Below are 56,751 nucleotides of genomic sequence, written 5' to 3'. Positions count from 1 at the left end.
CGGCCTCAACCTCTGCTGCACGCAGCAGGACGGTTTCCCGAACAGACCGGTCACGCTGCAGCAGAAGGTCTCGCATCTACTCTTCTGCCAGCAGCGCCACCTGGCGCGGCTCGACCTCGACCTGCCCCGGATCTTCCAGCTCAGCCCCCTGTGCAACCACCCCCATTGCTTCGAACCGGCGGGCCGACGGCAGCACACGCGATTCGAGCGACCCAACCGCCTTGTTGTAATTGTTTACAGAAGAGGACAGCGACCGCCCGACAGATGCAAGGTTCTTTGAAAAGGTCGACAAACGGTCATAAAGCTCCTTGGCGGACTTCTGCACTTCCAGTGCGTTTTCCGCCATCCGTTCCTGCTGCCAGCCATAGGCAATAGACTTTAGCAGCGCCATCAAAGTGGTCGGCGTGGCGATCAGAACCTTGTTTTCAAAGGCATATTCGATAAGCCCTGCATCTGCTTCCACCGCCGCGGACACAAAGGTTTCGCCGGGGATAAACATCACCACAAAATCGGGAGCGCCAGCCAACGTGCTTTGATAGGATTTCGATGCCAGCTGGCGCACATGGGTTTTGACGTGGCCGGCATGGCGGGCCAGGGCTGCCTGCTGCTGTTCCGGAACCTCGGCTTCCAGCGCATCCAAATAGCCCTCCAGCGGGGTTTTCGCGTCGACCACGATGCTTCTGCCCCCCGGAATATTGACCACTGCATCCGGGCGGCGCAGCCCGTCGTCCGTATCAACGCTTTTTTCCAGCTCGAAATCCACATGCTCGGCCATGCCGGCCATCTCAAACACCTGGCGCAGCTGCATCTCGCCCCAGCGGCCGCGTGTCTTGGGCGCGCGCAGGGCCTGCACCAGCTTGCGGGTTTCGCCGCCCAGCGCCGCCTGCCCCTCCGCCAGATGCTTCACCTGTGTCTGGATCGCGCCATAGGCCTCATTGCGCGCCTGTTCGATCTCTTTGATCCGCTCGCCGAACTGGCCCAGTTTCTGATCCAGCGGCTTGACCAAGCCTTCGATCGCAGCATGCCGTTTTGCCAGATCCTCATCCGCCAGCTGGCTGTGGGCCTGAAAGCGTTCGCTGACCAGGCTAAGAAAGCTCTCGGAATTCTGCTTCAGCACGCCTGAGGCCAAAGCGGCGAACTTGTGCTCCATCTGCTGGTTCATATGGTTCAGCTCTTCCAGCCGCGCCGCATGTTCCGCCCTTAGCGCCTGCACTTGCGCCTCTGCCTGATAGCGGCCTGCGCGCTCGTTCTCATGCACTCGGCGCAGGGTTGCCAGCTCGTCCGTCAGCTCCGGCAGCCGCGCGACTTCAGCCTTCAATCCTGCAATATGGCTGCGCTGATCTGCATTCACCTGCTCCAGCCGCCGTGCCATTGCGCGAAGCCGCAACCCGGCCAGTGCCAGCAGCACGACCAGTCCGGCCAGCCCGTACATGGCCCACAAAGTTTGATCCGGCGTCAAAGCCTGCCCTAAAATCACTGCTCGTCCTCCCTTTACCGGGGGTTCTTGCTCACGTGCGCCCGAACAGGCGCTCGATATCTGCCAGTTTCAATTCCACATAGGTGGGGCGGCCATGGTTGCACTGGCCGGAATGGGGCGTTGCCTCCATTTCGCGCAGCAGCGCATTCATCTCCTCGCCCCGCATCCGGCGCCCCGACCGGATCGAACCATGGCAGGCCACCCGGCTCAGGATCGCCTCGACCCTCGCTTGCACCAGCTGGCTTTCCCCCTGGTCCGACAACTCATCCAGGATGTCCTTGATCATCGCTTCAGCGTTGACTTCGCCCAGGATCGCCGGAGTTTCCCGCACAGCCACGGCATTGCCGCCAAAGGCTTCGATGCCCAGCCCGAATTTCGCCAACTCATCCGCTATGCTCAGCAGGCAGGCGCAGTCATTGTCGCTGAGCTCAACGATTTCAGGGATCAAAAGCGCCTGCGCGGCAACGCCATTCTCCGCCATCTGGCGTTTCAGTTTCTCATAAACCAGCCGCTCATGTGCTGCGTGCTGGTCAACAATGACCATCCCGTCGGCGGTCTGGGCGATGATGTAATTCTCATGCACCTGCCCGCGCGCCGCCCCCAATGGCAGGGCTTCGGCCCCGGGCGCGGCCCCCTCTGGCGCATCCGACGGCAGACCCGGGGCTATCGCAACCTCTGATGTGTCCGTCACCCGGCCGCTGTAGGCACCCGCCATTTCTGCAAAGCCGGGGGTCTCCGGCGGCTGATAAGCGGGGGCAGGCACAAAATCCTCTGGCCGCTGCCCGGCAAAGGATGCCGTCCGCGCGCTGATCGAAGGCCGGTCCATCTGATAGACCCGCGGCGTGCCGGTTGCGGTCGGTTGCTCTGCCTTCATTGCTCCCAGCGTGGCACCTGCCACGGTGGTTGACGCCCGGTGCCCCGCCTCTGCCAGCGCATGGCGCAGAGAGGAAACGATCAGGCCGCGCGCCAGGCCCGGATCACGGAACCGCACTTCGGATTTCGCCGGATGCACGTTCACATCCACCAGTTGCGGGTCACAGTCGATGAACAGCGCCGCCGCTGGATGCCGGTCCCGGCTGAGGAAATCGAAATAGGCCGCACGCAAGGCGCCGGTCAGCATCTTGTCCTTCACCGGCCTTGTGTTCACGAACAGAAACTGGGCCACCGCCGCACCACGCGAATAGGTCGGCAGCGCCGCATAACCATATAGCCGGATGCCCTCACGCGCTGCGTCGATCTTCAGCGCATTTTCGGCAAACTCGCGCCCCAGCACCGAGGCCAGACGCCCGTGCAGCGCATCGAACAGATCGCCGGACAAGGGATCGGCACGAAATGTCACCCGTCCCTCGCCGCCACCAGAAACGTCCCGCAGGGTGAACCCCACTGAAGGCTCCGCCATCGCCAGCCGTTTCACCGTGTCCGATATCGCCTGCGTCTCGGCCCGATCCGTGCGCATGAATTTGAGCCGCGCAGGCGTTGCAAAAAACAGATCACGCAGCTCGACGATGGTGCCTGCCCGCAAGGCTGCAGGCTTCACCGGTTCCAGCCTGCCGCCCGAGACCCGGATCTGTGCCGCCTCATGGCCCGCTGCCCGGCTGGTGATGGTCAGCCGTCCGACAGCCCCCAAGCTTGGCAGCGCCTCGCCGCGAAACCCAAACGTGTGGATGTTCAGCAGGTCCGATCCGTCGATCTTGGAAGTTGCATGACGGCTAAGCGCCAGCGGCAGGTCCTCTGGGGTCATGCCACAGCCGTCATCCGTTACCCGGATCAGCGTCTTGCCGCCATCGGCAATCTCTACCGTGACCCGGGTTGCTCCGGCATCAATGGCATTTTCCACCAGTTCCTTGACCGCCGAGGCCGGGCGCTCCACAACCTCGCCTGCCGCAATGCGGTTGATGGCGCTGTCATCCAGCTGGCGGATAACGGGACGCGCCTCTGCCTGTGGTTTTTCGCTGATATGGGGGTCTGCACTGCTCATACCGCTAAATTTAGCATGTATGGGCGATTCTGCCACCGGAATGCGCAGCCGCCCTGCATCTGCAGCATTAAACAGGAAATGCCCCCAACCAAACCCTGCCCCAGCGGTGTTCCGTACGGGTTCAGGCCGGGCAGCTTACATTTTTTGTCCATTCAGTCAAAAAACATACCCGCCTGCGGGGGTGCTCGCTTGCCAACATGCCGCACCCGTGCGATTTTCGCACGGAACTCTTCCGAGGATTTCCAATGGATAGCCACACCGCTGAACGAAGCGCACAGCTGCCGCAGCTGGCAGAGCCGCGCAATCCGGGCATGGAGCTGGACCTGGACTGGGTCGCCGCCGTGCAGGCCAATACGTCGGCCATCGAACGCCGCTGTGCCACCCTGCCGGGCCGCCGCAGCGTCAAGAAAGACCACCAGGCCGCCTGGCTGTTGAAGGCGATCAGCCTGATCGACCTCACCACCCTGTCCGGTGACGACACCGAGGGCCGGGTCCGCCGCCTCTGCGCCAAGGCGCGCCAGCCGGTCAGCCCGGAAATTCTGCGCGGCCTGGATATGGAAGGTCTCACCACCGGAGCGGTCTGCGTCTACCACGACATGATCCCGACCGCCGTCAAGGCGCTGGAAGGCACCGGCATTCCGGTCGCTGCGGTCTCCACCGGCTTCCCGGCGGGCCTGTCCCCTTTCCACCTGCGGGTGGCAGAGATTGAGGAAAGCGTCAAAGCAGGGGCCGAGGAAATCGACATCGTGATCACCCGCCGCCATGTGCTTCAGGGCAACTGGCAGGCGCTTTATGACGAGATGAAAGCCTTTCGCCAGGCCTGCGGCGACGCCCATGTAAAGGCAATCCTGGCCACCGGCGAGCTGGGCTCTTTGCGCAATGTGGCGCGTGCCTCGCTGGTCTGCATGATGGCCGGCGCCGATTTCATCAAGACTTCCACCGGCAAGGAAAGCGTCAACGCCACCCTGCCGGTGTCGCTGGTGATGATCCGCGCCATCCGCGACTATTATGACCACACCGGCTACCGCGTCGGCTACAAGCCCGCGGGCGGCATTTCCAAGGCCAAGGACGCGCTTGTTTACCTGTCGCTGATGAAGGATGAGCTGGGCGACCGCTGGCTGCAGCCCGATCTGTTCCGCTTTGGCGCTTCTTCGCTGCTGAACGACATTGAGCGCCAGCTGGAACACCATGTCACCGGGGCATACTCCGCCGGCTACCGCCACGCGATGGGGTGAGGCGCGCCCGGAAATCGCTTTAGTGGAGCGATTTCAGCGCTGAACGGGCGACGCCCCGGGAAAGGAAGAATGGCAATGACCATCAAAGAGATTTTCGACACCATGGACTACGGCCCCGCCCCCGAAAGCGCTGCTGAGGCACTGGCCTGGCTGGTCGATCAGGGCAGCCGTTTCGGCCATTTCATCAATGGCGAGTTCACCAGCCCGGGCGAAGGGTTCGACAGCAAGAACCCGGCAACGGGCGAGGTCCTGGCCACTCTGACCCAAGCTACGCAAGCGGATGTGGACGCGGCCGTCCAGGCCGCCCGCAAGGCGCAAACCGCCTGGGGCGGGCTTGGCGGGCATGGCCGGGCCAAACACCTCTATGCCATTGCCCGGCTGCTACAGAAGCATTCCCGCCTGTTCGCGGTGCTGGAAACACTGGACAACGGCAAGCCCATCCGCGAAAGCCGCGATATCGATATCCCCCTGGCGCAGCGGCACTTCTACTATCACGCCGGCATGGCCCAATTGATGCAGAGCGAGCTGCCGGGCGCCGAGGCTCTGGGCGTTTGCGGCCAGATCGTCCCCTGGAACTTCCCGCTGTTGATGCTGGCCTGGAAGATCGCGCCAGCCATCGCCATGGGCAACACCGTGGTACTGAAACCCGCTGAATACACATCCCTTACAGCACTGCTGTTTGCCGACATCTGCCGTCAGGCAGGCCTGCCAAAAGGTGTGGTGAACATCGTAACCGGCGACGGTGCCGTGGGTGAAATGATCACCGCAGCGGAGGTCGACAAGATCGCCTTCACCGGCTCTACCACTGTTGGCCGCAGGATCCGCGAAGCCACCGCGGGCAGCGGCAAGGCGCTGACGCTGGAACTGGGTGGCAAATCCCCCTACATCGTCTTTGACGACGCTGATATTGACTCAGCCATCGAAGGGCTGGTCGATGCGATCTGGTTCAATCAGGGCCAGGTCTGCTGCGCAGGCTCGCGCCTTCTGGTGCAGGAAGGCATTGCCGAGCGGTTCCACAGCAAGCTGAAAACGCGCATGGATGGCTTGCGCATTGGCAATCCGCTCGACAAATGCATCGACATTGGCGCCGTGGTCGACCCTGTGCAGCTGAACACCATCAGCGAAATGGTCGCTGCCAATACCGCAGGCACCCTGCATCAGGCCCAGGTCGAAATGCCCACAGGCGGCTGCTTCTACCCACCGACGCTGATCGAAGGTCTGACCCCTGCCGATCCGTTGATGCAGGAGGAAATCTTTGGCCCCGTCCTGGTTTCCTGCACCTTCCGCACCCCTGCCGAAGCGGTGGAGCTGGCCAACAACACCCGCTACGGTCTGGCCGCTACGGTCTGGACCGAAAACGTGAACCTTGCACTCGACATGGCACCAAAACTGGCTGCCGGCGTGGTCTGGATCAACGGCACCAATATGTTCGACGCCGCAGCCGGTTTTGGCGGAGTGCGTGAAAGCGGTTTCGGGCGCGAAGGCGGCTGGGAAGGCCTGGCCGCCTATACCCGCCCCAAAACCAAAGCCAAACCGCAGGTCAAGATCGAAGCCTTCGAAGGCAGCGGCGCATCTGTGGACCCGCTGGACCGCACCGCCAAGATGTATATCGGCGGCAAGCAAACCCGTCCGGACAGCGGCTACAGTCAGGCCATCCACGGCAAATCCGGCGCACTGCTGGGCCACGTTGGCCTTGCCAATCGCAAAGACCTGCGCAACGCGGTTGAGGCTGCAGCAGGCGCAGGCAAGTGGTCTGGAACGACCGGCCACCTACGGGCGCAGATCCTCTATTACATCGGTGAGAACCTCTCTGCCCGGGCAGAGGAATTTGCGGCGCGCATCAACGCCATGACCGGCAAAAAGACCGGCGCGACAGAGGTTGAGACCTCGATCCAGCGCCTGTTCACCGCCGCTGCCTGGGCCGACAAATACGACGGGCAGGTACATGGCGTTCCGATCCGCGGCGTGGCGTTGGCGATGAAGGAACCGGTCGGCGTGATCGGCGCCCTCTGTGCCGATGAAGCTCCGCTGCTGGGTCTGGTTTCCGCAATGGCGCCAGCCATTGCCATGGGCAATCGGGTGGTGCTGGCAGCTTCTGAACCCTTCCCGCTGGCGGCCACCGATTTCTATCAGGTGCTGGAGACCTCGGACGTGCCTGCAGGCGTGGTCAATATTCTGACCGGCAGCCATGCAGAGCTGGCCAAACCGCTGGCTTCGCACCTGAACCTGGACGCCGTCTGGAGCTTCTCCTCCTCAGATCTGTCGGCAGAGATCGAGACCGCATCCGCAGGCAATCTCAAGCGAACCTGGGTCAACAACAGAACTGCGATGGACTGGACCCAGGACCAGACCAAGCGCTTCCTGCAGGAGGCCACCGAGGTCAAGAACATCTGGGTGCCCTACGGCGAGTAACCCCGCAGGTTCATTGACACACCAAACGCCGTTCCAGTTGGGGCGGCGTTTTTCTTCCGGGGCAACCGCCCGCCCCCCAAGGCTTGGCTTGCGTCACGCAGCAACCGCCCGTGCACAGCACGGGCCACGCCCAAGGCCAAGGGCTGCCCGGCGAAGCCGGGGAGCCCGCGGGCGCGGGAGCACTTCGCGGTTTGACGATGCTGGAAGAAAAGAAAACGCCCGCTCCTGAACAGGAACGGGCGCTGAAAATCCGGGTCAAGCGCGGATTAGCGGCGGATACCCAGACGTTTGATCAGGTCCTGGTAACGGGCCTCATCTTTGCCTTTAGTGTAATCCAGCAGCTTGCGGCGCTGAGCAACCATCTTCAGGAGGCCACGGCGACCGTGGTTGTCCTTCTTGTGGGTTTTGAAGTGCTCAGTCAGGGTGTTGATGCGCGAGGTCAGGATTGCAACCTGGACTTCCGGGGAACCGGTGTCGCCGTCTTTGGTTGCGAATTCTTTCATCAGGCGTGTTTTTTCTTCAGCTGTGATCGACATCGGGGTCTCCTTCGTAAGGTTAGAGTGGATGGCGCAGGCCGGGATGTCGTCCAGCACAGGCCCATGGAGAAATCCGCCGCAGAATCGCAGCAGATGCGCGCATATATGATGTTTCCTCTACAAAGGCAAAGGATATATAGGCTGTAGCGCCCAGTTGGCCCAGCCTATTGCGGCAGCATCCCGGCAGCTGCTGCCGATGCGGTGTCGATCAGCACCAAATCTGATGCCGTCATGCCTTCGGCCCCGGAAACACGTAAAACCGGTTCGCCACCCACCAGAATCAGCTGCTCATCTTCGGCATCCGGGTTTGCCTGAACCTCCACCGAGGGCTCCGCGCCGTTCTCGAAATCCCACACCAGCACCAGCTGGTCCTCTGCAGCACTGTAATCCATCAGCTGCACAGTCTCTGCGGTGCCGGTCCAGCTGCCGGTTGCAAACAGATCTGCGCCCTCTCCACCGGTCAGCACATCCCCCGCACCAGCGATCAGCGTATCATCGCCGTCGCCGCCGTTCACGAAATCCTGCTCTGCGCCGTCCCCGGCACCGGAGACCACATCGTCGCCGGTGCCACCAAAAAGCGCATCTTGGCCTGCGCCGCCATTCAGGCTGTCATCACCGTCATTTCCGTGCAAAGAATCCGCGCCGCTGCCGCCCTCCAGCATGTCCTGATCCTGGCCGCCATGCAGCACATCTCCGCCGCTGCCACCCAAAAGACTGTCGGCTCCGAAATGCCCATAAAGGCTGTCCGCCCCCTCGCCGCCCTGCAGCACATCGGCACCCTCCTCGCCGTGCAGCAGATCACCGCCGCCACCGCCAAGCAAACTGTCCTCTCCGGAGTTGCCATGCAGCACATCGTTGCCCGCGCCGCCATCCAGCCAGTCATCGCCGCCGTAGCCGCCGATCTGGTCATCACCGACGCCGCCGCTTATGCAATCCGCCTGCCCGCTGCCGGCCAGAACGTCGCCGTCGCCGGTCCCTGCTATTGTGTCGCCTTCGCTGACCTCGACCATCGCTGCATCACCGCCAGGCTCGATGAAATCATCGCCCAACCCGTCGCCTTCAGCCTCCGGAAGTAACGATGCTCCGTCGCCTTCGTCATCAGCGCTCCCAGTTTCTGTCAAGACCGCGCCACCAACCGCCACAAGTCCCAGCATGCCTGCCAGCCACAACATCGCTACTCACCCTCAAAACATCACACTCATTGGAAGCACAGTCTCATGATTGCACCGCACAGCGCAAAACAAAACAGGAACATCGGTTAATGGATCGATCCGGTCAGCAACCTTTTCATTCCCGCCACAATTGTGGCTGTTGGCTGTAGGCGATGTATAACGGGTGTTTTGGATGGCCCGCCTTGCTGAGCCCAAGGTGATGAAGCTGCTTGCCTGTTGCCCGCAGCGCCTCTTCCACCCGCGCGCCCTGGCCGCGATGTTCGCCATGGGTGCCCCAGGCGCAGATAACCGTATCGGCCCATGCCATGCCTTCAAGGATGGCCGCCATGTTCTCCGCCCCCTCAGGTTCGTCCAACCTGCGCATTTCTAGCGGGTCGGTGACTCTGCAGGCAAAGATATTGGCCGCCCGGAACCCGCCAAACCCCAATGCACGGGCGCGGCGTTCGCAGCGTTCGATGGTTGGGTCGTTCTGAACTTCGGTTGCAGTCGAAGGATTCAGCATCACGAACAGCACCCGCTGCCCTTCCGGATCCCACACCCGGGTCAGGCTGTAGCGGTAGGTTTCGCAATCAGAATAGACCGCGGTTGAGGGCGCATCGCCCTTGGTGTGGCTGCGGATGATCATGGCAGCGGTTCTAGAACGGCCGGGTCTGTATTCCAACCTAGCTTCCCGCATCTTGAAACAGATTTTCGGGCACATGTTTGCCGCACGGGCTTCGACCTGACGGAGGTACGCGTAATGGAACTTCTCATCTTTCTTGTACTTGCAGGTTCCACCTTGGCGGCCGGTTTCGGCGTGGCTGACAATTCTGATGAAGAAACCGGCGAACAAGCTGTACCGGAGAAGCAGGTCGAATCTGAAACACCCGTAGCCCCCGCTCCGCAGCCCGAAATCACCGCATTGTCCGGCACAGTCGGCACCTATGACATCCAGGATGGCGGAGACGGGAATAGCACTCTGATCAGCATGGATGGCATTGCCATTGTTACATTGCCCGGGGATCAGTCAGAGGTCAGTATTGCTTTATATGACGACCAATCCATTGATGAAAACCGCTGGAGGGATGCGCCGGGCAATGCGATCAGCGCAGAGGATGGCGCCCAAGCCAGTATCATTCTGACCCCGCAGAAATACGACGCCGTGTTCGGAAAATGGGTCGGCCAGCCCTGCGGAGCCAAGGTTGAGAGTCACCTGCGAGAAATAGGTCAGTCATGCTGCCGCAATGTTTCGCGCGCGAAACATCCGGTCACACATGCTGACCTGAAAACTCACACTCTGTTAACCATTATTTTCGCCCTGGTTGAACACCCGGCTGGGGTGCAGCGAGCCGGATTTGTAGACGCCAACCGCAACCGCCCGGCCATCCATAGACGCCCAGGCTTCATCGCCGTAGTCCACTTCATCGCCGCCCGGCATCACCATGCCCGGATTGCCGTTGCGCAGTTTCACTGCGCCCTCAGGGGTGCATTTCATTTCCGGCAGATCCGCCAGGCCTTCCTCCAGCGGGCGAATGTACTGGTCCAGATCCGGAGTGCGGGCCAGACGCCCAATCTCTTCGAGAGAAATGCCATCCTCAGCTGCATCAAAGGGGCCAGACCAGATCCGGCGCAACTCTTTCACATGGGCGTGGCAGCCCAGCGCCGCCCCCAGGTCGCGGGCGATGGAACGGACATAGCCGCCCTTGCCGCAGGTCATTTCCAGCACCACGTGATCAACGTCAGGGCGGTCCAGCATGATCAGCTCCTCGACCCAGAGCGGGCGGGCCTCAATCTGCACATCCTCGCCATCGCGGGCAAGCTTATATGCGCGCTGACCATCAATCTTCACCGCAGAGAATTTGGGCGGCACCTGCATGATCTCACCCAGGAAGGGCAGCAGCGCTTCCTTGATCTGCGCATCCGCGGGGCGCTCGCTGCTCTCTGCGATCACCTCCCCCTCGGCGTCATCGGTGTTGGTCGCCTGCCCCAGCCGCACGGTGAACGTATAGGCCTTCAGCGCGTCAGTGATATAGGGCACGGTCTTGGTCGCCTCGCCCAGCGCCACGGCCAGAACGCCGGTTGCTTCGGGGTCAAGGGTGCCTGCATGGCCGGCCTTCTTGGCCTCCAGCGCCCAGCGCACCTTGTTCACGACCGCGGTACTGGTCAGCCCTGCGGGCTTGTCCACCACCAGCCAGCCGGAAATATCGCGCCCTTTGCGTTTGCGTGCCATGCATCGTCCCCATGTATACGTGAGGCGCGCCGGTTACCGGATCGCCGGGACAGTGTCAATTTAGCAAATGTTCAGGTTCCGAGGGAAGCGCCCATTGCCACATCACCGGCCCGTGCTTGCTCCCGGCACCATGTGGCGCTAGGCAGGCGCCCATGGCCGTATCAAGCGAATACACCCCGCCGCAGGAGCCGTTGGAGATCCTGCACCATGACGCCGAGCTTCTGGCCGTGAACAAGCCTGCCGGCCTGCTGTCGGTGCCGGGGCGCGGGGACCATCTGGCCGACTGCCTGATCAGCCGCATCCAGACGGTGTTTCCCGAGGCGCTGCTGGTGCATCGGCTGGATCGGGATACCTCCGGTGTAATGGTGTTTGGCCTGACGCCGCATGCGCAGCGCCATCTGTCGATGCAGTTCGAAAAACGCAGCGCGAAAAAGGCTTATGTGGCGCGGGTGGCGGACAGGCTGGAGCCGCGCAGCGGCACTGTCGATCTGCCGCTGATCGTTGACTGGCCAAACCGGCCAAAGCAGATGGTCTGTCATGAGACCGGCAAGCCAGCCGTCACCGACTGGCGAGTCATGAAGTATGAAGAAGACGCCACAAGGGTGCGGCTGACGCCGAAAACCGGGCGTTCGCACCAATTGCGGGTGCATATGCTGTCACTGGGCCACGCCATTCTTGGCGACCCGCTTTATGCCAGCGGTGCAGCACTGGAGCATCCGCGCCTGATGCTGCATTCCGAAGAGCTGCGGATCAAGCACCCGGACAGTGGCGAATCGCTGAAATTCCGGGTGAAGCCTGAATTCTGAAGCAGGCTCCGGGGGACGGCGGCGCCATCACCATCCTGGACTGCATGTCAGGCTGCAGCGCGTCATACTGATGCAAATGACCACCCGGGAACTGACCCGGCTTTCAGTTTGTGCGCGCCCCGCCCGTGCGCAGCACGGGCCACGCCCAAGCCGGTGGGCAGCCCGGCGCAGCCGGGGAGCTCTCAGGCGCGGGAGCATCACCGCTGTTAACGCCCTAAAACAGAAAAGCCGCCCAGGCAGGCGGCTTTCAGTCGTTTTCAAAACAGCGGTCTTACTCGGCAGCCCAGCCGCCAACGGCTTTCACTTCGAGGAAATCCTCGATACCCCATTTGCCGCCCTCGCGGCCCTTGCCGGACTGCTTCATGCCGCCAAACGGGGACCCTGCTGAACGGGACTGGCCATTCATCTCCACCATGCCGGAGCGCAAAGCGCGCGCCATGCGATTGGCGCGGGCGCCGTCCTGGGTCTGCACATAGTTGGTAAGACCATAGGGCGTATCGTTGGAAATCTCGATCGCTTCCTCTTCACTCTCAAAGGGAATGATCGTCAACACCGGGCCAAAGATTTCCTCGCGGGCGATGGTCATCTGATTGTTCACATCGGCAAAGACCGTGGGCTTTACATAGTAGCCTTTGTTCAGCCCATCCGGACGGCCGGTGCCACCGGCCACCAGCTTGGCACCCTCGTCGATGCCCGCCTGGATCATATCCTGGATCTTGTTCCACTGCAGCTCATTGACCACAGGGCCAATGTGGCGGCCTTCCCGGTCAGCCGGGCCGACCTCGACATTGGCTGCCACTTCCGCAGCTTCGGCAACCACGCGATCATAGATGCTGTTCTGCACCAGCATCCGGCTGGGCGCGTTGCAGCTCTGGCCGGTATTCTGCATCATGTGCAGCACGCCGCGCTTCACTGCCTTTTCATCGGCATCTTCAAAGACCACATTGGCGCCTTTGCCACCGAGCTCCAGATCCACCTTCTTCAGCGTCGGAGCCGCTGCCTGAGTGATTGCAATGCCTGCACGGGTGGAACCGGTGAAGGAGATCATGTCCACATCCGGATGGGTGGTCAGTTGCGAACCGACACCCGGGCCGTCTCCGTTCACCAGATTGAAGACACCGGCCGGGAAACCGGCCTCATCCATCAGCTCGGCAAAGATCATGGCGTTGAGAGGGCTCTGCTCTGAGGGCTTCAGCACCATGGTGCAGCCTGCAACAGCCGCCGCACCGACCTTGAGCGTCACCTGGTTCATCGGCCAGTTCCACGGTGTGATCAGGGCGCAGACGCCCACTGCCTCGTGAATAATGCGGTCGTTCGGGCTGCGGTCGTTCAACGGTGCGTCAAAGGGAAACTCCTTGGCCGCAGTGATGAAGTTGCGCAGATGCCAGCTGCCGGCACCAACCTGCGACGCCCGGGACATGTCGATCGGCGCGCCCATTTCCAGCGACATCGCCTGGGCCAGATCCTCGGCGCGGGCTTCATAGACGTCGACCAGCTTTTCGACCAGCGCGATGCGCTCTTCCACCGGGGTGGCCATCCAGCCCGGCAGCGCGGCCTTGGCCGCGGCAACGGCCGCGTTGGTGTCAGCTTCGGCCCCCAGCGAGATCACTGCGCAGGGGTCTTCAGTCGAGGGGTTGATCACCTCAAAATCACTGGTGGCAGAGGGGGCGACCCACTGGCCGTTGATGTAAAAGTCGCGTTTCTCGATCATCTGGGCTCTCCCAATTCAGATGTTCTTGCCCGGCCCTCAGCCGGTTTGGCGGTCACTGTGTCACTAGGCCGACGGGGGGGCAAGAGGCTTTGGTTGCGTGATTTGATCAAATTATGGGCATGTCGGTCAGCACCGCATATTGGAACCTTGCAACAGCTTGCTGCATAAGGAATTTGCAGAATTTACGTGGCATCCCAGGCTGAGGACTGTATCGTCGCAGCAGAACACCTGGGACGCTTTTGAGCGACTCGAAAACCGCCAGGAAAAGAAAACAACCCGACACAACAACCTGACTAGGAGGAAAATGCCATGGGTTTGCGCATTAATGACGTGGTTCCGGACTTCACTGCTGAAACTGATCAGGGCAGCATTACCTTTCACGACTGGATCGGCGACAGCTGGGCGATTCTGTTTTCCCACCCCAAAGATTTCACCCCGGTCTGCACCACTGAGTTTTCGGCCGTTGCACAGCTGAATGACGAATGGGCCAAGCGCAACACAAAGGTCATCGGTGTTTCCGTCGATGGCGTAGAAGAGCACAAGGGCTGGAAGAAAGACATCGAAAGCTACGGCAATGCCGCAGCTGGCTTCCCGATCATCGCTGATGGCAGCCTGGAAGTGTCCAAACTGTATGACATGCTGCCTGCAGACGCTTATCTGCCTGACGGCCGCACCCCTGCAGACAGCGCCACCGTGCGGTCGGTCTTCATCATCGGCCCCGACAAACAGCTGAAACTGTCGATGACCTACCCAATGACCGTAGGCCGCAACTTTGCCGAGATCCTGCGGGCGCTGGATGGTCTGCAAATGTCGACCAAAGGCGTGGCCACTCCGGCCAACTGGGTGCCGGGCGAAGACGTGATCATCCCGCCTGCCGTGTCGAATGAAGATGCCAAAGCGAAGTTCGGCGCGTTCGAAACCGTCTTCCCCTACCTGCGCAAAACAAAAGCGCCGGAATAACACGCTCAAACAGGCGGCTGCGCACGAGCTCCTGTGCAGCCGCCTTTGTTTCGACGGGACGCAGCCGTTTTAGACAGCCGGAAATCCGGTGCTTTTTCGCGGCGGAGAGTTTCGGCTTCTTCGGTGATGGCAGCACCAAACGCCCCGTCCAGGCTGCGGGCAAAGCGGATGGTCGTTTCTGACCCTTTTTCGTCCAGCCAGCATGGGGATTTTTTCAAGAAAGCGGTTCCGAATAGACGGCGCATCAGTTCCGGTTGCACATAGCTGGCCCCCTGGAGCGCGACGGCAGTGAGCAAAAAATCTCTCAAGGCTTCAGCCGGTGCTTTCTCTGCCAGAAGTCGGTCTCTGAGCGCACTCAGCCGTGGGCGCTCCAGCAAAACCGCATTGCGGACAGCGTCTTGCAGCTCCTCTTGCGAAAATCCGGCCAGATGCTGGTCCAGAAGGCCAGGATCGCTGGTCATGCCATGGCTGTAGCCACTGGACGTGATCCACTGGCTCAGGCCGATTTCTCCGCGGCGCACCGTCACCTTCTTGTCGCTGGTCAGCGGGAAACGTTGCCAGAATTTGACAAATTTGGGGTCAGCCATCAACCGGCCCGACATCATCAGCGCAAAGGAACAATAGTGGAAATTTCGATGGGAGGTGCTGTAACCCCATTGGATGCTCCGGAAATCCTCTGGATCCACACGAGGATGGCCGTAATTCGATACCGCCCCGGTAAAGTCCAGCCCGGTCTTTTCCGCCTCCACCAGCCAGTCCTGCGCCCCTGGCAGCGGGAACCACGAGGAATCGTTGAGAAGAACCAGCCGGTCAATCCGCGCGGACTTCTCCTTTGCCAGCAAGATGCCGTCACGGTATCCACCAAAGTCGTAACCGTAATTGGGCCGTTCCAGGCACAGCCAGCACCGGTCCAGAATCTTGCTGCGGTCGCCGTCAGTAAGCGGCAAGTTTGAAACCACCAAAGGTGCATAGCCGCAGGAAACGAGGTATTTCAGAGCTTCGACATGCGACGCCAGAACACCCTGGCTGGGAAAAATAAGATAAACAGCAATCCGCGGATTATGCGCCAGGCGGCCCACAGTGCACTGCGAGTTCTTGGCCAGAAACCAGTCGTAATACTTGTTGCCAAACAGGAAAGTCCCCACCCGGCTGGGCAAAAGCTTTAGCTGTGCCAGCGGGCGCTTCAGCTCTCTGGTAATCTTCCAAAGCGGGGGCAGTTTCATCTTCTCTGGCCTCTTATAGTCTTCCAGGATCTAGCGTTTTCAGGCCAGTTCTTAAATCCAGGGCGGCAGCCTGTCGGCAGTTTGAGCCTGGCAGCTGCTGAGGATCGCGCGAAAGTAATACCAAGCCTTCGCCCGCTTGCGCGCCGACAGGAGGTTGAGCGGCGATATCAGCTGCAACGCGGCCTCTCCAAGTGCCCGCAGGAACCCAAATCTCTGACCATGCTTGCGCGCCGCGTAGACCCGCGACTGCCCCATATACCACGCTTTGAGTGCCGCCGTTCTGGCGGAACGTTCGGTGGAATGCCCCAGCAAATGCCGGACTTGCGCAGCATAGACATACCGCAACGGACCGCACTTTGATTTCAGGCGCAAGCTCAGATCATCGTCTTCGTGAAACAGGAATATCTTGGGGTCGAACCCCCCAACCTGTTCAAAGGCGGAACGGCGCACTAACAGCGCCCCGCCGGAAAGAACCGGCACTTCCCCGTCCTGTTTGGCGGCATCGCGGCCCAGCCAAAGTGATCTGGGGATCAACTTGCTCCGGCGCTTGAAGAACAGCGACCCATCTCCCTTGACGATGCGCGTGTTAAAGGCGGAAGCTTCCGGATGGATGTCAGCAGCCATCAGCAGCTGCTCCAGCGTGTCAGGAAACAGCTCGGCGTCCGGATTTACGAAAAACAGGAATTCGGTATCCGCCTGCGCAGCCCCCTGGTTGCAGGCGCGGCCAAAGCCGGTGTTTTCAGAATTGGCAATGAAGCGGGCGCCATGTTCGGCGGCCAGAGCCCGGGTTTTTTCCGCATCCCGTGACGCATTGTCGACCAGAACAACGGGGACTCCGGCTGGAATAGAGCGCAGCAGCTGCGCTGCGATTTCCGACGAATTGAACGTCACCGTGATGATGGAAATACGGGAAGTCATAAGCTGGCTCACAAGTGTCCCGGCAGAAATTGAATAGCCCGGGGCGCACTTCAGGCGCGCCCCGGGCTTATGTGCGGTCAGAGAGGAATTAGTCCTGCTCTGCCTTTTCTCTTTTCTCCGGCGCGATTTCTTCGCCAGTCTCCTGATCGACAATCTTCATCGACAGGCGGACCTTGCCGCGGTCATCAAAGCCCAGAAGTTTCACTTTCACTTCCTGGCCTTCCTTCAGGACGTCCGAAGGATGGTTCAGGCGGCGGTTTTCGATCTGGGAAACATGCACCAGGCCGTCGCGTTTGCCGAAGAAGTTCACGAAGGCGCCGAAGTCGACGATCTTCACGACCTTGCCGGTGTAGACCTGGCCCTCTTCCGGCTCTGCCACGATCGAATAGATCATGTCATAGGCCTTCTTGATGGCTTCGCCGTTCGGGCTGGCGATCTTGATCACGCCATCGTCGTTGATGTCGACCTTGGCGCCGGACACTTCAACGATCTCGCGGATCACCTTACCGCCGGAACCGATCACTTCACGGATCTTGTCGGTCGGAATCTGCATGGTCTCGATGCGCGGAGCGTGGACCGAGAATTCGGACGCTTCGGTCAGGGCTTTGCTCATCTCGCCGAGGATGTGGATACGGCCGTCTTTGGCTTGGGCCAGGGCTTTCTCCATGATCTCGGGCGTGATGCCTGCAACCTTGATGTCCATCTGCAGCGAGGTGATGCCGTTTTCGGTACCCGCCACTTTGAAGTCCATGTCGCCCAGGTGGTCTTCGTCACCCAGAATGTCGGACAGGATCGCGTAGGAGCCGTCGTCTTCCAGGATCAGACCCATCGCAACACCGGCGACCGGTGCTTTCAGCGGCACACCCGCATCCATCATCGACAGCGAGCCGCCGCAGACAGAAGCCATCGAGGAGGAGCCGTTGGATTCGGTGATCTCGGAGACCACGCGCACGGTGTAAGGGAAGTCGGTCGGAGCCGGCAGAACCGCCTGCAGCGCACGCCAGGCCAGCTTGCCGTGGCCGATTTCGCGGCGGCCCGGAGACCCGACACGGCCGACTTCACCAACCGAATACGGCGGGAAATTGTAGTGCAGCAGGAAGTTGGATTTGAAGTTGCCATGCAGCGCGTCGATGAACTGCTCGTCATCGCCGGTACCCAGCGTGGTCACAACCAGGCCCTGGGTCTCGCCACGGGTGAACAGGGCAGAACCATGGGTCCGCGGCAGCAGGCCGGTTTCCGAGACGATGTCACGGATCTCGTCGGTCTTGCGGCCGTCGATACGCTTGCCGGTTTTGACAACGTCACCGCGCAGGATGCCGGCTTCCAGCTTCTTCAGCGCGGAACCGAGGTTCGCATCTTCCAGCTGTTCATCGCTCAGCGCTGCCTTGATGGTTTCGCGGGCAGCGGCAACAGCGGCGGTGCGCTCTTGCTTGTCTGCGACAGCGAAGGCCGCGCGCATATCTGCGTCGCCTGCAGCTTTCACGGCTTCATACAGCTCGGAATAGTCCGGCGGAGTGAAGTCGAAGGGCTCGTTTGCGGCTTCTTCGGCCAGCGAGATGATCAGGTCGATCACCGGCTGGATCTGCTCATGCGCAAATTTCACCGCACCCAGCATCTCAGCTTCGGTCAGTTCGTAAGCTTCCGATTCCACCATCATCACGGCGTCTTTGGTGCCGGCAACAACCAGATCCAGACGCTGTTCGGGGTTCAGGCGAAGATCCTGCATGTCGTCGACGGTCGGGTTCAGCACGTATTCGCCGTCCTCGAAACCAACACGGCAGCCTGCGATCGGACCCATGAACGGTGCGCCCGACAGGGTCAGCGCAGCGGAGGCAGCAATCATCGCAACCATGTCCGGGTCATTGACCAGATCGTGGCTCAGCACGGTGCACATCACCAGAACTTCGTTCTTGAAGCCGGGGACGAACAGCGGGCGGATCGGACGGTCGATCAGACGCGCAGTCAGGGTTTCTTTTTCGGTCGGGCGCGCTTCGCGCTTGAAGAAGCCGCCGGGCACCTTGCCCGCAGCATAGTATTTTTCCTGGTAGTGCACGGTCAGCGGGAAGAAGTCCTGGCCAGGCTTCTGCTGACGGGCAAAGGTCACGTTGGCCATGACCGAGGTTTCGCCCAGGGTGGCAATCACGGAGCCATCCGCCTGGCGAGCAACCTTGCCGGTTTCCAGAGTGAGCGTTTCCTCGCCCCACTGCATCGATTTTTTCGAAACGTTAAACATCTAGCGTATCCTAATTGGGAGCACTCCCGGCCCTCCGGGTCTCCCGTTTGCGTGGCGGCTTCATTGCCGCCGGCCCCACCTATCTTTCTTTCGCGTGCCGGGGCCCTGGCACATCGTCTCAGACATGCCCGCCCTTACAGGAGTTTCAGATAAAATGGAAGGGCAAGCGACAGCACGCCGAAGCCCTAGGTGGCGGCGCGCAGTGCAAGAGCTACAGGCAGGCGCTGAACTGCGCCTGCACCGCATCAGTTGGTGGATTCCAGGCCCTCAGGACGGCCTGCGATGGTGAAATGCAGCCCGTCCGGATCAAGGAAATCGGCGGCCAGCCGCTTGACGTCTTCCAGTGTGACGGCGTTTATCCGGTCATTGCGGGTTTTCACGTAGCTGATCGGGAGATCATCCATCTGCATGCCCGCCAGAATCGAAGCAATACGGCTGTTCCCATCGAACCGCAGCGGATAGGCGCCGGTCAGATAAGTCTGAGCATCCTTCAATTCCTGAGCGGTCACCCCGTCCTCTGCCATACGGCGCCATTCTGCGCGGATCACCTCCACAGCCTCAGCCATCTTGCCATTGGCAGAGGCAACCGACCCCATATAAACCGCCGCAAGATCGCGCGGCACGAGATAGGAATACACACCGTAGGTCAGCCCACGTTTTTCCCGGACCTCTGCCATCAGCCGGGTTTCAAAAGAGCCACCACCCAGGATCTGGTTCATCACAAAAGCGGTGAAAAAATCCGGATGCTCCCGCTCGATGCCCTTTTGGCCAAACAGCGCAACTGATTGCGGGGTTTCGAAATCAACGACAGTCACGCCGCCCTCAATCATCACTTCTGCAGGGCCGGGAATCGGCGCACCATTATCCTTTAGCGCGCCCAGAAGGTCGTCCAGCAAATCACCAAGCTCATCAGCTGTGATATCACCGACAGCACTGACATAGAGCCGGTCACGGGCAAACACCGCCTCATATGCGTCAAAAATGTCCTGGCGGCTCAGTGCTGCGACAGTTTCCAATGTGCCCTTGCCATTGCTGCCATAGGGATGATCACCATAGGCCATTCTGGCAAAAGCGAGGCCCGCAATGTCGCTTGGGCTTTTGGCATCAGAGCGAAGCCCCGCCAGCACTTGGGCCCGGACCCGGTCCAAGGCATCCTGATCGAACCGCGGCTCAAAAAGAGTCTGACGCAGCAGTTCAACAACATCGTCGCGGTTTTCCGTCAGGAAGCGGGCGGATATGGAAACCGAATCCCTGTCAGCGTCGTAACTGAACTCAGCCGCAAGGGATTCCAGCGCGCGTGCATACTCTTGCGCAGGCAGATCGCCAGAGCCCTCCTCCAGCAGCCCTGTCATCAGATAGACTCCGCCGCGTTTGCCCGGCGCATCCAGCGAGGTACCGCCGCGGAAGCCCAGCTCCAATGCGGCAAAGGGTATTGAGTGATCCTCTACTAGCCAGGCCGTAATGCCGCCAGGAGAGGTGACTTCCTGGATCTTGATTTCAGCCCAGGCAGGCAGCGCCAGAAGCCATGCGAACAGGGCAGCTGAGATGAACTTCAACAGGGTCATTGGGTCACCTCCTGGCTGCGCGTCATCCATCCCGTCACCGAGGTTTCCGGTCGCAGGACTTCATTTGCGGCGGCGATGATCTCGTCCGCCGTGACCGACTGGAGGATCTTCGGCCAATCCTGCACATCCTGCACCGTCAACCCGATGCTGAGCGCCCGGCCGTAGCGGTTGGCGATGCCATTCACGTTGTCGCGGTCATAAATTTCGGCAGCGCGCAGTTGCAACTTGATCCGTTCCAACTGGGCTTCATCCACGCCTTCCTCCAGGAAACGCGCAATAGTGCTGTCCAAAGCCGCCTCTGCCTGCTCCATGCTGGTGCCTTCGGCAGGCACAATCAGCAGGGTGAACGCTGTATCATCAAGCGTGCTGCCGGAATAGAAGGCACCGGAGTAGACCGCAACCTGCTGGTCGAATTGCAGCGCATTCGCCAGGAAGGACGTATTACCGCCGCCCAGAAGTTCCGCCAGCAGGAACAGTGCTGCAGCTTTCTGCTGATCGCCACTGTCCCGTTCTGGCGCCAGATAGGACCGCTGCACATAAGGCTGTGCCACGCGCGGATCCTCATAGGTCAAGCGGCGCGCAGCTGTCTGCGGCGGCTCCTGACTGCGAAACCGCTCCGGCAGATCCGGATTGGCGGGGATCACCCCATAATACTTCTCGGCCAGTGCCTTGACCTCATCCGGCTGCACATCGCCCGAAACCACCAGAATTGCGTTATTGGGGGCATAGTAAGTCTGGTAGAATGACAGCGCATCTCCCATGTCCAGGCTCTCCATTTCATGGCGCCAGCCGATCACCGGCTGGCCGTACCGGTGGTTCAGGTACTGCACCGCCTGCAGCTGCTCTCGGAACAGCGCCACGGGATCGTTGTCTGTACGCTGATTGCGCTCCTCCAGAATGACCTCGCGCTCGGTGACGATGTCCTCCTCGCTGAGGCGGAGATTGGTCATCCGATCGCTTTCCATCTGCATCATCAGCTCCAGACGGTCAGCCGCGACGCGCTGGAAATAGGCCGTGTAGTCATAGCTGGTGAAAGCGTTGTCCTGGCCGCCATTGGCACGCACTGTCGCCGAAAGCTCTCCCGGGGCCAGCTTGTCGGTCCCCTTGAACAAAAGATGTTCGAGAAAATGCGCAACACCTGATTGGCCCGGCGGCTCGTCTGCAGAGCCTGCACGATACCACACCATCTGCTGTACTACCGGCACGCGGTGATCTTCGACCACCACCACTTCCATACCGTTGCTCAGGGTAAAGGAAGTGACTGTTTGTTCGTCCGCCTGCGCGGGTGAAGACAGGGCTGCGATTACCGCTGCGGCGGCCAATGTGATCCTCTGGATCATCTGGCATCCTCCAAATTCTGCATCCTTGCCTTTGCCCAGGCCGGTGCTGTTACTGCTCTTTTAGCTTATAGCAGCCACAAATGGCTGCGCTTTGCCAGCAGAAAGACTGCTGTCAACCTACGCTGCTGCTGGCGTCTTGCAAGATTAGCTGGCAGAAAAGTGAGGATCAGGACTCTTCTTCAGGCGGGGAAGATGGTGTCGCTGCACCAGCCTTGCGAAATTGTTCGCTGACAGCAAACGGGTCGATGCTCTGTTTCTTGTAGAGCTGTTCGTATCGGTCAACAGGAACAATCTTAATCCGGCCAAGGTTGCGGTTGCGATGCCTGAATTTTGCATCTGCAGCAGACAGATTTTCCCGGATTTCCGGCTCAACACCATACCGGCTAGAGGCGGTGACAAGCGCGGCATCGCCCGACGGGATACCGATTGTCGCAGCCAATGCAGCCGGTTTTCCGCCCAAAGCAACAACCGCCTCGCCCTGTGGGTTCGGGTCGGTCAGGTTGCTGCCGCCAGGCGTCGGTGTCGGCAGGCTGCTGTAGTTTTCCGGTGCGCTTAGCGGATTGGTTGGCAGGACCAGGAACTCATCCGGACCGCTGCCCGGCTTCTGAAGAACACGTAGTCCTTTCTTGGCACAGCCGGACACCGCCAGCGCGCAAGCCAGAACTATCACTCCGAACGGGATCTTCATCGCCCCAAAACTCCTGCCTGTTTCCCAGCGCTTTTAACGCAATTGCCCAGCGAGGTCTACGCAGGCTTTTCGCGGCGCCCGTCATAGAAAATCAAACCGGCTGCGCCGCCAAAGATGAAGACATCCGCAACGTTGAACACAAATGGATTCTGAATACCGCAGCAAGATGTGTTCAGGAAATCCAGCACATATCCGTAGAGCAGCCTGTCTGCGACATTGCCTAAGGCACCGCCGATCACCAAACCGGCCGACAGCTGCATGCCAAAGGATTTGGTCTGCCCGCGCAGAATCCATACTGCCAGGGCAGAACAAATCGCCAGGGTCAGCCCGATCAGGATCCAGCGCGCGCTGTCATCACCTCCGCCGAACAGGCCGAAATTGATGCCTGTATTCTCGCCGTAGCGAAAATTGAGAAACGGCGGCAGCACGTCGATCCGGTGACGCTGGTCCAGCCCCATCCAGTGGATCACCAGGTATTTGCTGGCCTGATCCGCCAGGAAAGAAAGGGCTGCGCCCCAAATCATCCAACGTGCTGCCATTGTTTCGCTCTGCTTAGTGGCGGAAGTGGCGCATGCCGGTAAAGACCATCGCCAGGCCTTTGTCATTGGCGGCCTTAATCACCTCGTCGTCGCGCATCGAACCGCCCGGCTGAATCACACAGGTTCCGCCTGCGGCGGCGGCTTCCAGCAGACCGTCGGCAAAGGGGAAGAAGGCGTCGGATGCCACCGCGCAGCCCTTGGTGAGACTTTCCTCCAGCCCCAGTTCGGCGGCCATGCGGCCTGCCTTGGCAGCTGCCACATTGGCACTGTCCAGACGGCTCATCTGGCCTGCGCCGACGCCAACGGTGGCGTTGTCCTTTACATAGACGATGGCGTTGGATTTCACGTGTTTGGCAACTTTCCAGGCAAACAGCAGGTCCTGCATCTGTGCCTCGGTCGGCGCCGTTTCGGTCACCACCTTCAGGTCGTCCATGCCGACATAGCCGACGTCCTTGTCCTGCACCAGCATGCCACCGGCCACCTGTTTATAGGCCGTGATGGGTTTGCGCGGATCGGGCAGGCCTTCAGTCAGCAACAGGCGCAGGTTTTTCTTGGCCGCAAAGATTTCTTTGGCCTCATCAGAAGCCCCCGGCGCAATCACCACCTCGGTGAAGATCTCGGTGATCTTGGCTGCGGTGTCCGCATCCAGCGGCTGGTTCAGCGCCACAATACCCCCGAATGCCGACGTACGGTCGCAATCGAACGCTTTCTGATAGGCCTCGGCCAAGGTCGCGCCCTTGGCCACACCGCAGGGGTTGGCGTGTTTGATGATCGCCACGGCAGCACTGTCAGACGGATCAAATTCCGCGACCAGCTCATAGGCTGCATCAGTGTCGTTGATGTTGTTGTAGCTCAGTTCCTTGCCCTGCAGCTGCACGGCGGTCGCGACGCCCGGGCGGTTCGAGCCATCTGTGTAGAAAGCCGCTTCCTGGTGGCTGTTCTCGCCATAGCGCAGGGTCTGCTTCAGCTCGCCGGCAAAGGCGCGGCGGCGTGGGGTCTGCTCTTCGATGGCAACAGCCATCCAGTTCGACACTGCGGCGTCATAGGCCGCGGTGCGGGCATAGGCGGTCTGCGACAGGCGCTGGCGGAAGGCATAGGAGGTCTGACCGTCGTTGGCGTCCAGCTCTGCCAGCAGAGCCTCGTAGTCCTGAACGTCGGTCACCACGTTCACAAACAGATGGTTCTTGGAGGCTGCCCGGATCATTGCCGGGCCACCGATGTCGATGTTCTCGATCATCTCGTCATACTCGGCGCCACGCGCCAATGCCGCTTCGAACGGATAGAGGTTCACCACCAGCAGGTCGATGGCGCCAATGCCATGCTCGTCCATTGCGGCAACATGGGTGTCGTTGTCACGCAGCGCCAGCAACCCGCCATGCACCATCGGATGCAAGGTTTTCACTCGGCCGTCCATCATTTCCGGGAAGTCGGTCACCTCCGACACATCCTTGACCGTCAGGCCCGCATCACGCAGCGCCTTGGCGGAGCCGCCGGTCGACAGCAGTTCAACTCCGCGCGCAGCCAGCGCCTTGCCCAGCTCAATCAGGCCGGTCTTATCGGATACGGAAAGCAGCGCACGGCGTACGGGGTGAAGGTCGGTCATGGCAGGGCAGGTCCTTTAAAGGCTCAGTCAAACGTCTCGGGGTCGTCCCGGTTCAGGTCTCGCACGGCAACGGCAGTTTCCTGCGCTTTGCTGAGCGTCCACCGGACGCGGGTGGCATATCCCATTGCCCGCCCGGATAAAACGATCTGCTTTGCCGCACGCGGCTTCAAGCGGGTTTTCTCCAGGAAAACGCTTGGCTCCAGCCGCAGCTGGCAGGCGCCGTCATGGCGGAACACCCAGATTTCCCCGCTCTTAAGCGCCATGGATACTGCTGCGCCGCCCAAGTCAAGGGTTGCGTCCACCTCCGGGTGCAAATGCAGACGGATATCAAAGCTGACACCGCCATGCGGATTGCTGCTGCTGGCCTTGTCAAAACGGGCCTTGGCCGGATCTTCGAGCGCCAGAAGCATATCTTCACCTGCCAGCGCGCGGCCATCAAATGACAAATCAAGGGTTCTGGCATGCGTCAGGCCGAAATGCCCGGCATAGCCATTGTGCCCGCCCTGAAACCGGAAACCATCCGCCAAATCGGAAACATCCAGCAGCACTTCATCCGGTGCTGCAATCAGCTGCTCGTGGCCAGTTGTCTTACTGGGCTCTGACAACCGGGCGCTGGAATGGCCTTCGATACACAGGGTGCTGTGTGACGGCGTCGCCCGCCCGGCGCGGCGCCATTCCACGCCAAAGGATTCGCCCGATCCGCAATTCACAATCAGCGGCCGCCGCCCTGAAGTCAGTTCAAACGCCAGTGTCGAAGCGTGGCCGTTAAAGGATGCTGCGCCCTTGGGCGGGGCCGAGGCGTCTACTATCACCGATGTGCGCCGTGCCGACAGCCGGGCAAAGCCCATTGCCAGCCCGTCTGCGTGGCGCTCTGCCACATGGCTGGCAGCCAGCGCATGATCCAGCCGCCCTTCCAGGCCGCGACCGCCGCCGTGAAACCGTGCCAATCCGCCATCACTGTGACGCAGAGTGCGCAATGTCGGCGCGATTCTTTCAATGGCGGCAAGATGGGCAGGCGGCACCATTCGCCCCGCTTCATTCAGAGCGGCGGCAGCCCAGGTAAGCAGAGTGAACACTTCCAGCAATTCTTCTGGGTTGCGGGTCGGCAGACCGCCCTGCCCGTCGATTTGCGCATCGCATTCCGCAGCCAGCGCCCGGACAGCCGGATCAGCAAGTTCCTCGCGCCCCTGCAAGGCCAGGCCTGCGTAGATCAACCCGCAGAGTGCCTCAAAACGCGGCAGACCTGGGGCTGCCCCTTTCCAGCGCTGCGCCAGATACCAGGTTTGCCGCGCCAGCGAACCATAAAACGCCTCGGTCTCTTCCCTATCCTTGCCGCTCAGCAAAAACAGTGCGTGGTTGATCCAGCGGATTACCCGCCGCCCCGTCAAATCCGGCAGCCAGGCCAGCCCGCTGCTGCGGCCATGCTGTTCAATCCAGCCCCAGACCCATTTCTGCGCCTTTGCTCGAGCTTTGAAATCCCCGACTGCCGCCAAATCGTCGAGCCAGGCAAATCCATGCCGTTCCGCGTCAAAGGCAGCGTCAGGCGGGGCAACTTCCCACAAGCCGGTATCGGGCGATTCGACCAGATAGCCGGCAAACAGCAAATTCCCCGCCACGAGCTGACGCCCACGGGCAAAACTGCCGATGGTGCGCGGCTCTGGCTGCGAAACAAAGCCGGTGGCAGCCGCCTGGCTGCGCGCACGCCAGGCGTAGTAGCGGTTCAGCAGCCGGGTGCCACGGCCGGCCATTCTGTCATAAGTGGACATGCTCTTCTGCCTCGCGCCGGGGATTTACCAGGGCGTTTTGGCAGGAGCATAGCGCGGGGTGCGGCGCAAGTCACCGGCGAATGCCGAAGGCGCCGCGGGGTCACGCCATTTTACGCAGAAGGGCCATGTAGAAACCGTCCATGCCGCCGCGTTCCGGCCAATAGTCCGGACGCAGGCGCAACCCGCCTTCTTCCGTGATCCATTCCGGGTCGACACCCGGCACCAACAGCGCTTCGCGGTCAGCCGCCATCTCCGGGAACATATCAAGCGCCTCTTCAACCTGGCACTCTCCCTCGTCTGGCAGCAGCGAGCAGGTACAGAACATCAGCCGTCCGCCGGGCTTTACCAGCGACCAGGCATGCGACAGCATCTGCGCCTGCAATTCGATCAATTCCCCAAACTCGCTGCCATCTTTGGCCTGCGGAAGATCCGGGTGCCGCCGGATGGTGCCGGTGGCCGAGCAGGGCGCATCCAGCAGTACGGCGTCGTACTGCCCTTGCTGCTCCAATGCGTCGCCAACAATCAGCTCTGCCTCCAGCTTGGTGCGCTCCAGGTTTTCCCTCAGCCGCGTCATGCGGCTTTCCGAGATATCAACTGCAGTCACCCTGGCACCTGCCGCCGCCATCTGCATGGTCTTACCACCCGGTGCTGCGCAAAGCTCCAAAACATGCTCGTCCGGCTGGACGCTCAAAATCCGCGCGGGCAGCGCTGCCGCTGCATCCTGAACCCACCAATCGCCTGCTTCATATCCCGGAAGCGCCGATACCTGGCCGCCACTGGCGATTCTGACCGATCCGGACGGCAGGCTTTCCCCGCCGAGCGCGCTCAGATCTGTCCCGGGCTTGCCGGTGATATCCAGCGGCGCGCCCGCCGCATGAGCTGCTTCGATTCCCAGCATCGCCTCTGCGCCCCAGGCCTGCGCCAGCGGTTTGCGCAGCCAGTTCGGCAAGCGTGGTGTGCGCAGTTTTGCCCATTCTGCGGGGCCGGTTTCAGCCACTTTGCGCAGCACGGCATTGACCATCCCCTTGAGCTGGCCATGGCGTCGATGTTTGGAGACAATCGCCACCACGGCATTCACCACCCCATGCGCGGCGCCGCCAGAACACAGTTCCACCGTGCCCAGCCGAAGTGCGTTCATGACGGTCAGCGGCGGCGTTTTCTTCAGATGCTTTTTCAGTACCCGGTCAGCGCGCTCCAAGCTGCGCAGGGTCTCTGCCGCCAGCCGCTGTGCCCGCGCGCGGTCTTCCGGCGGCAACTTTTCCAATGCGCCTGCAGCATAGCATTCCGCCAGAAGACGCCCCTCTCCCAGGACCTGATCCAGCAGGTAGACCGCGGTGCGGCGGGCGTGATTGGCATCGGACATCTGGCAACTCCTACAGGCGCCGGGTTGTTTGCGCCGGACAGGGGCGTATATCATGGCGCGAGCATAAAGGAACCCGCGATGAGCGACGAGACTTCACCCGAGAAAAAAGACCTGCCGCCTGCTGCCCTGCGGGCCTTGGCCGAAGCCGAAGAACGCCGCAAGGCCGCTGATGCGCAGGAGCCTCGCCCCAGGGAGCTGGGCGGTCGCGACGGCCCCGACCCTGCGCGTTATGGTGACTGGGAGAAAAAGGGTCTCGCCGTCGATTTCTAAGGGGTTCGGCGGGGGCCAGCCCCCGCACCCCCGGAGTATTTCCAGAAAGATGAAAACAGGGCGTTTCACTCTTTCATCTTCCCCAAGTACTTGTGCCCACTGCCCGTCAGACGGCAGTTACGGTGAGAAGCGTGGCCGCGGCGCCGAAGGACCGCTTTTTCTTTTTAGAGCCCCAGAACATCCATCATATCGTACTGCCCTGGCCCTTTGTCCTGGCCCCACAGCGCGGCCTTCAGCGCACCGCGGGCAAAAATGGCGCGGTCTGTGGCCAGGTGGCGCAGCACGATCCGTTCCCCTGCCGCAGCAAACAGCACGTCATGCTCCCCCACGATGTCGCCGCCACGGATAGCGGTGAATCCGATATCGCCCCGCTTGCGGGCGCCGGTGATGCCGTCGCGCCCGGAATCACGCACATCCGCCAGTTTGACGCCGCGCCCCTCGGCGGCAGCTTCGCCCAGCATCAACGCGGTGCCGGAGGGTGCGTCCACCTTGTGGTGATGATGTGCCTCTATCACCTCGATGTCGAAATCCTCATCCAGGGCCGCGGCGACCTTTTTGGTCAGCTGCACCAGAAGGTTCACACCCAGGCTCATGTTGCCCGCACGCACAATGACCGCATGGCGCGACGCCGGTTCCAGCTGGGCAATCTGCGCGTCCGTCATGCCGGTGGTGCCGATTACATGCACCGCGCGGGCCTGGGCCGCGAGTTTGGAAAAGGCCAGCGTTGCTTCAGGCGCAGTGAAGTCGATCACCGCCTGCGCCTTGGAGAATGCCGCCAGTGCATCCGCGGTCACGGTGACACCAACCGGCGTGCCGCCCATGGCGTCCCCAACGTCCTGGCCGACCCAGTCATGGCCCTCACGCTCCACCACTCCGGCCAGCGTGGCCTTGTCGCTTTCCAGCACCGTCTTGATCAGCATCTGCCCCATACGGCCCGATGCGCCGGTAATCACGATCCCTGGTTTGTGAGTCATTGGCCAATTCCCTTGTTCAAGCTGGATTTGTCCTACATCGCCGGGCAGTGCTTGGCAAAGCCTGCGATCCGGCATAGATCGGGAATATGGCTAAGAACAAATTCCACGACGGCCCCGGGCCTTCCCAGCGCCAGCTTCGCGTCGGCGAACTGATCCGCCGTTCATTGTCCGAAGTGCTTGCACGCGGTGATGTGCATGACCCGGACCTGAACCGCATGTCGATCACCGTTGGCGAGGTGCGCACCTCGCCGGATCTGAAAATCGCCACTGCCTTTGTGCTGCCGCTGGGCGGCAAGGGGCAGGAGGATGTGCTGAAGCTGCTGGCCCGCAATAAGAGCGAGCTGCGCCGCATGGTCGGCAAGAAACTGGGGCTGAAGTTCACCCCCGACCTGCGGTTCCGGCTGGACGAAACCTTCGACCAGATGGACGAAACCCGCCGGATGCTGTCCCAGGACGCGGTGCGCCGCGACGTGGAAGAGTGATTCGCCGGGCTGCTTTGCTGCTGGCTGCGCTTTGGGCTGCTCCGGCGGCTTATGCAGTGGAGTGCAGCGATGCGGCCTATGCTGGAAATCGTTACTCGATTTGCGAGGTTGACGCATCCAAGGAGCAGTTGCGGCTGTTCCTGAAAGATGGCGAGGGGCAGGTTTACGGGCATTTTTCCTCTTTGGAAGAGGCGCTGGCCGGGGAAGGCAAGGCACTGGCCTTTGCAACCAATGCCGGCATGTATCACACCAACCGCTCCCCCGTCGGCCTCTATATCGAGGAGGGTGGTCAGGCGATGCGACTGGTAACCAATGCGGGCCCCGGCAATTTCGGCCTGCTGCCCAATGGTGTCTTCTGCATCCGCAAAGGCCGGGCTGATGTGTTTGAAACGCTGGCCTTTCAGGATCTGTCCCCTGTCTGCACCCATGCCACCCAGTCAGGCCCGATGCTGGTGATCGACGGGGAACTGCATCCGCGGTTCCTGCCCGATTCGGACAGTTACTACGTACGCAACGGTGTTGGCACCTCAGCGGACGGCAGCCGTGCGGTCTTTGCCATCTCGCGCAATGCGGTGACCTTTCACCAATTCGGCAGCCTGTTCCGGGACCACCTGAAGCTGCCCAATGCACTCTATTTCGACGGCAATATCTCACGCTTGCACGCGCCGCAGCTGGGGCGCAGCGATGCGGGCTTTATGATGGGACCCGTGGTGGGAGTGGTCGAAGAAGCATCTTCGGACGAATAACCCCCTTTAACCTGCCCGTTTCCGCATCTGCCTTATCATTGACACGGTATAGATCACCAGCGCCGCCCAGATCATCGGGAAAGCAATCATCCGGGCACGACCAAATTCCTCGCCAAACAGCAGCACGGCGGCCAGCATGATCATTGTGGGCGGAATGTACTGCAGGATTCCCATTGTCGACAGCCGCACCAGTTTGGCACCATTGGCATAGAGGATCAGCGGCGCCGCAGAGACCACACCGCAGCCCAGAAGCAGCGCCGTATCGGAGAGAGACGTGCCGAGATTGCTGCTGCCGGTGACAGTAAGATACCCAAAGTAACCCAGCGCAGGCGGCAGTAGAATCAGCACTTCCAGCAGGAAGCCCTGATTGGGACCGATCGGCAGTGACTTTTTGAAGAAGGCATAAAACCCCCAAGTCAGCATCAAACCAACAGCCACCCAGGGCACCCGGCCGGCCTCTAGCGTCAGCACCACCACCGCGGCAGCTGCCAAAGCGACTGCAGCAAGCTGAGCCCTGCTGAGCCTTTCGCCCAGCAGCAGAGCACCAAGCGCAATGCTGAACAGCGGGTTGATGTAGTAACCCAGCGCTGCATCCAGTGCCCGCCCGGCAGCAATCGACCAGACGTAGATCCCCCAGTTGATGGAAATCAGCGCTGCGGTGACGCAGGCCATCCCCAGCATCCGAGGGTTTTTCAGAGCCGCACGCAAATCCTTGGTCCGGCGCAGAATGATCAACAGCGCACCTGCCACCGGCACCGACCAGATCACCCGGTGGATGACAATTTCAGCGGCAGGAATATGCGAAAGCGCCTTTAGGTAAAGCGGCAGGAAACCCCACAGAAGATACGCCGAGATGGCAAACGCCAGCCCGCGGGGGGTGTCCATGTTTCCAGGGGATTGCTGTGTCATGCGGCGCTCCTGTGCATGGCACTGTTATGGCCGGTTTTGCGCGTTTTGGAACTTCGTTTTCTGTGATGTCCGGCATTCAGCAGAGTTATGGGTCACAGCACAGCATTCAAACAGCCGAGTGCGGACAAAAAACGGCTCCGGATACCGGAGCCGCAAGTCAGACTTTGGGGTGCGGATGCGCGTCAGGCTTCCAAGGACCGGCGCAGCATTTCCACGTCTTCGGCGATTTGGCCATCGGTGAGCTTCAGCTCCTCGATCCGTTTGACGCCATGCATCACTGTGGTGTGATCGCGTCCACCGAACCGGCGGCCGATCTCGGGCAGAGAGCGGCTGGTCAGCTGCTTACACAGATACATCGCCACCTGACGAGGCCGCGCATAGGAGCGCAGGCGCTTGGGACCGATGATGTCGGACATCCGGATATTGTAATATTCGGAGACCTTGCGCTGAATCTCCTCGACGGTGATCTTGCGTTCAGAGGCGCGCAGCACGTCGGCCAGACAGTCCTGGGTCAGATCCATGTCGATTTCGCGGCCTACCAGCGAAGCAAAAGCGAACAGCCGGGTCAGCGCACCTTCGAGCACGCGTACGTTGGTCGAGATCCGGTGCGCCAGGAACTCCAGCACGCCATCGGCGATACGCAGGTCCGGATAGGTCTCGCGCTGCTGTTGCACTTTGGTCTGCAAAATACCCAGGCGCAATTCATAATCGGTCGGATGCAGATCCACCACCAAGCCGCACTGAAGGCGGGATTTCACCCGGTCTTCCAGATCCTTGATCTCACCCGGCGCCCGATCGGCAGAGATGATGATCTGCTTGTTCTGATCCACCAGTGCATTGAACGTGTGGAAGAATTCTTCCTGTGTGGAATCCTTGCCGGCAATAAACTGAACATCATCCACCATCAGCACGTCGACCGAGCGGAACAGATGTTTGAAATCCATCATCTTGCGCTCACGCAGGGCCTGCACAAAGCGGTACATGAACTGCTCTGCCGACAGATACAGCACATTCAGCGATGGATTCTTTTCCTTCAGCTCCCAGGCGATGGCATGCATCAGGTGGGTTTTACCCAGACCGACGCCGCCATACAGGACCAGCGGGTTGAAAGTGACAGGACCGCCCTCGCCGACGCGGCGCGCAGCAGCATGAGCCAGCTCGTTCGGCTTGCCGACCACAAAGCTGTCAAAGGTGAACCGCGGATCCAGCGGTGCCGCCTGGAGGGCCTCCAGAGTGTCCTTTCCAGAGGAAGTGGAACCCGCAGAGACTACCGTTGAAGTCATGACGGTCGCATTCCCATCTGCACTGCCAACCGAGCTTTCGGCTGTTGCGGGCTCGACCGGGCGGACCGGGCTGTTCGCCGCCACCCGGAACGCCAGACGCTGCACCTGCTCACCAGACATCGTCAGCTCATGCAGGATGAGATCGGCGAAATTCTGGCTTACATAGTTGCCCATGAAATTTGTCGGCACCTTGAAGACGGCAACCCCGCCATCAACGGCATCAAATTCCAGAGGCTCGATCCAGGTCGTGAAATTGTTCTGGCCGACCGTATTCAACAGCCGGTTTCTGAGCTGTCCCCATTTTTCTTCTGTCATGCTGCGCCTCACGCATCCCCAAAAAGCAGCGGCCCCTTTGCCGGGCCAATTCTATTCTTACCCCCAATCACCCGGGGGGCATTCACGCAAAGGGTTACTGTGTGCGGGCCAGCAGTGGCCGCATTACCCGAAGGCTTGACGTCCGCCAGAAACAGCAAATGAAACCGCATAATGCGGCAGATCCGCCGTTACGAACAGTATCGCACACAATTGAGACAAGGCCGCTGACCATAACTGATACAGCAGTGGTTCCCGGCAAGAAGTGCGCAGTGAATGCGCGCTGTGCCGGGCAACTTGGCAACCTTGATGCCCGTCAAGATCGCCGCAAGCAGCCTGTCCCCCCAGCGAGTGAATCGCTGTAACAGTGGTAGCAATTCGAGGGGGTCAGCGGCAATGAAACTATGATATTGACTCTGACTTTGGCGGCAAAGAATCTCCTGCGCCCATCGAGTCCGGACAAGGGTTTTCCAAAAAAACAAGGCGCTGCAATCTGCAGCGCCCTGACAACTTTTCAACAGCCCGTGAGGCTGCTCAGCGGAGCGAATCTCAGGCCAGCGCCTTCACGCGTGCAGACAGGCGGGAGATTTTCCGGGAAGCGGTGTTTTTGTGATACACACCTTTGGTGACGCCGCGCATCAGTTCAGGCTGAGCAGCGCGCAGAGCTGCGGTTGCAGCTTCTTTGTCGCCGGAAGCGATCGCTTCTTCAACTTTACGCAGGTAGGTGCGGATGCGCGAACGACGGGCTTTGTTGACAGCAAAGCGCTTTTCGTTCTGACGTGCGCGCTTCTTGGCCTGGGGCGAATTTGCCATGGTATGTGACCTTATCTCGGGTTCTGTTTCGATCGGACGCAATGCCATCCAGCCCCGGGTCAATTCACCGGTGTGATTCTAGCCTGAGCGGGCTGCACGCGCATGTATGGGGCGGCGTTTATCCAACTCCGCAGGGAATTGCAAGGCCGCCGACCCCGGCAGCATAAACGGCGCACCACAAGGCCCGCCGTTTTGAAATCTGTTTCCGGCGCTTACTTGTCCCGGAATTGCGCTTCGCGCTTTTCAAGGAAAGCCGCCATGCCTTCCTTTTGATCTTCGGTCGCAAACATTGAATGGAAGACCCGGCGCTCAAACAGAAGACCTTCGCTCAGCGGCAACTCATAGGAACGGTTCACCGACTCTTTGACCGCCATCGCCGTCAGCAGCGATTTCTCAGCGATTTTCTGCGCCGCTGCGGTGGCTTCTTCGATCAGCTTCTTGGCCGGCACGACACGCGACACCAGGCCTGCACGCTCAGCTTCCTCAGCATTCATAAAGCGGCCGGTCAGGTTCATGTCCATCGATTTGGACTTGCCCACAAAGCGGGTCAGGCGCTGGGTGCCGCCAATGCCTGCGACAACGCCCAGGTTGATTTCCGGTTGACCGAACTTGGCAGTCTCAGCCGCGATGATGAAATCGCACAGCATCGCCAGCTCGCAACCGCCGCCCAGCGCATAACCAGCAACGGCTGCAATCACCGGCTTGCGGATTGCCGAGATCCGGTCATTAGCATCGGCGAACAGATTGGTGGAAAACACCTCGGTAAAGCTCATCTCCGACATCTCCTTGATGTCGGCACCGGCGGCAAAGGCCTTCTCCGAGCCTGTCAAAACGATGCAGCGCACCTTGTCGCTTGCATCAGCTTCCTCAAGAGCATCGCAGAGCTCGCCAATGAGCTCCTTGTTGAGCGCGTTCATCGCCTCTGGGCGGTTCAGCTTGATAAGGCAAACGTGGTCCTGCACATCGACGGTGATCGTCTCGTAGGCCATGGTTTCTCTTTCGGTTGTTCCGTTCAGCCTAAAGTCCTTACCAAAAGGGTTCCCCTGATCAAGCTATCTTTGGCACTTTACACAGTAGAAGGTAGAGCGTCCGGACTGGGTGATTCTGGCAATTGACCCCGCGCAACCCTCGCGCCTGCACGGTTCGCCTTCGCGCCCGTAAGCATCAAACGAGTGCTGGAAATATCCAAGTTCACCAGAGGCTTGCCTGAAATCTTTTAGTGACGAACCGCCTGCGCGGATGGCGTCGTGCAGCACTTGTCGGATGATAGGAACCAGCGCCGCAACCCGATGCGCTGATATCTGCCCAGCCTTTCGGCGTGGCGAAATTCCCGCACGGAACAGCGCCTCACAAACGTAGATGTTACCAAGGCCTGCGATGATTCCCTGATCCAGCAATGCGGATTTCACCGGCGTGTTGCGCCCCCTGAAAGCCCCAAGCAGGTGATCCTCGTGGAAATCATTGCCCAAAGGTTCCGGCCCCAGTACCGACAATAGCTTGTGGGAGTCTGCCGTCGCCGTCTCCAGCAGATCCATCGCCCCGAACCGGCGCGGATCATTGAAGGTGATGCGGGCGCCATTGTCCATGTCCAGCACCACATGGTCGTGCTTTTCCGTCTGTGGGTGCTCATGCACAAACTGCCCCAGCGGGTCGCCGGACACAGTCATCCGCCCGGACATGCCCAGATGGATCAACAGCGTCTCTTGCGTATCCAGATCCGCCAGAATGTATTTCGAGCGCCGTCGCAGACTGTTCACCCGCGCGCCGGTCAGACGTTCCGCCATTCGCTCCGGGAACGGCCAGCGCAGATCCGGTCTGTTTACCTGCGCATGTGCAATAACTGCTCCCTCCATCGCAGGCGTCAAACCGCGTTTCACCGTCTCGACCTCGGGCAATTCTGGCATTACACCCCTCCTGAACCAATGGGCCGCATTGTGCCTGCCCCACAGCGCCTTATAACAAGGGCGGAAATCAGCAAACGGCAAGCCTTATGAGCGATACGAGCGATAACACCACTCACTTCGGATTCGAAACCGTCCGCGAGGAGGAAAAGGCAGGCCGCGTGCAGGGGGTCTTCAATTCGGTCGCCTCAAAATACGACATCATGAACGATGTGATGAGCGTCGGCATCCACCGGGTCTGGAAAGACGCGATGATGGACTGGCTGGCACCGCGCCCCGGGCAGCGTCTCTTGGATGTGGCCGGCGGCACCGGTGACATTTCCTTCCGCTTCCTGAAACGGGCGGGCCACGGTCACTCCACCGTGTTCGACCTCACCCGCCCGATGCTGGAAGAGGGCCGCAAACGCGCCGACGCCGAGCAGATGGCAGACAGTCTCGACTGGGTGACCGGCGACGCAATGAAGCTGCCGTTCAAGGACAACACATTTGACGTCTACACCATCTCTTTCGGCATCCGGAACGTGACCCGTCCACAGGAGGCCCTGAACGAAGCCTACCGGGTGCTGCGTCCCGGCGGGCGGCTGATGGTGCTGGAATTCTCGCAGCTGCCAAACGACGGGCTGCAAAAACTCTATGATCTGTACTCCTTCAATGTGATCCCCCGGATGGGGCAGATGATTGCCGGGGACTACGACAGCTATCAGTATCTGGTGGAATCGATCCGCAACTTCCCGGATCAGGAAACCTTCCTGGGCATGGTGAAACAGGCGGGGTTCGAAAACGCCAAATACCGCAACCTGTCGATGGGCATCGCTGCCCTGCATTCCGGCTGGAAGATCTGAGCCATGCGCGGTCCCCATAACATCCTGCGCCTGATCCGCACAGGCGCCACATTCGAGCGCACTGGCGCCATGCATTCGGTGCTGGAGGCGTTTGAGGCGCCCAAACCGCTGCGCATCCTGGCCCGCACCCTGGGCTGGCCCTTTAAATGGCTGGGATACAAGGGCGACCCTGCCATGCCACCTGAGACCCGGGCGCTGAATGCGCTTGGACCGGCCTATATCAAGTTCGGCCAGGTACTCTCGACCCGGCCCGACGTGGTGGGCAAGGATCTGGCCAACCAGCTGCGGGTGCTGCAGGACAAGCTGCCACCGTTTTCCCGCGCCGAGGCGCTGGTCGAGGTGGAAAAGGAACTTGGGCGTCCCGCCTCAGAAGTCTTTTCGGATTTCAGCGACCCCGTGGCTGCTGCCTCCATCGCCCAGGTGCACCGCGCGACACTGGCTGACACCGGCGAGGAAGTCGCCGTCAAAGTGCTGCGGCCGGGCATCGAACGCGCCTTTAACAAGGATGTGGATGCCTTCTATTTTGCGGCTCGTATTGTTGACCTGTTCGCCCCCAGCGCCCGCCGCCTGAAGCCGATGGATGTCATCGAACATTTCGACGGCGTGGTGCAGGGCGAGCTGGATCTGCGGTTGGAAAGCGCCGCGGCATCTGAATTCGCCGCCAATACCACCGATGACGAAGGCTTTCAGCTGCCGCGGATCCGCTGGGGGTATTCAGCCCGGCGGGTTATGACCATGGACTGGGCCGATGGCATTCCGCTGGGCGACAACGGCGCGTTGGATGCGGCAGGCCATGACCGCAAGATCCTGGCCAATCGGGTGTTGTCACTGTTCCTGCGTCATGCGCTGCGTGACGGCTTTTTCCATGCTGACATGCATCAGGGCAACCTCAAGGTCGCATCCAATGGCGATATCATCGCCTATGATTTTGGCATCATGGGTCATATTGATGAATATACCCGCCGGGTCTATGCCGAGATTCTTTATGGCTTCATCAAACGCGACTACAAACGCGTGGCCGAGGTGCATTTCGAGGCAGGCTATGTGCCCCCCGACCGTGACGTGGATGAGTTCGCCCGCGCACTGCGTGCAGTGGGTGAGCCGATCTTCGGCATGGATGCGTCAAACATCTCCATGGGCCGCCTGCTGAATTATCTGTTTGAGGTCACGGAACGCTTCGGCATGGAAACCCGCACTGAGCTGATCCTGCTGCAGCGCACCATGGTGGTGGTCGAGGGCGTCGCCCGCTCGCTGGATCCGCACATCAATATCTGGGAAGCCGCGCAGCCCGTGGTCGAAGATTACATCAAGAAATCCATTGGCCCGCGCGCCGTGGTTTCAGACCTTTTGGACACCGCCAAGGTCATGTCCCGTTTCGGGCCCCGCCTGCCGGCGCTGGTGGAACAGGCACTGATTGCTCAGGCCACACAGCATAACCTGCGACCACGCAGCAAGTATAGCTGGGTTGCGCCTGCGCTGCTGGGGGCTCTCGTCGCCACTGGCGTCTGCATTCTCATTGCTCTGCTAAGCTGACGCGGCGACATCCAGCAGGAGCAGCCGACCCAAATTGCGAGCGCGGATGGGCTCCGCCAGGCCACCGCAACCGGGGGCCACTTCGACGTCCCTTGGGAATCCAAATTGCAAAAATAGAATACAACTTGCACGCAGCATACACGTTGACCGAAAATTAAAACCCACGCATGATGGCCGTGGACGCATGCCGACTGCTCAATCGGGAGTAAACTTCTGAAATCGCAAGATCATTCCGGTTGCCACCTAAAGTTTTTTTTGAATGTCATGACTGGAACTCTGGCTTTATCCGCCAACGCAACTACGGAACCAGATGATGAACAACCCGCGAAAAGTCCTGCTCGTCGAAAATGATGAATTCACCCGGTACATGATGCGCGAGATCATCATGGCGCTTGGTGTGGAAGTAACCATCGCCGAAAACGGGCAGATCGGTATCGACATGCTCAGAAGCGCTCCGAACGAATATGGGCTGGTGCTGATGGATCTCCACATGCCGCGGGTCTCCGGAATAGAGGCGACACGTCAGATCCGCGAAGCGCCGATGGATCCGCCCAGCGGTTTGCCTATTTTCGCTGTGACCGCGGATGTCGCCTATCACGACGATGCTATCATCAAGGGGCTGGGCATGGATGGGTTCATCCCCAAGCCTGTAACTCCGGGCCGCCTTCTTCAGCTGATCGACACATTCTGTGCCGCCGCGTAGAGCTCAGGCATCCCGTAGAAGTGCGCCGGATGTCCGCAGCAAAGGGGGCTGAAATCCGGTGCAGTCCAGCCCCCTCGCCAATCTCTGCAAGCCTACGACGAACCCGGCGCCTGTCGGCGTCAAATGCGTTCAATTGCCAGCGCAATACCCTGGCCGCCGCCAATACACATGGTGATCAAACCATTGGCACCCCCAATACGTTCCAGTTCATACAGCGTTTTCAGGGTAATAATGGCTCCGGTCGCCCCGACCGGATGGCCGAGCGCAATGGCGCCGCCATTGGGATTCACAAGGGCTGAGTCCAGGCCAAGCTCTTTGTTCACGGCCAAAGCTTGCGCGGCAAACGCCTCATTCGATTCGATAACATCGAAATCGTCAGCGGAAAGCCCGGTTTTCTCCATTAGGTTCCGCACCGCAGGCACCGGTCCGATACCCATCACTTCAGGCCGCACACCAGCATGGGCATAGCCCAGAATCCGCGCCTTTGGCTTCAGCCCGGCCTTCTGCGCGGCAGATGCAGTAGCCAGCACCAGCGCCGCAGCGCCATCGTTAAGTCCACTGGCATTTCCCGCAGTTACCCGGCCCTCTTTCTGGAACACGGCCTTTAGCCCGGCCAGTTTTTCCAGCGAAGTGTCCTGGGGATGCTCATCCATGTCAAAGGGCACCAGATCGCGCTTTACCTTCACCGAAACCGGCGTGATCTGGGATTTGAAATGCCCTGCTTCGATCGCCGCCGCCGCGCGGGTCTGGCTGGCCAAGGCAAATTCATCCATCTGTGTGCGGGTGATGCCATGTTCATCCGCAACAATCTCTGCCGTGACGCCCATATGGCCGGTACCAAACGGGCAGTGGAGCGCGCCCAGCATCATGTCGAGCGACCTCACATCACCCATTTTGGCCCCCCAGCGGCTTTGCTGGATGATGTAGGGGCTGCGCGACATATTCTCGGCGCCGCCAGCCAGCGCAAACTCCGCATCCCCCATGGCAAGCGACTGAAAGGCAGAGACAATCGCCTGCACACCAGAGCCGCACAGCCGGTTCACGTTCATCGCTGGAACCGCATCCGGGATACCCGCTTGCATCGCCGCCACGCGGCTCAGGTACATGTCGCGGGGTTCGGTGTTGATGATGTGGCCGAACACCACATGGCCGATCTGTCCGCCCTCGACACCAGAACGTTCCAGCGCCGCCTTGGATACGATGGTTGCCAGGTCGATCGGCGCGGTGCCTGCAAGGGCGCCGCCAAATGTGCCGATGGCGGTACGCGCGCCGTCCAGGATCACGATGTCAGTCATTGGCTCTTTCCTCCTCAGGTCCGGGATTACTATGCACCCGCAGCATGGGCCTGTCTGCCCGGACGTGCCGTCACTGCAACCCGGCGCCATTGTTCATGTCACCGCCGCCCCCCGGCGCACCGTAGCGGCGCATCATCCCCAGTCCTGAACATTTGACAAATCCGCCTCGGGGGCGCAGAGAATCCGTCATGACGGAAAACACAGACGATATCCTGACCCTCTTGCCCGCCCGCCTGAAAGAGGCGCGCCGCGCGCAGGGTTTAAGCCTGGAAGCGGTTGCCAACCTATCGGGTGTCAGCCGCTCGATGGTGAGCCAGATCGAGCGCGGCGAAAGCTCTCCCACCATTGCGACGCTGTGGAATCTCACACGCGCGCTGCAGGTGGATTTTGCGGGCCTTCTGGAAGCAGGCGACTTGCAGGATCGAATCGAGATCTTGCGCGCGGCAGATGTGCCCAAAATCGAGAATATGGGCCAGGGCTGCCGCATCCGCATCCTGTCACCGCCGGAAGAGGCCGGCGGCCATGAGGTCTATGACATCCGGTTTGACAAGGGCGGCGCCCTGATCAGCCAGCCCCACACCCGTGGCACCCTGGAGCAGTTGACAGTGCTTGAAGGGGAAATCGCAGTCAGTTCCGGCAACGCCAAGGACCAGCTTCAGGCTGGCGACACGGCGCGTTATGCCGCCGATGTATCGCATGCAATCACCGCGCCCGGTGGGCCAGCCCGCGTGTTTCTGATTGTGAAGAATGCCTGAGCCGACCCGGCGGTAAGCCCCAATGAACTTCTGACTTTAACCCCTGTCCGGTTCATCAAACCCCCATCAAAAAAGGTGCATTCACCAGGGTCGGCGGCTTACTGCCGCAACTTGACAGATATTCCCCTTGAAAGACTCAGCTCCACGGCCCATATGTGAACCGCTAACGTTATTCTTGTCGATCCACTGTCTCCCGTTTTTGCGGCGTTTTCAGTCTCTCGATCCAGACCGACTACGCCAGGCTGCCGCACTTACGCGGGCAGCGAACATTAGGAGACTACGGATATGGCCACCGGCACCGTAAAATGGTTCAACACCACCAAAGGCTTCGGCTTCATCGCACCCGACGGCGGCAGCAAAGATGTGTTTGTGCACATCTCCGCTGTTGAGCGTTCCGGCTTGACCGGCCTGGCGGACAACCAGAAAGTCACTTTCGACATCGAAGCAGGCCGTGACGGCCGCGAGTCAGCAGTGAACCTGTCGCTGGACTAAGCTTTCTCGCTTAGCTGACTTTGGACGCGGTCCCCGAAAGGGGGCCGCGTTTTCTTTTGGATCTCACTTCTAGCTCTGCCCCCAAGACCTGGGCTCCCCCAATACGGCCCTTTCGCCCTGTGCTTTGAAAACACTCCGTCGATACCTATGCACCTGGCCATTGCACATCCTCTCTGTTGCCGGGGCAAATTTGACGGTTCAGAGGATTGCTGCCGCAACGTCCGGTTTCACGGATTTTTTTCCGTAATGATGAAATCCTGTATTTGGGAAGTACATCCGTTATGATAGATGTGCGACTCGAGACACCAAGGAGTTTGCGCATGTCCACTGCATTTCTGACCGACATCTCCAACACGCTGGCCCAGATCCAGGGCGAAGGGCTGTACAAGCGCGAGCGAATGATCACCTCCCCACAAGGGGGTGAAATCACGGTTGGCGGCCGCGAGGTGATTAACCTGTGCGCAAACAACTACCTGGGTCTGGCCGACCACCCCGCCCTGATTAAAGCTGCCAAAGATGCGATGGATCCGAAAGGATTCGGCATGGCATCGGTCCGGTTCATCTGCGGCACCCAGGACATACACCGGGAGCTGGAGCAAAGGCTGGCCAAGTTCCTGGGCAAGGATGACGCGATCCTGTTTGCCGCCTGTTTCGACGCCAACGGCGGCCTGTTTGAGCCGCTTTTGGGACCGGAAGATGCGATCATCTCGGATTCGCTGAACCACGCGTCGATCATCGATGGTATCCGGCTGTGCAAGGCCAAGCGCTATCGCTATCTGAACAGCGACATGAACGACCTGGAGGCTTGGCTGAAACAGGCCCGTGAGGATGGCGCCCGGCATATTATGATTGCGACCGACGGCGTGTTCTCGATGGACGGCTATCTGGCGAAACTGCCGGAGATCCGGGCGCTGGCGGACAAATACGATGCGGTGGTGATGGTGGATGACTGCCACGCAACCGGCTTTATGGGCGCGACAGGCGCCGGAACGCCGGAGCATTTCGGGGTGGACGTGGATATCGTCACCGGGACATTGGGCAAAGCACTTGGGGGGGCCATCGGCGGTTACATCGCCGGGCCGCAGCCAGTGATCGACCTGCTGCGGCAGCGGGCGCGGCCCTATTTGTTCTCCAATTCGCTGCCGCCATCGATTGTTGCTGCCGGGCTGGAGGCGATCCGGCTGGTTGAAGAAGGCGACGGGCTGCGGATGCAGCTGTTCGAGAATGCCAGGTACTGGCGCGCAGGGCTGGAAGAACTGGGTTTTGATCTCTTGCCCGGTGAGCACCCGATCATCCCCGTGATGCTGGGCGAAGCACAGCTGGCGCAAGACATGGCAACGCGGCTGTTTGACGAGGGCGTCTATGTGTCCGGCTTCTTCTTTCCGGTGGTGCCGCGCGGGCAGGCACGCATCCGGACACAGATGAATGCGGCACTGACACGGGATGAACTGGACCGCGCGCTGGCGGCTTTTGGCAAGGCTGGCAAGGATTTGGGGGTGATCTCATGAGCCTGCCGAACACAATGAAAGCGCTGGAAAAGAGCCATCCGCAGGAAGGCCTGTGGATGGTGCAGGCGCCAGTCCCGGAGATCGGGCCGGATGAGGTGTTGATCAAGGTCAACAAAACCGGCATCTGCGGCACCGACATCCACATCTGGAACTGGGATGACTGGGCCGCGCATACGGTGCCGGTACCGATGATCACCGGGCATGAATTTGCCGGCGAGATCGTCGAGATCGGCAAGGATGTGACGGGTTTGGAGATCGGCCAGCGGTGTTCGGGCGAAGGGCATCTGATCGAACATGATTCCCGCCAGAGCCGCTCCGGCAAGTTTCATCTGGACCCCGGCACCCGCGGCATCGGGGTGAACGAACAGGGCGCCTTTGCCCAGTATCTGCGCCTGCCAGCCTTCAATGTGGTGCCGCTGCCGGACGATATCCCGGATGAAATCGGCGCGATTCTCGATCCGCTGGGCAATGCGGTACACACGGCGCTGAGCTTTGATCTGCTGGGCGAGGACGTGCTGATCACCGGCGCGGGCCCCATTGGCATCATGGCGGCCGCAGTTGCGCGCCATGCATCGGCCCGCAATGTGGTGATCACCGACATCAACCCGGACCGGCTGCGACTGGCCGAACTGGTGGTGCCTTCTGTACGGGCTGTGAACGTCGCTGAAGAAGACCTGAACGACGTAGCCCATGCGCTGGGGCTGAAGGAAGGCTTCGACGTGGGACTGGAGATGTCAGGCAGCCAGGCAGCGCTGGATCAGATGGTGGAAAGCCTGGTGATGGGCGGCAGGATAGCCCTGCTTGGCATTCCGCCGGGAAAATCCCCGGTAGACTGGTCGCGCATCGTGTTCAAGGCTATCACCATCAAGGGGGTCTACGGCCGCGAGATGTTCGAGACTTGGTACAAGATGATTGCCATGCTGCAGAACGGCCTGGATGTGAGCAAGGTCATTACCCATCGGTTCGGTGTGGATGATTTTTCTGAAGGTTTTGCAGCAATGAAATCCGGTCAATCCGGCAAAGTGGTGCTGGACTGGACCTGACAGGTGGATAAGGGGGCTTTGCCCCCTCGCGCCGCTGGCGCTCCCCCCAGAGTATTTTTGACCAGAAAGAAGCCGTAAGCTTCAAGGAGCGAGCAGCTTCCGGCTCTGATCCGTCAGCAGCCAGCACTCGCTGCCTTCGAAGACGGCTGCCGTGAGCGGGCGGCCATAGCCCGCGCCGCTGTCGAGGTTGATGCGGTTCACGCAGTGCACAGCTTGCTTGTTCGGCGTGTGCCCGTGCACCACCAGCCAGGGATGGGAGCGCTCATCGTTGAGGAATTCCTGACGAATCCAAATCAGGTCATCCTCGCTTTGGCTCTCCAGCGGCAGGCCAGGACGGATGCCTGCGTGGGCAAACAGCAGGCTGCCCTCCTGATGATACGGCTTCAATTCACCAAGGAAATCCAGATGCATCTGGGGCACAGCAGCGCGGGCGCGTTTGTGGACCTGGAAGATTCGGTCGCCCTTTGACACTTCGACACCATAGGACTGCAGGGTTTCAATGCCGCCGATGCGTTCATGCAGCCAATGATAGCCGACCAGCAGACGGGTATCATTGCGCGGATACTCCTCCAGGAACATCGAAAACATCCTGTCGTGGTTGCCTTTGAGGAAGATCCAGTTGCGGCCCTCTGATTGGCCCTGCAGCAACCGTTTAACCACCTCGCGGCTGTCCGGGCCGCGGTCGATGTAATCCCCCAGAAAGACAATGCGAGCGTTCTCGCCGCCGTCAGCCTCAATCCGCTGCAGCGCCTCTTCGAGGCCCGTGGATGTCTCCGATGGCGTAGAGTGGGGCGGTCATGGCACGGTTCCTGTCTGCAGTCTGGAAGCAGTGATGGCGCATCGCGCCGGGGGGCTCAACACGGAGAGCTGCAAAATCAGGGCTGGCAAAGCCGCCTGAAGACAGCATGTTATACCTGACGCTGCTTGCAGCACCGATAAAAAGGGAGGGGCATTATGACGGGAATTGCGCGATGGTTCATGCTGATGGCGGTGGTGTCGGCTTTGGGCGGCATGGTTTGGGGTATACAAATGTCGGCCAGCCAGGACCACCTGATGTCGCCGGCCCATGGGCATTTGAACCTGCTTGGCTGGGTCAGCTGCTCAATCTACGCTTTCTATTATAATCTGCTGCCTGACTCTGCCGCAGGCACATTGCCCAAGCTCCATTTGGCGGCGGTCATTCTGACCCTGGCCCTTCTTATTCCCGGCATCCCCCTGGCCATCCTTGAGCGGACTGAATTGCTGGCCAAGTCAGGGTCGCTGGCAGCGCTTGCTTCCATGCTGCTGTTCACTGTGGTGGTTCTGCGCAGCCGCGGCTGAGAAATGCAAAAGCGCCGCCGCAGACAGCGGCGGCGCTTGAAACAGCACGGCTGAGAGATCAGGCGACGTCGAACTCCAGCGGCTTGATCTGATTGAACAACCCGGTTTCGGCCAGTTTGGCACGGGCTTCGGCCGGAACCAGGTCATCCACATAGAGAAGTGCAATGGCTTCGCCGCCCGCCTCAGACCGGCCCAGGGTGAAGTTCGCGATGTTGACGCCGTGATCACCCAGCGTATGACCCAGCGTACCAATGATGCCGGGCACGTCCTCGTTGGTGGTGTAGAGCATATGCGCACCCACATCCGCGTCGAGGTTGATGCCCTTGATCTGGATAAACCGCGGCTTGCCGTCGGAGAAAACGGCACCCGCCACAGAGCGCTCGCGTTTTGAGGAGACTGCCGTCACCTTGATGTAGCCATCAAAGGTTCCCGACTTGTCCTGATTGGTCGTCGAGATCTGAATGCCGCGTTCCTTGGCGATGACTGGCGCCGAGACCATGTTCACTTCCGGGTTGGCCTTTTTCATGATCCCGGCAACCACCGCGCAATTCAGGGCCTCCAGATTCATACCCGCAGCCACACCATCATACAGAATGTTGATCGCCTTGATCGGTTCATCCGTCATCTGCCCCACAAAGGAGCCCAAATGGTCCGCCAGCTTGATCCAGGGCCCCATGACCTTGGCCTCCTCGGCGGTGACGGACGGCATGTTGAGCGCATTTTCAACAGCGCCGGTCAGCAGATAATTGGACATCTGCTCAGCCACCTGCAGGGCAACGTTCTCCTGTGCCTCGGTGGTGGCGGCGCCCAGATGCGGGGTACAGACCACATTCGGCAGGCCGAACAGAGCATTTTCCTTGGCCGGTTCAACGGAGAACACATCAAAGGCCGCGCCTGCGACATGGCCGGAGGTCAGCAGTTCTGCCAGGGCGCCCTCGTCCACAAGGCCGCCGCGGGCGCAGTTGATGATCCGCACGCCTTTTTTGGTTTTCTCGAGATTTTCCTTGGACAGGATATTGCGGGTCTGGTCAGTCAGCGGCACATGCAGGGTGATGAAATCGGCGCGGGACAGCAGTTCGTCCAGCTCAACCTTTTCGACGCCCATCTTGTCGGCTTTCTCGCTGCTCAGATAGGGATCATAGGCGACCACTTTCATCTTGAGACCACGGGCGCGGTCACAAACGATGCCGCCAATATTGCCCGCCCCGATAACCCCCAGGGTTTTGGCCGTCAGCTCCACCCCCATGAACTTGGACTTTTCCCATTTGCCGGCATGGGTGGAGGCCGAGGCCTCCGGCAGCTGGCGGGCGGTGGCGAACATCATGGCAATGGCGTGTTCAGCAGTGGTGATCATATTGCCGAAGGGCGTGTTCATCACAATGACGCCGCGCTTGGAGGCGGCTTCTTTGTCGACATTGTCAGTGCCGATGCCGGCGCGCCCGACGACCTTGAGGTTGTCTGCCTTGTCCAGGATCTTTTCGGTCACCTTGGTGGCGGAGCGGATGGCGAGGCCGTCGTACTGGCCGATGATTTCTGCCAGTTTTTCCTTGTCCTTGCCCACGTCGGGCAGGAAATCAACATCAATGCCGCGGTCGCGGAAGATTTGGACGGCGGTTTCCGAGAGCTTGTCGGAGACGAGTACTTTGGGAGCCATGTGGTTGGTCCTTTTGCGGGGGCCTGTTCTGGCCGAAAGTTGAAAAGCGTGCCCTTGCGGGGCAAACGACGCTCCGGAGTTTCCGCCCCGGAACAGCCGTGTCTCAGGCAGCCTCGGTCTGGGCCGCGATCTCGGCCTCAAAGGCCCATTTGATCCAGGGCATCAGCGCGGCCACATCCGTGGCTTCCACTGTGCCACCGCACCAGATGCGCAGTCCCGGAGGCGCATCGCGGTAGGCGCCGATATCAAAAGCCACGCCTTCGCCCTCCAGCCGTTTGGCAACAGCCTTGGCAAAGGCGGCACCGTCCCGGATGCGGGGGTCAGTGAACTTGAGGCAGACAGACGTGTTGGAGCGGTACTCTGGCTGTTCAGCCAGGAAGGCGATCCATGAGTTGTCCTGTACAAAGCTTTGCACCGCAGCCAGGCTGGCATAGGCGCGTTCGCGAAGGCCTTCCAAACCACCGATGGAGCGCGCCCAGTCCAGCGCCAACAGGTAGTCCTCAACCGCCAGCATCGAGGGCGTGTTGATGGTGGCGCCCTGAAAGATGCCATCGATCAGCTTGCCGCCCTTGGTCAGGCGGAAGATTTTCGGCAGCGGCCAGGCGGGGGTGTAGCTTTCCAGCCGTTCCACCGCGCGCGGTGACAGGATGATCATGCCGTGGGCCGCTTCGCCGCCCAGCACCTTCTGCCAGGAGAAAGTGGTCACATCCAGCTTGTCCCAGGGCAGACGCTGCGCAAAGGCAGCGGAGGTCGCATCGCAGATGGTCAGCCCTTCACGGTTCGCCGGGATCCAGTTGCCATTGGGCACCCGCACACCGGAGGTGGTGCCGTTCCAGGTGAAGACAACGTCATTTGCGAAATCGACAGTGCTAAGGTCGACAATCTGGCCGTAGTCAGCGGTTTTGACAGTAGCGTCCAGCTTCAGCTGTTTCACCACGTCGGTGACCCAGCCAGCGCCAAAGCTTTCCCAGGCCAGCATCTCCACCCCGCGGGCACCCAGTAGGTTCCACATCGCCATTTCCACCGCGCCGGTGTCTGACGCGGGCACAATACCGATCTTGTAATCGGCAGGGATGTTCAGAATTTCGCGGGTGCCTTCGATCGCCGCCTTCAGGCGCTCTTTGCCCACTGCCGCGCGGTGCGAGCGGCCCAGCGGCGCGCCAGCAAGTTTGGCAACATCAAAGACGGGAGGTTTGGCGCAAGGCCCAGACGAAAAACGCGGATTGGCCGGCCGCGATGCCGGTTGTTCAATAGCCATCAATGCTATCCTTCCAGATAAGCGCCCCTCGTTGGGGAGGGGTGTCCCGCCATCAGAGCTAGGCCGCTGCAGCGCGGCATGCAACAGTAAATTCAGAAAAATACGGCGATACATATGCTTTTTGCGACACGTTTTTCCACCATCGGAAACAGTTGCACCGAAATGGCCGCAAGCTGCATACCTTATTATGCACCCGGTTTTTGACAGGTTCCGGCAGGCTGGCCGATCCGACAACAGGCCGTTATGACAAAGGGAATTCAAACGGAATGGAGCCCGCCGATGTTTGTTGCCACCCTGCTTTGCAATCCGGCCCACCCGGTGCTGGAGCCTGTGTTGATCGAATCGCTGCGCAATGCCTGGGGCGGCGGCGAGGCCGAATGGCTGGCTCTGGGCATTGCAGCGGAGTTTTCGTTGGAGCAGATGCCGGATAACCGCTGGGGCGTCTGGGACGACCTGCAGCAGATCGGCGTTGATCTGGTCATACAGGCATCTGAGGGGCGCAAAAAGAAGATGCTGCTGGCCGATATGGATTCCACCATGATCCAGCAGGAATGCATTGACGAGCTGGCCGAGGAGGCGGGTGTCGGTGCCCGGGTCAAAGAAATCACTGCGCGGGCGATGAACGGAGAATTGGACTTCGAAGGCGCGCTGACCGAACGGGTCGGGCTGCTGAAGGGGCTGCCGGAAACGGTCATTGCCAAGGTGCTGGCCGAACGAATCACCCTGATGCCTGGCGCCAGACGGCTGCTGGCCACGATGAAGGCGGACGATGCGTATGCGGCACTGGTCTCGGGCGGGTTCACGGCCTTTACCACACAGGTTGCGGCAGAGTTGGGGTTTGATGAAAACCGCGCTAACACCCTGCTGACTGAAGACGGTAAACTGACCGGCGACGCAGGCCGCCCGGTCCTGGGGCGAGAGGCCAAGGTGGAGGCTCTGCAACAAATCACCGCCCGGCTGGGAATCGCTGAGGCGGAGGTGATGGCTGTGGGGGACGGCGCCAATGATCTGGGCATGCTGAAACGTGCGGGTGCCGGAGTTGCCCTGCACGCCAAACCTTCCGTTGCAGCGGAATGTGATATCCGCATCAACCACGGCGACCTGACTGCTCTACTTTACATCCAGGGATATGCCCAAAACACCTTCAAGGGCTGAACCTCTTTCGGATCCCTCAAAGAAGAAGCTCTCCCGCGCCCGCAGGTGCGGCTGCTGACACAGCCACCCCTTAGCGGCCTTGGGCCAGGCTCAGCGCCATGGGCGCTGAGCCTGGCCCAACGGGAGGAAACCTGTTCGCAGAACAGGCTGACGACGGGCGGGAGCACTTCGACTGCCTTCTTTGCACCTGACAGGGGCCGACGGGCAGTCCGGACAGGGAAATTTGACCTTTCACTAATTAACAAAATCGTTAATAATGAAGGCATGACACCGCTTCTGAAATCCTTTGCCGCCCTGTCGGACGGGACCCGCATGTCGATCGTCGATCAATTGATCACCCAGGGCGAGCTGCCTGCCGGTGACCTGGCCCCCGGCGCCGGAATCTCGGCGCCGGCAATCTCACGCCATCTGAAGGTGCTGCGCGAGGCCGGGCTGGTCAGCCAGCGAGTCGACGGCACCAAGCGGATGTATTCCGCCCGGCCGGAGGGGCTGCGGATGATTGCGGAATGGACGCATTCGCGCCGCGCCTTCTGGGAGGGCAGCCTGGACCGGCTGGAAGCGTCATTGATGGAGGATGGTGAATGAGCGGACTGCAGTTGCAGCGCATTTTTTCGGTCAGCCCAGAAAAACTGTTTGCCTGGGTCACCAACTCAGACAAGCTGCTGACATGGTGGGGGCCTGAAGGGGTCACCATTCCAGAGCATGAATTGGATCTCAGCCGCACCGGCCCCTGGCATTCGGTCATGCAGAACAGCGACGGGAAGCGTTTCCATGTTTCCGGCCAAGTCACCCATGTAGATGCACCAAAATCCGTCGGCTTCACATGGGCCTGGCATGATGAGGATGGTGTCCGCGGTTCCGAAAGCCATGTGACCTTCACTGTCACCGCCGCGTCAGGCGGCGCCATGCTGCTGATCGATCACCGCGATCTCGGGGATGACGAGATTTCCGCACGTCACGAGCAGGGCTGGAGCTCCACCCTGCGCAAGCTGGAGGCACTGCTCGGCACTGTCTCGTGACTCGTCATACACACCAAAGGGAGAAGACCAATGCCACAGTTCATTTTTGCGTATCACGGCGGCAAGACACCGGAAAACGAGGAAGAGGGCGCCAGGGTCATGCAGGCCTGGAAGTCCTGGTTCGAAGACATGGGCGATGCTGTCGCCATTCCCGGCAACCCGGTTGGAATGTCAAAGACAGTAAGCGTCTCGGGCGTGACTGATGACGGCGGCGCGAATCCGCTTGCCGGCTTTACTGTTGTGGAGGCAGCCGATCAGGATGCCGCTTGTGCAATGGCCAGAGGCTGCCCGATAGTCCTGGATGGCAGCGGATCAGTGGAAGTGGCCGAAGTGATCGAACTCGAAATGTGAGAGAGTGCCCCGGGACATTTCCGGGGCATCTTGTTTCAGAACAGCAGGTCCGCTGCGGGCCGGATCGAACCGCATTCCAGACCGCGGCGGCTGTAGAGCAGCTTGCTCATGTATTTTCCGGTTGCTGGGTGTTCTGCATCCAGAACACCCAGGCTGACCATCAGCGCAGCAATGGCGCATTCGCTGGCGCGGGTTGTTCCGTCCGAGATCTTCAGCGCCACGCCCAGTTTCTGTTCCGGCAGAATGGCGATGAATACCGCTTCGGCCCCGGTCTTGATCGCAACCTTGCCACCCATGGCCCGCATCAGATTGGTGCAGCAGCGGGTTTCACCAGCCACAAGTTCGGGATGCGCGGTCATTGCTGCAACCAGCTGCCGCGCGGCTTCGGACGGCCGGTCGGAGCGGTCTGAAGCACTCGCAAACCAGGCCATTGCACGAGCCAGCCCGGTGACGGTAGTGGCAAAGTTCGGCGCTGAGCAACCGTCGATACCATAGCCGGGACTGTCCTGGCCGGTGGTTTCTTCAAACGCAGCCAGGCAGGCCTGCTGCACTGGATGGTCGACTTCGATATATTCCGCGCCACCACCCAGAAACTGGTTCAACGTCAGAAAACCCGCGTGCTTGCCGGAGCAGTTGTTGTGAACCTGGCACGGGCTGTTGTCGGTCTTGATCAGCTCATTGCGGGCCGGGATGTCGTCCGGCAACTGCGAGCCACAGCGGAAGTCGTCGTCTCCCAGACCCAGCTGGCCCAGCCAGGTGTTCACCCGGTCCGTGTGGATATGGGCGCCGTTGTGGGAAGCACAGGCCAGCGCCAGCTGTTCAGAAGTCAGCCCGTAGCGCGCAGCAGCGCCGGACGTGATCAGCGGCAGCGCCTGGATCATCTTGGCTGAGCTGCGAGGATAGATCACTGCATCCGGATCGCCCCAGCTGCGCACCACCTGGCCGCTGCTGTCACAGATGACAGCATGGCCAAGATGCAAGCTTTCCAGAAGCGGGCCGCGCCAGACTTCTGCCATGGGCACAGGATTCGGCATTTTCTTCCCCTTCGTCTTTGCGTGCGGATTTCTGGGCGAAATCCTGCCAAAACACACTTTCGCCCGTGGTGCTAGTTACGTTAGTGTGCTTGTGTAGCGCAAGCGAGGGGATCGGGACCAGATGGCGGACGAACGCTGCGGGCCCTTGGCTTGGTTTGAGGTATGAAAGAACAGTCTTGGAGTCGGGACAAATGGCATTGAAACTCGCCCGCGTAGCTGCGGGCCTGTGTCTGGCAGCATTGGCAACCGCAGCAACTGCACAGGAAACGTCGAACAACCGGGTTGCGGCCAAGGTGGATTGGAGCGTTTTCGAGGGCAATGACCCGAATGAATGCTGGGGAGTTTCCGCGCCAAAGGAAACCGTGAATACCCGTGACGGCCGTGTCGTGGCCGTGCGCCGCAGCGAGATCCAGCTGTTTGTCACTTACCGCAGCAGCGATGCACCCAAGGGCGAGATCAGCTTCACTGGCGGCTATCCTTTTGCACCCGGTTCCACCGTGAACATGGGAATCGGAGAATCCGAGTTTGAACTGTTCACCGAAGGCGAATGGGCTTGGCCGGCCACTCCGGCGGATGACGCCAAGATCATCACTGCGATGAAACGGGGCGCCAGCGCTGTCATGACAGCACGATCGGCACGGGGAACTCAGACCAAGGACACTTTCTCGCTGCTGGGCTTTACCGCCGCGGTGGAAGATGCGGAGAAGCGCTGCAGCAAGTAAGCCTGCAGGCAGAAATCAGACCAAACCCCGGTTCGCGCCGGGGTTTTCTTGTTCTAAGCAGGCAAGCTGCGTAGCATGGCGGTCAGGAGGTGACTGCCATGCTACATCCGGCAATTCTTCAACCCGCCTGCCTGGCGGTGATGTTTCTAACCTTTCCTGCTTTTGCTGATCCGGCACTGGAATGTGGCCAGGGCAGCCAGGAGGAAATCGGATCCTGTGTTGCTAACGGTGAAGAAGGGGTCGAAGCGGCATTGCTCAATGCGCTGGAGGCCGCCATGGTTTCCGCAGCCGAACAGGACAACAGCTTTGGCGGCACCGAAGTAGAAGCGGCTTTGATGGAAAGCCAGACTGCATGGGAGGCGTTCCGGGCCGCCCATTGCGCCTTTGCTGGCGCAGTGCACCCGGTACGGGAAGATGCAGGGATTGCGACGCGGGCCTGCTGGACAACATTGGGCCGGGCCCGGGTCCGGGAACTGGTGCGTTTTGCCAAATAGCACCCGCCTAGCCGCATCCCGGGCTGGTCCTGCCAGGATTCCTTTTGATCTTCCGGCGAAATCCTATATAGAGCCGCATCTGCCCTCCAGCATCCGAGTCTAAACCATGACCGCCAGCGCGCCGATCACCCAGGACGTAATGACCCTGCCCCGGAAAGACCCCGAGGGCGACAAGATCAACCTTGTGGGCCTGACCCGCGAACGCATGCGCGAAGTGCTGATCGAGCACGGCACGCCGGAAAAGCAGGCCAAAATGCGGGTCGGCCAGATCTGGCAGTGGATCTACCAATGGGGCAAGCGCGAGTTCGCGGATATGACCAACCTGGCCAAAGCCTATCGGGCGCAGCTGGCGGAGACATTCGAGATCCGCATTCCCGAAGTGGTGAGCAAACAGGTTTCAACCGATGGCACCCGCAAGTATCTGGTGCGTATCAATGGCGGCCATGAGGTTGAGGTCGTCTATATCCCCGAGGATGACCGAGGCACCCTGTGCATCTCCTCTCAGGTGGGCTGCACTCTCACCTGTTCCTTCTGCCACACCGGCACCCAGAAGCTGGTACGTAACCTTACTCCGGCGGAAATCGTCGGCCAGGTGATGATGGCGCGCGACGATCTGGAAGAATGGCCGGTACCGGGCGCGCCCAAGGAGGAAACCCGGCTGCTGTCGAACATCGTGCTGATGGGCATGGGCGAGCCCCTGTACAACTTTGACAACGTCCGGGATGCGATGAAGATTGCGATGGACCCCGAGGGGATTTCGCTGTCTCGCCGCCGCATTACATTGTCCACCTCGGGCGTGGTGCCCGAGATTGCCCGCACGGCACAGGAAATCGGCTGCCTGCTGGCGATTTCCTTCCACGCCACCACCAATGAAACACGCGACATGCTGGTGCCGATCAACAAGCGTTGGAACATCGATGAGCTGCTGCAGGCCCTGGCGGATTACCCGAAGGTTTCCAATTCAGAGCGGATCACCTTTGAATATGTGATGCTGGACGGGGTGAACGACACCGATGAGGACGCGCACCGGCTGATTGACCATATCAAGCGCTACAACATCCCGGCCAAAATCAACCTCATTCCGTTCAACGAATGGCCTGGAAGCCCCTACAAGCGGTCTTCCAACAACCGCATCCGGGCGTTTGCCAACATCATTTATCAGGCAGGCTATGCCTCACCGATCCGCAAGACCAGGGGCGATGACATCATGGCTGCCTGTGGCCAGCTGAAATCGGCAACCGAACGCGCCCGCAAAAGCCGCAAACAGATCGAGGCCGAAGCCGGGTTGAAATAGCCTGGCTTCGCCTCCGGCGCGGCAGGATTCCCAGCTTCCTTAACTGAAAATGAAATCGTCAGCAGTCAGCTCTCCGGTGTATCCGGTGAGCTCAATGTCGTGATTGCCATAGTAGTTGATCAGCGTGTTGCCGTTCTGCTGAGTGATCGTCAGGTCGCTGAAACTGTCAGGAATAGAACCGGAAATTTCGATCCGGTCGCTGCCAGTACCGAAATCCGTAATTCGGTTCTGTTCCCAGTAGTCGGCAGAAACGAAGACAAAAACATCGGCGTGCTTACCACCTGTCAAAACATCGGATCCGGCTCCGCCAACCAGATAATCCTGGCCGTTGCCGCCATGGAGGATGTCATCACCGTTGCCGCCGTAAAGCCAGTCTCTTCCGCCATTGCCACAGAGTTTGTCATTCTCGCCGTTCCGGCCGGAATAGACACCTTCGTCTACGCCGCCAACGAGGGTGTCTGAGCCGTGTCCCCCTTTTAGTGTGTCTTCTCCGTAGCCTCCAAGGACATGGTCCTCACCGCGCCCTCCGGTCAAATAGTCATCGGCTTCACGCCCTTTGACCGTATCATTCCCGGCATGGGCGTAAACCCTGGTATCCTGACCCGTTGCCAGAACAATCTCCGACCGACCGCTGGCCTTGATGACAACTTCGCCGCTGCTGTTGACGTAGGTGTTCCAACCCTGGCCCCCTTCTGCATCTCCATAGAGATGCTGCAGGGCTTCGGCATCCAATTCCCCCAGTTCCGTCACGTTGTATCCACCGTAGGTATACGTCATGACCGTATGGGCCTGATCGTCCAAGTGATCGGCCAAGGTATGGTCACCATCATGTGGATGTTCCAGTCCCACGGCATGACCGATTTCATGCAGGACTGTCTCATATCCGTAGGTGCCCGGCGCCATGCTGCTGCTTTCAATCGCCAGATCGCCGTTCCCGGTGTAATAGTCACTGGCCCAGGCATAGTTTGCCCAGCCGGCGGCTGAACCGCCGTCGTAACCGAACACATCAATCATCGCTGGGCTGTCGATCTCGACGAAAATCAGGCCCGAGATCTCTTCATATTCGGCAAGAGCCTGTCGGAAATAACTGCGCTGGCTATTGTTAAAAGACCAGTAGCTGGTTGCGCCGTAGGGATCATCGGCCACATCGTCCAGTTCGCCGCTGCCAACAAAGCTGTATGTCACCACAGTCTGAGTACCCAGTTGAACCTGGCTGTTCCAACGGTAATTGCTGTTCGAAGTATAGGCCAGAAGCGCCGTATAGTCTTCAACTTCGGACATCGGGTCCCTCCACTTTTCCACCACTGGTAAGTTTTTGTTTGGGAATGTGGCTAAGATTGGCCGATTTTCGGGTGCAACCGGCGCAAGCAGAAGAGACTTTTCGGTAAATCGTTAGTTTCGGCGCATCCCTGAACAGGGAAAAACCCGGCTGTTCCTCCCGGAGCCAGGCCGTCTGCCCAATGATTACTTGATTGCTAGCAATGTTTTATTTCAACAGGCTTGGATTTCACCGCAGCGCAGGCTGCCCCATTTTTTCCCAGATCCGGCTCAATTTCCGCCACTTGGAACAAACAGTTTCCAGATTACAGACAATTCAATTTTCGAAAGGAATCGCAAATGGCACCGATGGAACACAAAACTGCCCCGTTAGACCCAAGTGTCCTGGATCTGATCCGCAATGAACGCCAAAAGGCGCTGAGCCCGCGCGAGTGGCAATTTCGCCTGCGCGGCTACGGCTATGCCGTGAAAAAGGTAGATGGCGCACAGGTCCTGACCCAGTTGACGACTGGAGAAGAAATGGGAACATTGCCGCTGGAATTTTCATAATCCAGCGGCCCCTGCAGCCAGTGTTCAGCCTTCGCGGCCCGGCAGGCTGTCGCGCGGCGGTGCAGGCTCCCAATTCTCAATGATCCTAACCGCTTCTTGAGCGGTATCGACCACACGGAACAGATCCAGATCCTGATCAGAGATGGTGCCGGCATCGGCCAGCGCCTCCCAGTTGACGATCTTGTTCCAGAATTCCTTGCCAAACAGCAGGAAAGGCACCCGTTCCATGCGACCGGTCTGAATCAACGTCAGACTCTCGAACAGCTCATCCAATGTGCCGAATCCACCCGGGAACACGGTGATTGCCCGCGCCCGCATCAGGAAATGCATCTTGCGGATTGCGAAATAGTGGAAATTGAAGCTCAGGTCCGGGGTCACATACCCATTGGGCGCCTGTTCATGCGGCAGCACAATCGACAGGCCGATCGAGTGGCCGCCCGCATCCACCGCGCCGCGATTGCCTGCTTCCATAACGCCAGGGCCGCCGCCGGTCACAACCACATTGTGACGGCCACCGCTTTCCTTTGACTTTTCGGTCATCAGCCGCGCGAATTCGCGTGCCTCGTCATAAAAATGCGACAAGTCCGCCAGCGTCTGGGTCCGCGCCTGATCCTTATGCGCAGGATCCGGAATGCGAGCACCACCGAACATGACGATGGTGCTTTCAATGCCATGTTCGTTCAACATCAGTTCTGGCTTCAGCAGCTCCAACTGCAGGCGTACAGGACGCAATTCCTCACGGCACAGAAACTCCTCATCCGCAAATGCCAGCCGGTAGGCAGGCGCCTGGGTCTGCGGAGTCGCTGGCACATGTTCAGCGCGGTCCCGGTCGGAATGCGCATCGCGGAAACGGCTGTGGCGGTCTTCGGTCATGAAAAATCCCAATCAATCAACAGGACTTCCTTTGTAACCTTCATCCGCTGTCAGCGCCAATCAAGAATGCAGAAACACGCCGTTTGCCTTGCACCCGCTTGAGGCGCCGCTAAGGTCCAGCCGCAGGCAGAAACAGGGAGACAGTTGCATGGACT

The 56,751-nt window shown here is 60.2% G+C and carries 54 protein-coding genes and 1 pseudogene (2 of these 55 running past the window's edge); 24 read left to right on the top strand and 31 right to left on the bottom strand.

Annotated features, from left to right (window positions below):
- The 3 genes in view from ACP151_RS04745 to mutL are tightly spaced (at most 31 nt apart) and all read right to left on the bottom strand, a layout consistent with a single transcriptional unit that may run on beyond the window.
- Window positions 1-76: the 5' portion of an adenylate/guanylate cyclase domain-containing protein gene (locus ACP151_RS04745; RefSeq protein ID WP_424977711.1), read on the bottom strand. 1,229 nt of this gene lie to the left of the window's left edge; the window shows 76 of its 1,305 coding nt (coding positions 1-76); its start codon is at window positions 74-76; its stop codon lies beyond the left edge, outside the window.
- A complete protein-coding gene (gene rmuC, locus ACP151_RS04740) occupies window positions 77-1,477 on the bottom strand; it encodes a DNA recombination protein RmuC (protein WP_424977710.1) in 1,401 nt (466 codons plus the stop codon).
- Between the two features lie 31 nt (window positions 1,478-1,508).
- On the bottom strand, window positions 1,509-3,455 hold the full coding sequence (gene mutL, locus ACP151_RS04735; RefSeq protein WP_424977709.1) for a DNA mismatch repair endonuclease MutL: 1,947 nt from the start codon (window positions 3,453-3,455) through the stop codon (window positions 1,509-1,511).
- 245 nt (window positions 3,456-3,700) lie between these two features.
- Between mutL and deoC the strand changes: the two genes are divergently transcribed.
- Window positions 3,701-4,690, top strand: coding sequence for a deoxyribose-phosphate aldolase (gene deoC, locus ACP151_RS04730; protein WP_424977708.1), 990 nt, complete (start codon window positions 3,701-3,703; stop codon window positions 4,688-4,690).
- 75 nt (window positions 4,691-4,765) lie between these two features.
- On the top strand, window positions 4,766-7,102 hold the full coding sequence (locus tag ACP151_RS04725; RefSeq protein WP_424977707.1) for an aldehyde dehydrogenase family protein: 2,337 nt from the start codon (window positions 4,766-4,768) through the stop codon (window positions 7,100-7,102).
- A gap of 266 nt (window positions 7,103-7,368) precedes the next feature.
- Here ACP151_RS04725 and rpsO read toward each other — a convergent pair whose 3' ends face one another.
- The 4 genes from rpsO to truB form a co-directional block, all read right to left on the bottom strand.
- Complete coding sequence (rpsO, locus tag ACP151_RS04720) at window positions 7,369-7,638, bottom strand: 30S ribosomal protein S15 (protein ID WP_024088374.1); 270 nt, start codon at window positions 7,636-7,638, stop codon at window positions 7,369-7,371.
- A gap of 164 nt (window positions 7,639-7,802) precedes the next feature.
- Window positions 7,803-8,792, bottom strand: coding sequence for a calcium-binding protein (locus tag ACP151_RS04715; RefSeq protein ID WP_424977706.1), 990 nt, complete (start codon window positions 8,790-8,792; stop codon window positions 7,803-7,805).
- Between the two features lie 133 nt (window positions 8,793-8,925).
- Window positions 8,926-9,435, bottom strand: coding sequence for a DUF1643 domain-containing protein (locus tag ACP151_RS04710; RefSeq protein WP_424977705.1), 510 nt, complete (start codon window positions 9,433-9,435; stop codon window positions 8,926-8,928).
- Window positions 9,436-10,089: 654 nt separating this feature from the next.
- A complete protein-coding gene (gene truB, locus ACP151_RS04705) occupies window positions 10,090-11,019 on the bottom strand; it encodes a tRNA pseudouridine(55) synthase TruB (RefSeq protein ID WP_424977704.1) in 930 nt (309 codons plus the stop codon).
- 152 nt (window positions 11,020-11,171) lie between these two features.
- On the opposite strand from truB, the gene ACP151_RS04700 reads away from it, so the two are divergent.
- Window positions 11,172-11,825: an RluA family pseudouridine synthase gene (locus ACP151_RS04700; RefSeq protein ID WP_424977703.1), complete on the top strand. Its 654-nt coding sequence runs from the start codon at window positions 11,172-11,174 to the stop codon at window positions 11,823-11,825.
- 271 nt (window positions 11,826-12,096) lie between these two features.
- Here the strand turns inward: ACP151_RS04700 and ACP151_RS04695 are convergent, their stop codons facing one another.
- Window positions 12,097-13,536, bottom strand: a complete 1,440-nt coding sequence (locus tag ACP151_RS04695) for an aldehyde dehydrogenase family protein (RefSeq protein WP_424977702.1) — start codon at window positions 13,534-13,536, stop codon at window positions 12,097-12,099.
- 309 nt (window positions 13,537-13,845) lie between these two features.
- Between ACP151_RS04695 and ACP151_RS04690 the strand changes: the two genes are divergently transcribed.
- Window positions 13,846-14,496 (top strand): peroxiredoxin, encoded by a 651-nt coding sequence (locus ACP151_RS04690; RefSeq protein ID WP_424977701.1) that lies wholly within the window; start codon window positions 13,846-13,848, stop codon window positions 14,494-14,496.
- A 5-nt stretch (window positions 14,497-14,501) separates the two neighbouring features.
- Here the strand turns inward: ACP151_RS04690 and ACP151_RS04685 are convergent, their stop codons facing one another.
- The 10 genes from ACP151_RS04685 to ACP151_RS04640 form a co-directional block, all read right to left on the bottom strand.
- Complete coding sequence (locus ACP151_RS04685) at window positions 14,502-15,719, bottom strand: rhamnan synthesis F family protein (protein ID WP_424977700.1); 1,218 nt, start codon at window positions 15,717-15,719, stop codon at window positions 14,502-14,504.
- A 51-nt stretch (window positions 15,720-15,770) separates the two neighbouring features.
- On the bottom strand, window positions 15,771-16,637 hold the full coding sequence (locus tag ACP151_RS04680) for a glycosyltransferase family 2 protein (protein ID WP_424977699.1): 867 nt from the start codon (window positions 16,635-16,637) through the stop codon (window positions 15,771-15,773).
- Window positions 16,638-16,725: 88 nt separating this feature from the next.
- The gene (gene pnp / locus ACP151_RS04675) at window positions 16,726-18,870 is read right to left on the bottom strand and encodes a polyribonucleotide nucleotidyltransferase (protein WP_424977698.1); all 2,145 of its coding nucleotides are present in this window, start codon (window positions 18,868-18,870) and stop codon (window positions 16,726-16,728) included.
- 245 nt (window positions 18,871-19,115) lie between these two features.
- Window positions 19,116-20,435 (bottom strand): M16 family metallopeptidase, encoded by a 1,320-nt coding sequence (locus tag ACP151_RS04670; protein WP_424977697.1) that lies wholly within the window; start codon window positions 20,433-20,435, stop codon window positions 19,116-19,118.
- A complete protein-coding gene (locus ACP151_RS04665; protein ID WP_424977696.1) occupies window positions 20,432-21,775 on the bottom strand; it encodes a M16 family metallopeptidase in 1,344 nt (447 codons plus the stop codon). The genes ACP151_RS04670 and ACP151_RS04665 overlap by 4 nt, the downstream gene beginning before the upstream one ends.
- Window positions 21,776-21,941: 166 nt before the next feature.
- Window positions 21,942-22,463: a DUF3035 domain-containing protein gene (locus ACP151_RS04660; protein WP_424977695.1), complete on the bottom strand. Its 522-nt coding sequence runs from the start codon at window positions 22,461-22,463 to the stop codon at window positions 21,942-21,944.
- A gap of 56 nt (window positions 22,464-22,519) precedes the next feature.
- Entirely contained in the window at window positions 22,520-23,002 is a 483-nt protein-coding gene (gene lspA, locus ACP151_RS04655) for a signal peptidase II (RefSeq protein ID WP_424977694.1), read from the bottom strand.
- A gap of 13 nt (window positions 23,003-23,015) precedes the next feature.
- Window positions 23,016-24,605 (bottom strand): bifunctional phosphoribosylaminoimidazolecarboxamide formyltransferase/IMP cyclohydrolase, encoded by a 1,590-nt coding sequence (gene purH / locus ACP151_RS04650; protein WP_424977693.1) that lies wholly within the window; start codon window positions 24,603-24,605, stop codon window positions 23,016-23,018.
- Between the two features lie 23 nt (window positions 24,606-24,628).
- Entirely contained in the window at window positions 24,629-26,371 is a 1,743-nt protein-coding gene (locus ACP151_RS04645; protein WP_424977692.1) for a heparinase II/III family protein, read from the bottom strand.
- Between the two features lie 100 nt (window positions 26,372-26,471).
- Window positions 26,472-27,734 (bottom strand): RsmB/NOP family class I SAM-dependent RNA methyltransferase, encoded by a 1,263-nt coding sequence (locus ACP151_RS04640; RefSeq protein WP_424977691.1) that lies wholly within the window; start codon window positions 27,732-27,734, stop codon window positions 26,472-26,474.
- Between the two features lie 78 nt (window positions 27,735-27,812).
- Here ACP151_RS04640 and ACP151_RS04635 point away from each other — a divergent pair, with 78 nt between their 5' ends.
- Window positions 27,813-28,004 carry a DUF1674 domain-containing protein gene (locus ACP151_RS04635; RefSeq protein ID WP_424977690.1) on the top strand — a complete coding sequence of 64 codons (192 nt, stop codon included), beginning with the start codon at window positions 27,813-27,815 and terminating at the stop codon, window positions 28,002-28,004.
- Between the two features lie 164 nt (window positions 28,005-28,168).
- On the opposite strand, the gene dapB is transcribed toward ACP151_RS04635, so the two are convergent.
- On the bottom strand, window positions 28,169-28,978 hold the full coding sequence (dapB, locus tag ACP151_RS04630; protein ID WP_424977689.1) for a 4-hydroxy-tetrahydrodipicolinate reductase: 810 nt from the start codon (window positions 28,976-28,978) through the stop codon (window positions 28,169-28,171).
- 86 nt (window positions 28,979-29,064) lie between these two features.
- Between dapB and rbfA the strand changes: the two genes are divergently transcribed.
- Both rbfA and ACP151_RS04620 read left to right on the top strand, forming a co-directional pair.
- Window positions 29,065-29,460 carry a 30S ribosome-binding factor RbfA gene (gene rbfA, locus ACP151_RS04625; protein ID WP_019295139.1) on the top strand — a complete coding sequence of 132 codons (396 nt, stop codon included), beginning with the start codon at window positions 29,065-29,067 and terminating at the stop codon, window positions 29,458-29,460.
- Window positions 29,457-30,206, top strand: coding sequence for a phosphodiester glycosidase family protein (locus ACP151_RS04620; protein WP_424977688.1), 750 nt, complete (start codon window positions 29,457-29,459; stop codon window positions 30,204-30,206). Before rbfA ends, ACP151_RS04620 begins: the two co-directional genes overlap by 4 nt.
- A 6-nt stretch (window positions 30,207-30,212) precedes the next feature.
- Here ACP151_RS04620 and rarD read toward each other — a convergent pair whose 3' ends face one another.
- From rarD to mutM, 5 genes are all read right to left on the bottom strand, one after another.
- Window positions 30,213-31,115, bottom strand: a complete 903-nt coding sequence (rarD, locus tag ACP151_RS04615) for an EamA family transporter RarD (RefSeq protein ID WP_424977687.1) — start codon at window positions 31,113-31,115, stop codon at window positions 30,213-30,215.
- Between the two features lie 182 nt (window positions 31,116-31,297).
- Entirely contained in the window at window positions 31,298-32,713 is a 1,416-nt protein-coding gene (dnaA, locus tag ACP151_RS04610; RefSeq protein ID WP_424977686.1) for a chromosomal replication initiator protein DnaA, read from the bottom strand.
- 546 nt (window positions 32,714-33,259) lie between these two features.
- Window positions 33,260-33,523 (bottom strand): 30S ribosomal protein S20, encoded by a 264-nt coding sequence (gene rpsT, locus ACP151_RS04605; protein WP_027257159.1) that lies wholly within the window; start codon window positions 33,521-33,523, stop codon window positions 33,260-33,262.
- A 212-nt stretch (window positions 33,524-33,735) separates the two neighbouring features.
- Window positions 33,736-34,512 (bottom strand): enoyl-CoA hydratase, encoded by a 777-nt coding sequence (locus tag ACP151_RS04600; RefSeq protein ID WP_424977685.1) that lies wholly within the window; start codon window positions 34,510-34,512, stop codon window positions 33,736-33,738.
- A gap of 63 nt (window positions 34,513-34,575) precedes the next feature.
- The gene (mutM, locus tag ACP151_RS04595) at window positions 34,576-35,427 is read right to left on the bottom strand and encodes a bifunctional DNA-formamidopyrimidine glycosylase/DNA-(apurinic or apyrimidinic site) lyase (protein ID WP_424977684.1); all 852 of its coding nucleotides are present in this window, start codon (window positions 35,425-35,427) and stop codon (window positions 34,576-34,578) included.
- 86 nt (window positions 35,428-35,513) lie between these two features.
- Here mutM and ubiE point away from each other — a divergent pair, with 86 nt between their 5' ends.
- The 3 genes from ubiE to ACP151_RS04580 all read left to right on the top strand — a co-directional run bounded on the left by ubiE (window position 35,514) and on the right by ACP151_RS04580 (window position 38,502).
- Complete coding sequence (ubiE, locus tag ACP151_RS04590) at window positions 35,514-36,266, top strand: bifunctional demethylmenaquinone methyltransferase/2-methoxy-6-polyprenyl-1,4-benzoquinol methylase UbiE (protein ID WP_424977683.1); 753 nt, start codon at window positions 35,514-35,516, stop codon at window positions 36,264-36,266.
- A gap of 3 nt (window positions 36,267-36,269) precedes the next feature.
- Window positions 36,270-37,799: a 2-polyprenylphenol 6-hydroxylase gene (ubiB, locus tag ACP151_RS04585; RefSeq protein ID WP_424977682.1), complete on the top strand. Its 1,530-nt coding sequence runs from the start codon at window positions 36,270-36,272 to the stop codon at window positions 37,797-37,799.
- Window positions 37,800-38,112: 313 nt separating this feature from the next.
- Window positions 38,113-38,502, top strand: coding sequence for a response regulator (locus tag ACP151_RS04580; protein ID WP_424977681.1), 390 nt, complete (start codon window positions 38,113-38,115; stop codon window positions 38,500-38,502).
- A 119-nt stretch (window positions 38,503-38,621) separates the two neighbouring features.
- Here ACP151_RS04580 and ACP151_RS04575 read toward each other — a convergent pair whose 3' ends face one another.
- Complete coding sequence (locus ACP151_RS04575) at window positions 38,622-39,797, bottom strand: acetyl-CoA C-acyltransferase family protein (protein ID WP_424977680.1); 1,176 nt, start codon at window positions 39,795-39,797, stop codon at window positions 38,622-38,624.
- 188 nt (window positions 39,798-39,985) lie between these two features.
- Between ACP151_RS04575 and ACP151_RS04570 the strand changes: the two genes are divergently transcribed.
- The 4 genes from ACP151_RS04570 (at window position 39,986) to tdh (ending at window position 43,595) form a co-directional block, all read left to right on the top strand.
- Window positions 39,986-40,552 (top strand): helix-turn-helix domain-containing protein, encoded by a 567-nt coding sequence (locus ACP151_RS04570; protein ID WP_424977679.1) that lies wholly within the window; start codon window positions 39,986-39,988, stop codon window positions 40,550-40,552.
- A gap of 285 nt (window positions 40,553-40,837) precedes the next feature.
- Window positions 40,838-41,044 carry a cold-shock protein gene (locus tag ACP151_RS04565; RefSeq protein WP_424977678.1) on the top strand — a complete coding sequence of 69 codons (207 nt, stop codon included), beginning with the start codon at window positions 40,838-40,840 and terminating at the stop codon, window positions 41,042-41,044.
- A gap of 320 nt (window positions 41,045-41,364) precedes the next feature.
- Window positions 41,365-42,552 (top strand): glycine C-acetyltransferase, encoded by a 1,188-nt coding sequence (locus ACP151_RS04560; RefSeq protein WP_424977677.1) that lies wholly within the window; start codon window positions 41,365-41,367, stop codon window positions 42,550-42,552.
- Window positions 42,553-42,566: 14 nt separating this feature from the next.
- Window positions 42,567-43,595, top strand: coding sequence for an L-threonine 3-dehydrogenase (gene tdh / locus ACP151_RS04555; protein WP_424977837.1), 1,029 nt, complete (start codon window positions 42,567-42,569; stop codon window positions 43,593-43,595).
- An 81-nt stretch (window positions 43,596-43,676) separates the two neighbouring features.
- Here tdh and ACP151_RS04550 read toward each other — a convergent pair.
- Window positions 43,677-44,394: pseudogene (locus tag ACP151_RS04550) on the bottom strand (metallophosphoesterase family protein).
- A 155-nt stretch (window positions 44,395-44,549) separates the two neighbouring features.
- Between ACP151_RS04550 and ACP151_RS04545 the strand changes: the two are divergent.
- Entirely contained in the window at window positions 44,550-44,915 is a 366-nt protein-coding gene (locus ACP151_RS04545; RefSeq protein ID WP_424977676.1) for a hypothetical protein, read from the top strand.
- 58 nt (window positions 44,916-44,973) lie between these two features.
- On the opposite strand, the gene serA is transcribed toward ACP151_RS04545, so the two are convergent.
- Both serA and ACP151_RS04535 read right to left on the bottom strand, forming a co-directional pair.
- A complete protein-coding gene (serA, locus tag ACP151_RS04540; protein WP_424977675.1) occupies window positions 44,974-46,569 on the bottom strand; it encodes a phosphoglycerate dehydrogenase in 1,596 nt (531 codons plus the stop codon).
- 103 nt (window positions 46,570-46,672) lie between these two features.
- Window positions 46,673-47,827: a phosphoserine transaminase gene (locus tag ACP151_RS04535; RefSeq protein ID WP_424977674.1), complete on the bottom strand. Its 1,155-nt coding sequence runs from the start codon at window positions 47,825-47,827 to the stop codon at window positions 46,673-46,675.
- 279 nt (window positions 47,828-48,106) lie between these two features.
- Between ACP151_RS04535 and serB the strand changes: the two genes are divergently transcribed.
- From serB to ACP151_RS04515, 4 genes are all read left to right on the top strand, one after another.
- Complete coding sequence (serB, locus tag ACP151_RS04530; protein ID WP_424977673.1) at window positions 48,107-48,982, top strand: phosphoserine phosphatase SerB; 876 nt, start codon at window positions 48,107-48,109, stop codon at window positions 48,980-48,982.
- 264 nt (window positions 48,983-49,246) lie between these two features.
- Window positions 49,247-49,567 carry an ArsR/SmtB family transcription factor gene (locus ACP151_RS04525; RefSeq protein WP_424977672.1) on the top strand — a complete coding sequence of 107 codons (321 nt, stop codon included), beginning with the start codon at window positions 49,247-49,249 and terminating at the stop codon, window positions 49,565-49,567.
- On the top strand, window positions 49,564-50,001 hold the full coding sequence (locus ACP151_RS04520; protein WP_424977671.1) for an SRPBCC family protein: 438 nt from the start codon (window positions 49,564-49,566) through the stop codon (window positions 49,999-50,001). The genes ACP151_RS04525 and ACP151_RS04520 overlap by 4 nt, the downstream gene beginning before the upstream one ends.
- A gap of 30 nt (window positions 50,002-50,031) precedes the next feature.
- Complete coding sequence (locus ACP151_RS04515) at window positions 50,032-50,352, top strand: YciI family protein (RefSeq protein WP_424977670.1); 321 nt, start codon at window positions 50,032-50,034, stop codon at window positions 50,350-50,352.
- Between the two features lie 35 nt (window positions 50,353-50,387).
- Here ACP151_RS04515 and ACP151_RS04510 read toward each other — a convergent pair whose 3' ends face one another.
- Entirely contained in the window at window positions 50,388-51,386 is a 999-nt protein-coding gene (locus ACP151_RS04510; RefSeq protein WP_424977669.1) for an asparaginase, read from the bottom strand.
- Between the two features lie 191 nt (window positions 51,387-51,577).
- Here ACP151_RS04510 and ACP151_RS04505 point away from each other — a divergent pair, with 191 nt between their 5' ends.
- From ACP151_RS04505 to rlmN, 3 genes are all read left to right on the top strand, one after another.
- Window positions 51,578-52,108, top strand: coding sequence for an invasion associated locus B family protein (locus tag ACP151_RS04505; protein ID WP_424977668.1), 531 nt, complete (start codon window positions 51,578-51,580; stop codon window positions 52,106-52,108).
- Between the two features lie 98 nt (window positions 52,109-52,206).
- Window positions 52,207-52,602, top strand: coding sequence for a lysozyme inhibitor LprI family protein (locus tag ACP151_RS04500; protein WP_424977667.1), 396 nt, complete (start codon window positions 52,207-52,209; stop codon window positions 52,600-52,602).
- 106 nt (window positions 52,603-52,708) lie between these two features.
- Window positions 52,709-53,896 (top strand): 23S rRNA (adenine(2503)-C(2))-methyltransferase RlmN, encoded by a 1,188-nt coding sequence (gene rlmN, locus ACP151_RS04495; protein WP_424977666.1) that lies wholly within the window; start codon window positions 52,709-52,711, stop codon window positions 53,894-53,896.
- Window positions 53,897-53,935: 39 nt separating this feature from the next.
- Here rlmN and ACP151_RS04490 read toward each other — a convergent pair whose 3' ends face one another.
- Window positions 53,936-55,177, bottom strand: coding sequence for a type I secretion protein (locus ACP151_RS04490; protein ID WP_424977665.1), 1,242 nt, complete (start codon window positions 55,175-55,177; stop codon window positions 53,936-53,938).
- Between the two features lie 219 nt (window positions 55,178-55,396).
- Between ACP151_RS04490 and ACP151_RS04485 the strand changes: the two genes are divergently transcribed.
- A complete protein-coding gene (locus tag ACP151_RS04485; protein WP_424977664.1) occupies window positions 55,397-55,723 on the top strand; it encodes a hypothetical protein in 327 nt (108 codons plus the stop codon).
- Between the two features lie 24 nt (window positions 55,724-55,747).
- On the opposite strand, the gene ACP151_RS04480 is transcribed toward ACP151_RS04485, so the two are convergent.
- Window positions 55,748-56,596, bottom strand: a complete 849-nt coding sequence (locus tag ACP151_RS04480) for a TIGR00730 family Rossman fold protein (protein WP_424977663.1) — start codon at window positions 56,594-56,596, stop codon at window positions 55,748-55,750.
- A gap of 148 nt (window positions 56,597-56,744) precedes the next feature.
- On the opposite strand from ACP151_RS04480, the gene ACP151_RS04475 reads away from it, so the two are divergent.
- Window positions 56,745-56,751 carry the beginning of a threonine/serine dehydratase gene (locus ACP151_RS04475; protein ID WP_424977662.1) on the top strand. The gene runs 914 nt beyond the window's last position, so the window shows 7 of its 921 coding nt (coding positions 1-7); the start codon lies at window positions 56,745-56,747; its stop codon lies off the right edge, out of view.

It is taken from the genome of Leisingera sp. S232, from assembly GCF_049800895.1.
In the GTDB taxonomy this organism is placed as follows: domain Bacteria; phylum Pseudomonadota; class Alphaproteobacteria; order Rhodobacterales; family Rhodobacteraceae; genus Leisingera.
This window is presented reverse-complemented; position numbering and strand designations above follow the sequence as displayed.

Coding starts and splice junctions, on each gene's coding strand:
- rlmN (WP_424977666.1), top strand. CDS start 52,709: ATGACCGCCAGCGCGCCGATCACCCAGGACGTAATGACCCTGCCCCGG.
- ACP151_RS04725 (WP_424977707.1), top strand. CDS start 4,766: ATGACCATCAAAGAGATTTTCGACACCATGGACTACGGCCCCGCCCCC.
- ubiE (WP_424977683.1), top strand. CDS start 35,514: ATGAGCGATACGAGCGATAACACCACTCACTTCGGATTCGAAACCGTC.
- ACP151_RS04690 (WP_424977701.1), top strand. CDS start 13,846: ATGGGTTTGCGCATTAATGACGTGGTTCCGGACTTCACTGCTGAAACT.
- mutM (WP_424977684.1), bottom strand. CDS start 35,427: ATGCCAGAATTGCCCGAGGTCGAGACGGTGAAACGCGGTTTGACGCCT.
- ACP151_RS04685 (WP_424977700.1), bottom strand. CDS start 15,719: ATGAAACTGCCCCCGCTTTGGAAGATTACCAGAGAGCTGAAGCGCCCG.
- truB (WP_424977704.1), bottom strand. CDS start 11,019: ATGGCACGCAAACGCAAAGGGCGCGATATTTCCGGCTGGCTGGTGGTG.
- rpsT (WP_027257159.1), bottom strand. CDS start 33,523: ATGGCAAATTCGCCCCAGGCCAAGAAGCGCGCACGTCAGAACGAAAAG.
- deoC (WP_424977708.1), top strand. CDS start 3,701: ATGGATAGCCACACCGCTGAACGAAGCGCACAGCTGCCGCAGCTGGCA.
- ACP151_RS04695 (WP_424977702.1), bottom strand. CDS start 13,536: ATGATCGAGAAACGCGACTTTTACATCAACGGCCAGTGGGTCGCCCCC.
- rpsO (WP_024088374.1), bottom strand. CDS start 7,638: ATGTCGATCACAGCTGAAGAAAAAACACGCCTGATGAAAGAATTCGCA.
- ACP151_RS04635 (WP_424977690.1), top strand. CDS start 27,813: ATGAGCGACGAGACTTCACCCGAGAAAAAAGACCTGCCGCCTGCTGCC.
- dnaA (WP_424977686.1), bottom strand. CDS start 32,713: ATGACAGAAGAAAAATGGGGACAGCTCAGAAACCGGCTGTTGAATACG.
- ACP151_RS04680 (WP_424977699.1), bottom strand. CDS start 16,637: ATGACTTCCCGTATTTCCATCATCACGGTGACGTTCAATTCGTCGGAA.
- tdh (WP_424977837.1), top strand. CDS start 42,567: ATGAAAGCGCTGGAAAAGAGCCATCCGCAGGAAGGCCTGTGGATGGTG.
- ACP151_RS04640 (WP_424977691.1), bottom strand. CDS start 27,734: ATGTCCGATGCCAATCACGCCCGCCGCACCGCGGTCTACCTGCTGGAT.
- lspA (WP_424977694.1), bottom strand. CDS start 23,002: ATGGCAGCACGTTGGATGATTTGGGGCGCAGCCCTTTCTTTCCTGGCG.
- ACP151_RS04525 (WP_424977672.1), top strand. CDS start 49,247: ATGACACCGCTTCTGAAATCCTTTGCCGCCCTGTCGGACGGGACCCGC.
- rbfA (WP_019295139.1), top strand. CDS start 29,065: ATGGCTAAGAACAAATTCCACGACGGCCCCGGGCCTTCCCAGCGCCAG.
- ACP151_RS04535 (WP_424977674.1), bottom strand. CDS start 47,827: ATGGCTATTGAACAACCGGCATCGCGGCCGGCCAATCCGCGTTTTTCG.
- ACP151_RS04505 (WP_424977668.1), top strand. CDS start 51,578: ATGGCATTGAAACTCGCCCGCGTAGCTGCGGGCCTGTGTCTGGCAGCA.
- ACP151_RS04515 (WP_424977670.1), top strand. CDS start 50,032: ATGCCACAGTTCATTTTTGCGTATCACGGCGGCAAGACACCGGAAAAC.
- ubiB (WP_424977682.1), top strand. CDS start 36,270: ATGCGCGGTCCCCATAACATCCTGCGCCTGATCCGCACAGGCGCCACA.
- ACP151_RS04565 (WP_424977678.1), top strand. CDS start 40,838: ATGGCCACCGGCACCGTAAAATGGTTCAACACCACCAAAGGCTTCGGC.
- ACP151_RS04545 (WP_424977676.1), top strand. CDS start 44,550: ATGACGGGAATTGCGCGATGGTTCATGCTGATGGCGGTGGTGTCGGCT.
- ACP151_RS04570 (WP_424977679.1), top strand. CDS start 39,986: ATGACGGAAAACACAGACGATATCCTGACCCTCTTGCCCGCCCGCCTG.
- mutL (WP_424977709.1), bottom strand. CDS start 3,455: ATGAGCAGTGCAGACCCCCATATCAGCGAAAAACCACAGGCAGAGGCG.
- ACP151_RS04665 (WP_424977696.1), bottom strand. CDS start 21,775: ATGATCCAGAGGATCACATTGGCCGCCGCAGCGGTAATCGCAGCCCTG.
- ACP151_RS04660 (WP_424977695.1), bottom strand. CDS start 22,463: ATGAAGATCCCGTTCGGAGTGATAGTTCTGGCTTGCGCGCTGGCGGTG.
- dapB (WP_424977689.1), bottom strand. CDS start 28,978: ATGACTCACAAACCAGGGATCGTGATTACCGGCGCATCGGGCCGTATG.
- ACP151_RS04700 (WP_424977703.1), top strand. CDS start 11,172: ATGGCCGTATCAAGCGAATACACCCCGCCGCAGGAGCCGTTGGAGATC.
- ACP151_RS04490 (WP_424977665.1), bottom strand. CDS start 55,177: ATGTCCGAAGTTGAAGACTATACGGCGCTTCTGGCCTATACTTCGAAC.
- rarD (WP_424977687.1), bottom strand. CDS start 31,115: ATGACACAGCAATCCCCTGGAAACATGGACACCCCCCGCGGGCTGGCG.
- ACP151_RS04510 (WP_424977669.1), bottom strand. CDS start 51,386: ATGCCGAATCCTGTGCCCATGGCAGAAGTCTGGCGCGGCCCGCTTCTG.
- ACP151_RS04480 (WP_424977663.1), bottom strand. CDS start 56,596: ATGACCGAAGACCGCCACAGCCGTTTCCGCGATGCGCATTCCGACCGG.
- ACP151_RS04575 (WP_424977680.1), bottom strand. CDS start 39,797: ATGACTGACATCGTGATCCTGGACGGCGCGCGTACCGCCATCGGCACA.
- ACP151_RS04520 (WP_424977671.1), top strand. CDS start 49,564: ATGAGCGGACTGCAGTTGCAGCGCATTTTTTCGGTCAGCCCAGAAAAA.
- ACP151_RS04715 (WP_424977706.1), bottom strand. CDS start 8,792: ATGCTGGGACTTGTGGCGGTTGGTGGCGCGGTCTTGACAGAAACTGGG.
- pnp (WP_424977698.1), bottom strand. CDS start 18,870: ATGTTTAACGTTTCGAAAAAATCGATGCAGTGGGGCGAGGAAACGCTC.
- serB (WP_424977673.1), top strand. CDS start 48,107: ATGTTTGTTGCCACCCTGCTTTGCAATCCGGCCCACCCGGTGCTGGAG.
- ACP151_RS04710 (WP_424977705.1), bottom strand. CDS start 9,435: ATGATCATCCGCAGCCACACCAAGGGCGATGCGCCCTCAACCGCGGTC.
- ACP151_RS04645 (WP_424977692.1), bottom strand. CDS start 26,371: ATGTCCACTTATGACAGAATGGCCGGCCGTGGCACCCGGCTGCTGAAC.
- ACP151_RS04560 (WP_424977677.1), top strand. CDS start 41,365: ATGTCCACTGCATTTCTGACCGACATCTCCAACACGCTGGCCCAGATC.
- ACP151_RS04500 (WP_424977667.1), top strand. CDS start 52,207: ATGCTACATCCGGCAATTCTTCAACCCGCCTGCCTGGCGGTGATGTTT.
- ACP151_RS04670 (WP_424977697.1), bottom strand. CDS start 20,435: ATGACCCTGTTGAAGTTCATCTCAGCTGCCCTGTTCGCATGGCTTCTG.
- serA (WP_424977675.1), bottom strand. CDS start 46,569: ATGGCTCCCAAAGTACTCGTCTCCGACAAGCTCTCGGAAACCGCCGTC.
- ACP151_RS04580 (WP_424977681.1), top strand. CDS start 38,113: ATGAACAACCCGCGAAAAGTCCTGCTCGTCGAAAATGATGAATTCACC.
- ACP151_RS04600 (WP_424977685.1), bottom strand. CDS start 34,512: ATGGCCTACGAGACGATCACCGTCGATGTGCAGGACCACGTTTGCCTT.
- purH (WP_424977693.1), bottom strand. CDS start 24,605: ATGACCGACCTTCACCCCGTACGCCGTGCGCTGCTTTCCGTATCCGAT.